Raw genomic sequence first — 55,468 nt, 5'->3', positions numbered from 1 at the left:
CGTCCCACCGACACAGGTGCACCGCCGAGCTCGTGACGACTTCGACTGCCAGCTCCTCGCGTAGCTCTCTCGCGAGCGCATCCAGCTCCGACTCCCCGGCCTCGATGTGGCCACCGGGGAGGTCCCACACTCCCGGGTACGCCTCGCGGCTCGGGCTGCGGTGCACGAGCAGGACCCGACCGTCGCGGACGAGGGCGGCGACGACGACCCGGTGCATGCGGCGAGTAGACCACGCTCGGCAGACAGTGTCCCGTCAGCGGGTCAGAGGGTGAGCTTCATCCTCGGAGCGGAGGTCAGCACGAAGCCGGCCCGTTCGTAGATCCGCCGGCCCTCCGGCGTCGCGCTGAGGTCGACGCGGTCGGCATCGATCGAGGCAGCCCAGGCGACGACGTGCTCGACCAGCAGGGTGCCGTAGCCGCGTCCACGGTGCCGGGGATGGGTGACGACGTTGGCCAGACGGACGGTCCGGCCTCGAGGACAGTGCGGGTTGGGCACCCCGAGCTCGAGGGTGCCGACGGCGGTCGCCACGACTGCGTCGTCGGCCACGACCACGGGCAGGCAGGCGACCCGCTGGTCCGACACCACCTCACCGAACCAGCGTCGGGCGTTGCCCCACCACACCTGACCGGGGTCGGCATCCTGCTCGTCGAAGAGCAGCGCCCACAGCGGCAGCAGCTCGGTGACGTCCTCGACGGTCGCCGTGCGAAGCTGCCCCACCCCTGTCTGGCCCATCCCGTCATGCTGGCACGCGAGCAAGGCGTTGACGTGGACGCCGACGCGATCACCGCGGGAGTGCCGTCACGAACCGATGCCCAGCGGTGGTGTTACGCCCGCCACCGACGCGCCGCGCTGTTTGAGCCCGTCGGTGGCGCGCTCAGCCCTACCTACCCACTGACGGGACCCTTACGGTGTATGTCCTTTGTCCGAATGCCTGCCTCAGTCGACGATCGCGGCCAGCGCAGAGACGAACCCGGGGACGCTGACCAGGACGGCGATCGAGGCGAGCGCCCGACCCAGCTGTGCCGTGCGGCGCCGGAATGCCGGGGACCACGGCGAAAGCACCAGCACGAGCGCCAGGACAGCTAGACAGGCCGCGACGATGCCCGCGAACACCAGGGAGACGATGCTCAGCGCTGCGAAGGTGAAGAGGTCGAGGGGCACCAGCCAGAGCCACCACCAGTGCGACGGCCTACCGATCGCCGCCCCCAGCCGCCCCGCGATCGGCGCGGTGAGCGCTCCGGCCAGCACCGCCATCACGGCGAAGGTCGTGATGCTCAGCCAGCCGGGCCCGACGATGGCGAAGTCCGGGTTGTCGCCCCGCAGCGGGTCCACGACGGCGCCGACGACCACGAGGGCGGCCAGCCCGAAGAGCGCACCCCCGAGGAGGCCGCGCGGCACGACGAAGGAGGCGAGCGCATACGCCAACCCTGCGGCCAGCCCGAACGGCAGCCCGACGAAGAGGACGAACCCGATCGTGCCGGTCAGCGAGATCTGACCCACGATCTGGTCGGCTTCGGTGATCCGGCCCTGCGCGTCCGGCGAGGTCGCCGCGAGCAGACGCATCGCCAGACGCCCGGCGGGACCGACGACGAAGACGCCGACGGCCAGGCCTGTCAGCACCGCCACCGCCAGGAACCACACGAGGCACCGCGCTCGTCCCGACCGGGTGTCCAGCTCGTCCCGTGCCCAGCCCGGGATCGCAAGGGCGTGGCGGCGCCACTGCCACCCCGCACCGACTGCCAGGAGCAGCAGCGCCCCGCAGGCAAGCATCACCAGCATCGCGCCAGTGAAGCAGAGCCGACCGGGCGCCGTAGGGCGTTTCGGTGCATCTCGTGCGAGCCCGGGTTGGGTCCGCCGGAGTCGCCGAAGCGGCCCGGACGAGCACGAACCGGAGAAGAATCGGCGCATGTTCATCTCCACCGTGGGCGAGGACGCCGCCGAGGGCGAGCTCGCCGAGTACTACCGCGCCCAACGCTCGGCCTGGGGCTTCCTGCCCGACTACGCGGCAGCGTTCTCGACCCGTCCCGACGTGGCCCGGGCCTGGAACCTGCTCAACTCGACCGTGCGGGACAGCATGGACCGCCGGCGGTTCGAGATCGCCACCATCGCGGCGGCCCGGGCCCGACGGTCCACCTACTGCACCGCCGCCCACTCGACGTTCCTGCGCGACGTCGTCGGCGACGAGGAGGCGATGCGCGCCATCGCCGAGAGCCCGGACCGGCCGGCGCTGTCGGACGAGGACCGGGCGGTCTACGACTTCGCGGCCAAGATCGGCGCCGACGCGGCCTCGGTCGAGCAGGCGGACGTCGACCGGCTGCGGGACGCGGGGCTCACCGACCCCGAGATCGCGGACGTCGCCTTCGCCGCTGCGGCCCGGTGCTTCTTCACCGCCGTCCTCGACGGTCTCGGCGCGCAGCTGGACCCGCAGACGGCGGAGACGTTCGAGCCGGCGCTGCTCGAGTCGATGGTCGTGGGCCGGCCCGTGGGTACCCGCTGAGCCGCGCCAGACTTTCGGCGCCTCGTCAATCCAGGCGGAGCGTCACCGCGAGGCCTGCGCCCGCGGGCTCGATCACGACGGATCGCAGGTCCGCGACGACGTGGTCGGCCGAGCCGAGATGGGTGCGGTCGTGGCTGGTGCTCACCGCGAGGGTCCGCGCTCCCGCGGCCAAGCCGGCGGCGATCCCGGCTGGCGCGTCCTCCACGACGAGGCACCGGCTCGGCGGCACGCCGAGCCGGTCAGCGGCCAGCTCGTAGCCCTCGGGGTCCGGCTTGCCCGTCCGCACGTCCTCGGCCGCGATGAGCACGGCCGGCACGGGCAGCTCCGCGGCGGCGAGGCGGGCGCGCATGAGCCGCTGGGAGCCGGAGGTCACCGCCGCCCACCGGTCGGAGGGCAGTCGCGTCAGCAGCTCACGCGCCCCGGGCAAGGCGACCACCTCGTCGAGGTCGGCCAGCTCCAGCTCCTCGAGCTCGGCCACGGCAGCGGCGCGCTCGTGCGCGGGCACGAAGCGCGACACCGTGTCCTCGGCGCGCCGACCGTGGCACACGGCGAGGATCTCCGCCGGGTCGAGCCCATGACGCGACGCCCACGTCGTCCACGTCCGCTCCACCGCGGGGGTGGAGTCGACCAGCGTCCCGTCGATGTCGAACAGCACCGCGTCGATCTCGAGACGCACCAATTCCCCACCGCCTCAGCGCTCGTCGAGCATGACCTCGATGGAGTAGTCCTGCGCCCGGTAGCAGTGGTCGCCGTACTCGACGGGCGCACCGACCGCGTCGAACGCCGTGCGCGACATCGTCAGCACCGGCTGCGAGGGCGTGAGGTCGAGGTGCCTGCGCTCCGGGCCGGACGGCGGCCGGGCCCCGATGCGCTGGTGCGCGACGACCGGCTTGCCACCCCGAGAGCGCAACAGCGCGTAGAGCCCGTCGCACTCGAGGTCCTCGCGGCTGATGTCGGAGTAGGCCGGCGGCAGCCAGTTGCGCAGGATCGCCAGCGGACGGTCGCCGTCGAGCCGCAGCCGCACGAGGTGCAGCAGGGGCGTGTCGCCCGGCAGGCCCATCGCCGCCGCCGCGACCTCGTCGGTCGTGACCTCGTGCGTCAGCACGACGGTGCGCGGGTCGCCCGATCCCTCGCGCCGCAGGTCGTCGTAGAGGCTCGTCAGCTCCGCGCGCCGGTGGATCTGGCGCCCGGCGACGGTCGTGCCGCGGCCCCGCCGACGCAGCAGCAGCCCCTGGGACACCAGCTCCTGGATCGCCCGCCGGACCGTGGGCCGCGAGAGCCGGAGCCGGTCGGCCATGGCGACCTCGTTCTCGAACGGGTCGCCGGGCTGCAGCTCGCCCCTCGCGATGGCCGCGCTCAGCTGCTCCGCGAGCTGATGGTAGAGCGGGACCGGCGTCTCGCGGTCGATGCGGACGTCAACGGGCTTGGACATGGCCGCAGACTAGCGATCCGGCGCAGGCCGACAGCCACGCCAGCAGGTCGCCACGCCCTCCCCTCCTCACCTCGGGCTCTTGACGACGAGCACCGGGATCTCGGCGTCGAGGATGACGTTCTGCGTGACACTGCCGAGGAAGGCCTTGCCCACCGGGGAGCGCCGTCGTGCCCCGATGACCAGCAGGTCGGGACCCAGCTCGGCGACCTCCTTCAGGAGGGCAGCCGACACGTCCGTGACCTCGTGGCCGCCGGCGACGAGCCGCACGTCCCAGCGCAGGTCCGGCAGGTCGACGGCCCGCAACGCCTTCTCCACCGCGTCGGAGATGCCGGCGCGGTTCGCCTCGGCGATGTCGTTGTCGAGCGACTCGACGACGTGGACGACGACGAGCTCGGTCCCCCGGTAGGCCGCCTGGCGGGCCCCCTCCTCCAGCGCCAGGGCGCTCGAGCTGCGGGTGTGGTGGGCGACGGCGACGCTCATGAGGCCACCTCGCTCACTGCTGCAGCTCGTGCGAGAGCTCGGTCAGCTCGTCACCGCCGGCCATCTGGCGGGTGAGCTCGTCGAGCGCCACATCCGACCGCTTCTTGTCGAGCACGGCCTCGCCGAGCTTGAGGATGACGAAGTGGTTGCCGACGAGGTACGCGTGGTGCGGGTTGTGCGTGATGAAGACGACGCCGAGGCCCGCGTCACGGGCGGCCGCGGTGTACTTCAGCACCACGCCCGACTGCTTGACGCCGAGGGCGGCCGTCGGCTCGTCGAGGATCAACACTCGGGCGCCGAAGTAGACGGCCCGCGCGATGGCGACGCACTGGCGCTGGCCACCGGAGAGGTTGCCGATGGGCTGGTTGATGTCCTTGACGACGATCCCCATCTTGCGCAGCTCCTGGTCGGCGATCTCCCGCATCTCGCGGATCTTCAATGGTGCCAAGGGCGCCGAGGAGCCGGTGAGCTCGGAGCCGAGGAAGAAGTTGCGCCAGACCTCCATGAGGTCGACGACCGCGAGGTCCTGGTAGACGGTCGCGATGCCGTGCGCGAGCGAGTCGCGCGGGCTCGTGAAGTGGACCTCCTTGCCGTCGACCTTCATCGTGCCCTCGTTGTGCGGGTGCAGGCCGGCGATGATCTTGATCAGCGTCGACTTGCCCGCGCCGTTGTCGCCGAGCACGCAGGTGACCTCGCCGGCGTTGACGGTCAGGTTGATGCCCTTCAGCGCCCGGATCGCGCCATACGTCTTGCCGATGTCGGTCATCTCGACGAGCGGCTCGCCCTTGTAGAGGTCGCGGTCGGCGTGCTCGTGCAGGGTGTCGGTCATGTCAACCCACCTTCCGGGCGGTCGAGAGTCGCTTGACGTACATGTTGACCATGACGGCCAGCAGGAGCATGACGCCGAGGAAGGCCTTGAACCAGTTGGGGTCCCACCCGGCGTAGACGATGCAGAGGCTCGTCATGCCGAAGATGAAGGCGCCGATCGCCACGCCGATGGCGTTGCCGTAGCCGCCGGTCAGCATCGTGCCGCCGACGACCGCGGCGATGATGTAGAGGAACTCGTTGCCGACGCCGTTGCCGGCCTGGAGGGTGTTGTAGTTGTAGAGGTAGTGCATCCCGGCGAACCACCCCAGGAAGCTGACGGTCATGAACAGGCCGATCTTGACGCGGGTGACGGGCACCCCGACCGCGCGGGCCGAGTCGGCGTTGCCGCCCACGGCGAAGATCCAGTTGCCGATCCTCGTGCGGGTCAGCACATAGGCCGAGAGCGCCACGAAGAGGAACCACCAGATCACCGTGATCGACAGGGTCACCGAGCCGATCTGCCACTCGTTGGCGAAGATCCAGGTGAGCGAGCTGTAGCCGGCCATCTGGTCGATGTTCGGGCTCGACACCGAGCCGGTGACCAGCTTGGTGACGCCGAGGTTGGCGCCCTGCAGCACGAAGAACGTGCCCAAGGTGATGAGGAAGCTCGGGATCCCCGTCCTCATCACGAGGAAGCCGTTGAGGAAGCCGATGGCGAGGCACAGCACCAGCGACAGGATCGCGCCGACCCAGAGGTTGATCCCGAGCTGGTAGCAGAACATCGCGTTGAAGAGGCCCGCGGTGGTGACGAGGACACCGGCGGACAGGTCGAACTCGCCGCCGATCATCAGCATCCCGACCCCGACGGCCACGATGCCGATGGTCGAGGACTGGTAGAGCACGGTGAAGAACGACGCGGGCGTGCGGAAGGCGGGCGCGACGATGAGGAAGAAGATGAAGATGACGACCGCGGCGACGAGCGCGCCGATCTCGGGTCGTGCCAGCAGCCGGTTCGACCAGCCCAGCGTGACCCGGTTGGAGGCCTCGGTCGGGGCTGACGGCGACGGGTCGGTCTTGACGGGGGTGCTACTCATGACAGCTCCAGTGCTGTTCGGCGGGGGCCGAACCCACCCGGGCTGCCGAGCGGTCGGGAGATCGACCGCTCGACCCGGACGGAGCCGGCCCCCTCGAGTCGGTTAGCGGGTGTTCTGCTTGATGAACGGCAGGACCTGGGCGATGTTCGTCTTGTCGACGAAGGAGGGGCCGGTCAGCACGGCCTGTCCGCCACCGAGGACGTTGCCGTTCTTCTTGTAGAGGTAGAGCTGCGTGATCGCCATGTAGCCCTGCAAGTAGGGCTGCTGGTCGATGTACCACTGGATCTTGCCGTCCTGGACCGCCTGCGCCGCGTCCGGGTTGGTGTCGAACGTGCCGATCTTGACGTCGGTCCGTCCGGCGCCCTGCGCGGCCTTGATGGTGTCGAGGGCCTGCGGCGCGCCGAGGGTGATGACCCAGTTGACCGCCTTGTCCTGCGTCAGCTTGGCCTGGATCGCGGTCGTGACGGCGGCGTCGTCGGCGCCGTTGACCTGCAGGTTCTCGGTGTTGGGGAAGGACTGCTTGACGCCCGCGCAGCGGTCCTCGAGGGCCACCGAGCCGGACTGCTGGATGGTGCACAGGATCTTCGTGGCACCCGCGGCGGCCGCCCGCTTGCCGGCCTCCTGGCCGCCCAGCTTCTCGTTGGAGGCGAAGTGGGTCAGCGACCCGGCCTGCTTGAAGTAGTCGATGCCCGAGTTGAAGCTGTCCACCGGGATGCCGGCCGCGACGGCCTTCTTGATCGTCGGGATGAGCGCGTCCGGGGTGACGAGCGTCGTGGCGATCCCGTCGACCTTCGAGTCGATGGCGTTCTGGATCAGCACCGCCTGCTTGCTGGCGTCGGGGTCGGCGGAGTACTTCAGCGTCGAGCCGGTGTCCTTCGCGGCCTGCTGGGCGCCGGCCTTGATGCGGTCCCAGAACGTGTCGCCCGGGGTCTCGTGGGTGATCATCGCGAAGGTGTAGCCGCTGTTGCCGCCGCCACCTCCTCCCCCACCCGTCGACGAGGCGCTGGGTGCGCCGCCGCCGCTGCACGCGCCGAGGGCGAGGGCTGCCACGACGGCCGTTCCGGCCGCGGCTGTCAGGCTCCTGCGGGTCCTGGTCGGAGTCATCGTCGATTCCTTTCGTTGCGTCGCGGTGGCCTGGTCGCCGAGTGGCGCGACGTCTCCGGGACGGCTGTCCCGTCGATGAGGTGGTGCCCGTGTGCCGTATGCCGTGTGCCACCTGGCGCGGTGCGACATGCGGGCCGGAGGGTGTCGGGTCAGCCGGACCCGTCGGTGCCTGTGCAGTTGGGGGGATCCGGCTGGTTCGCGTCCGAGCGGACGGTGTGGGGCGAGGTCGCCCGAGGAGTGCGCGGTTGTGGCGAACCGGAGACGTGACGGGTCACCACTGTTCAGACTGGTGTGTGCGCTGTGGCAAGCACCGCGGGGGTGCGTACCGGTCCGGCGCCATTGCCAGCGATTGGAGAATGCCTCTGGTTTCGACATCATGTCAAGCAATTGAGCAAACATCAGAATGTTCTGACATTTGCTTGACACAGCGCGCGGCTCGGCTGGACGATCGAACCGTCACCGAGACCACCTGAGGGAGTGAGACATGCGCATCGGACTGGTGGGCGTCGGTCGTATCGGGGCGTTCCACACCGAGACCCTGCGCGACCTGCCGGACGTCGACGAGGTGGTCGTGGCCGACCTGGATGCCGGCACGGCCCGCGCCGTCGCGGACAAGCTCGGGGTCGGCTTCGCCGGCTCTCCCGCCGAGCTGCTCGCCTCGGGGGTCGACGGCCTCGTCATCGCCACGGCCACGCCCTGCCACGCTCCCCTGCTGCGGATGGGCCTCGACGCCGGCGTCCCGACGTTCTGCGAGAAACCCGTCGCCGCGACCCTCGACGAGACCATCGACCTCGCCCGGCTCGTCGCCACCACCACCACTCCGGTCCACGTGGGCTTCCAGCGCCGCTTCGACTGCGGCTACCGCCGGGCCCAGGAGGCCGTCGCCGAGGGACGCCTCGGCTTCGTGCACAGCATCCGGGCCCAGACCCACGACCAGGCCCCACCGCACGCGACCTACATCCCCTCGAGCGGCGGGCTCTTCCGCGACTGCTCGATCCACGACTTCGACATCATCCGCTTCGTCACCGGCCGCGAGGTCGCCTCCGTCTACGCCACCGGCGCCAACAAGGGCGCCGACTTCTTCTCCGCGGCCGGCGACGTCGACACGGCGGCAGCCGTGCTGACCCTCGACGACGACACGCTCGTCTCGGTCTCGGCCACGCGCTACAACGGCGCCGGCCACGACGTCCGCATGGAGGTGCTCGGCAGCGAGGGCACGATCGGGGTCGGCTACGACGACTCGCTGGCCGTCACGTCCGCCGAGCCGGGCGCGACCTACCCGTCGGGCCCGCGCCACTGGTCCTTCATGGAGCGCTTCCTGCCGGCCTACCGCGCCGAGCTCACCGCCTTCGCCACCGTGGCCCGCGGCACGCTCGCCTCGCCCTGCACCGTGCAGGACGCGCTCCAGGCCTTCCGCGTCGCCGAGGCCTGCGAGCTCTCCCGCCGCGAGAACCGTCCGGTGTCCCTCGACGAGATCCCGGACCTGTGAAGGATGAGACCGTGAGCACCCCCGACACCGACAGCGCCGACCTGACGACGGCACACCCGACGGCACCGACGACGGCACGGACGACGGCACCCGATGACACGGCATACGATCACTTCGACGTCGTGGCGATCGGCCGCACGGGCGTGGACATCTACCCCCTCCAGCACGGCGTCGGCCTCGAGAAGGTCGAGACGTTCCAGAAGTTCCTCGGCGGCAGCGCGACGAACGTCAGCGTGGCGGCGTCACGGCACGGGCACCGGGTCGCGCTCATCACCCGGACGGGCCAGGACGCCTTCGCCCGCTACATCCACGAGGCCCTCGTCGGTTTCGGCGTCGACGACCGGTTCGTCTCGGCCGTCGCGGGGCCGCCGACGCCGGTGACCTTCTGCGAGGTCTTCCCGCCCGACGACTTCCCGCTGTGGTTCTACCGCTACCCCATCGCGCCCGACCTCATGGTCGAGGCCGACGACATGCCGCTCGAGGCGATCCGGGACGCCGGCGTCTACTGGTCGACCGTCACGGGCCTGTCCCAGGAACCGAGCCGGTCGGCGCACTTCCGCGGTTGGGAGGCGCGCGGCCGGCGCACCCACACGGTCCTCGACCTCGACTACCGCCCGATGTTCTGGTCCAGTGCCGCCGAGGCCAGCGAGCAGGTCGGCCGGGCACTGGAGCACGTGACGGTCGCGGTCGGCAACCGCGAGGAGTGCGAGGTCGCCGTCGGCGAGACCGACCCGCAGCGCGCGGCCGACGCCCTGCTCGACCGCGGCGTCGACCTCGCGGTCGTCAAGCAGGGGCCCAAGGGCGTGCTCGCAGCGACGCGCGACGAGCGCGTGGAAGTGCGCCCACACCCAGTCGAGGTCGTCAACGGGCTCGGGGCCGGTGACGCCTTCGGCGGCGCGCTGTGCCACGGCCTGCTCGAGGGCTGGGACCTCACGCGCATCCTCGAGTTCGCCAACGTCGCCGGCGCGATCGTCGCGGGCAGGCTCGAGTGCTCGACCGCCATGCCGACCAGCGCTGAGGTCGAGGAGCGCCTGGCCGCCCGCGACCGAGGCGCAGCACCGTTCGCCAGCGTCACCGAGGAGGCACGATGACCACCACGCCCGTGACCCCCACCACCGCCGGAGCCCCGGCCAAGGACACCGTCCGGGTGGCCGACCTGACCGAGATCCGCGTCCGCGAGCCGGAGCGCATCGCGGCCGCCTGGGCGGCCCGACAACGGCGGCCGCTCGTGCGGGAGGACGGGCGGATGCTGCTCGTCGCGGCGGACCACCCGGCTCGCGGCGCCCTGGGCGTGCGCGGGGCCGGCACCGCCATGGCGAGCCGCAGCGACCTGCTCGAGCGCCTCGTGACCGCGCTGGCACGGCCCGGCGTCGACGGGGTGCTCGGCACCCCCGACATCCTCGACGACCTGCTGCTGCTGGGCGCGCTCGAGGGGAAGGTCGCGATCGGCTCCATGAACCGCGGCGGCCTGCAGGGTGCCCGGTTCGAGATGGACGACCGCTTCACGGCCTACAGCGCGGCCGAGATCGCGGCGCGCGGGCTCGACGGCGGCAAGATGCTGACCCGCATCTGCCTCGACGACCCCGGCACGGTCGCGACGCTCGAGGCCAGCGCCCGCGCGGTCACCGAGCTCGCCGAGCGGCAGCTCATGGCCATGGTGGAGCCGTTCATCTCGGAGCGCGGGCGCGGCCGGATGGTCAACCAGCTGGACCCCGACTCGACGATCAAGTCGATCCACATCGCCGCCGGCCTCGGCGCGTCGAGCGCCTACACCTGGCTCAAGCTGCCCGTCGTCGACGAGCTCGACCGGGTCATGGACGCCACCACCCTGCCGACCCTCCTGCTCGGCGGGGACCCCCAGGGCGACCCACAGGACACGTATGCGTCGTGGGGCCACGCGCTGGAGCTGCCCGCCGTGCGGGGACTCGTCGTCGGCCGCGCCCTGCTCTTCCCACCCGACGGCGACGTGGCGGCTGCGGTCGACATCGCGGCCGAGCTCGTGCACGGCACGCAGGGCGGTGCGGCATGAGCTGGCACCGCCCGCACGGCAGCACGTCCCGCGACGGCTGGGACGTCGTCGTCGAGCCCGACGCGTCCGGCTGGGAGCACACCGGGCTGTATGCCGGCCGGCTGGCCGCCGGCGAGACGCGCACGTTCGCGGCCGGGCGCCGCGAGCACGTCGTCGTGCCGCTGTCGGGGTCGGTGGCCGTGGCGACCGACGGCGCTGCGGGCCGACAGGAAGTGAAGCTCGAGGGGCGGGCCTCGGTGTTCGCCGGGCCGACGGACGTGGCGTACGTCCCCGCCGGGTCGAGCGTCACGGTCACGGCGGTGGGCGACGCCCGGGTGGCCGTCGGCTTCGCCGTGACAGCCTCGTCCGAGGCGCGGTTCCCGTTCCGGCACGTCGCCGCCGGTGACGTCCCGGTCGAGCTGCGCGGAGCCGGCATCGCGTCCCGCGAGGTCCGCAACTTCGGCACGCCCGGCGTGCTCGACGCCGACTCGATCATCGCCTGCGAGGTGGTGACGCCTGCCGGCAACTGGAGCTCGTGGCCCCCGCACAAGCACGACGAGGAGCGGCCCGGCGAGGAGACGCAGCTCGAGGAGATCTACTACTTCGAGGTCGCCCCCGAGGCCGGCAGCCCGACGGCCGCCGCCACCGACCCCATCGGCTACCAACGGGTCTATGGCGCCGAGCACCGGCCCATCGACGTGCTCGCCGAGGTCCGCTCCGGCGACGTCGTCCTCGTCCCGCACGGCTGGCACGGGCCGGCCATGGCCGCGCCCGGCTACAACCTCTACTACCTCAACGTCATGGCGGGCCCCGGTGAGGAGCGCGCCTGGCTCATCTGCGACGACCCCGCACACGGCTGGGTCCGCGACACCTGGGCCGACCAGCATGTCGACCCACGACTCCCGCTCGGAGGCACCCGATGACGCGTGACGACCAGCAGCCGGCCACGACGGTGCGGCTGACCGTGGCCCAGGCCGTGGTGCGCTTTCTCGCCAACCAGTGGAGCGAGCGCGACGGGCAGCGGCAGAAGCTCTTCGCCGGCTGCTTCGGCATCTTCGGCCACGGCAACGTCGCCGGCATCGGTCAGGCGCTGCTGCAGAGCGAGCTCGCCCACAGTCATGACTCTGACCAGCACCTTCCGTACGTCCTGGCCCGGAACGAGCAAGCCATGGTGCACACGGCCGTCGGCTACGCGCGCCAGAAGGACCGCCTGCAGACGTGGGCGTGCACGGCATCCATCGGGCCCGGCTCGACCAACATGCTGACCGGTGCCGCTCTCGCGACGATCAACCGGATCCCTGTCCTGCTGCTGCCGTCGGGCACCTTCGCGACCCGCGTCAGCGCGCCGGTGCTCCAGGAGCTCGAGCAGCCGCATGCCGGGGACGTGACCGTCAACGACGCCTTCCGCCCGCTGTCGAAGTTCTTCGACCGCGTCAGCCGGCCGGAGCAGCTGCCGTCGGCGCTGCTCGGCGCGATGCGGGTGCTCACCGACCCCGCCGAGACGGGCGCCGTCACGATCGCCCTGCCCCAGGACGTGCAGGCGGAGGCCTTCGACTGGCCGGTCGAGCTCTTCGCGCCGCGCGTGTGGCGGGTGGCGCGTCCGCTGCCCGAGGCCGTCGACATCGCCGACGCCGCCGAGATCATCCGGTCGGCGAAGCGTCCCCTGGTCGTCGCCGGTGGCGGGGTGCACTACTCCGGCGCCGAGGACGCCCTGCGCGCGTTCTGCGAGGCCACCGGCATCCCCGTCGGCGAGTCACAGGCCGGCAAGGGTTCACTCCCCCACGGCCACCCGCAGGAGATGGGCGCGGTCGGCTCGACCGGCACGACCGCCGCCAACGCCCTGGCCGCCGAGGCCGATGTCGTCATCGGCATAGGAACCCGCTGGAGCGACTTCACCACGGCCTCCCGGACTGCCTTCCAGGACACGGACGTCCGCTTCGTCAACGTCAACGTCGCCCGTTTCGACGCCGGGAAGCACGCGGGCCTCTCGGTCGTCGCCGACGCCCGCGAGGCGCTGACCGCCCTCACCACCGCCCTCGAGGGGTATGCCGTCGACGACGCCTACCGGGAGCGCCAGGCCGCGCTGTGGGCCGAGTGGGACGCGGCCGTCGAGAGTGCCTTCCACCCGCCCGCCGACGTCACCGACCGGCTCGCCGAGGGGCTGCTGACCCAGGCCCAGGTGCTGGGAGCCGTCAACGAGCTGACCGACCCGCGTGACGTCGTGCTCTGCGCGGCCGGGTCGATGCCCGGCGACATCCACAAGCTGTGGCGGGTCCGCGACCGCAAGGCCTACCACGTGGAGTACGGCTACTCGTGCATGGGCTACGAGGTCCCGGCCTCGATCGGGATCCGCCTCGCGGACGACTCGCGCGACGTCTTCGCCATGGTCGGCGACGGCGGCTACCTCATGATGCCGACCGAGCTCGTCACCGCCGTGCAGGAGCGGGTCAAGGTCGTCGTCGTCCTCGTGCAGAACCACGGCTTCCACTCGATCGGGTCGCTGTCGGAGTCGCTCGGCTCGCAGCGCTTCGGCACCGCCTACCGGTTCCGCGACGCGGCGTCGGGCCGGCTCGACGGCGACGTGCTGCCGGTCGACCTGGCGGCCAACGCCCGCTCCCTCGGCGCGCACGTCATCGAGGTGCACTCGGTCGACGAGCTGCACCAGGCCATCAAAGAGGCCAAGGCATGGCCCGCCGACGGCGGACCGGTCGTCATCCACGTAGAGACCGACCCGAGGGTCTACGCCCCCGACAGCGCGGCGTGGTGGGACGTGCCCGTCTCCCAGGTCAGCCAGCTCGAGTCGACGCAGGCGGCATACGGCGAGTACCTCGAGCACAAGAGCACCCAGCGCCCCCTGCTCGCACCGCCCTCCGCGGACCACTGACCCACCTGGCCGACGAAGGAGTCTGCCCCATGAAGCTGGCCCTTGACCCCTACATGTTCCGCAGCACACCGCTGCTCGAGCTTCCCGGCCTGGTCGCCGACCTGGGCTACGAGTGGATCGAGCTGTCGCCGCGTGACGACTTCATCCCCTTCTTCAACCACCCGCGCGTCGACGACGCCGGCGTCGCTGCCTTCCGCAAGGCGCTGGCGTCCGCCCGGGTGGGCGTCTCGTCGGTGCTCCCGCTCTTCCGCTGGAGCGGTCCCGACGAGGAGGACCGGCAGGCCGCCGTCCGCTACTGGACGCGCGCCATCCAGATCGCGAGCGACCTTGGGGTCGACACGATGAACTCCGAGCTCAACGGCAACCCGCGCGAGGCCGCCGTGTGCGAGCGGATGTTCTGGAGGTCGATGGAGGAGCTGCTGCCGGTCTTCGAGAAGGAGGGCATCCGGCTGGTGCTGGAGCCGCACCCCGACGACTGGGAGGAGGACGGCAAGCGGGCCGTCAACGTGATCAGGGGCATCAACAGCCCGAACGTCAGCTTCCTCTACTGCGCCCCGCACACCTTCCACCAGGGCAACGACTGCGACGGGATCCTCGACAGGGCAGGCGATCTGGTGACGATGGTCCACGTCGCCGACGCCTACGACCACACGGCCTCGTCGGGGCTGCGCTACATCGTCAACCCGCCCGGCGCGCAGGTCACCGTGCACCAGCACCTCGACATCGGCCAGGGCGAGGTGGACTTCGGCCAGCTCTTCGCCGGCCTGGAGCGCATCGGCTTCGACGGCATCGTCACCTCCTGCGTCTTCGCCTGGGAGGACCGGGCCCGCGAGTCGAGCACCTACATGCGCGACGCCATCCGCTCCTACCTCGACAAGTGGGCCACCCCGCCCACGCTCGTCTCCCCCTGAACCCCGCCACCCGGCATACGTCATCTGCTCGAGCCGAAGGACCCACCATGAGCACGCCCACCCGCATCACCCACCTCATCGATGGACAGCCGTGGACCGGCACCGCCGAGCGCACCTCCCCCGTCTTCAACCCCGCGACCGGTGAGCAGACCGGCGTCCTCGACGTCGCCTCCGCCTCGCTCGTCGACGAGGTCGTGAAGTCGGCCGCGGCTGCCTGGGAGACATGGGCCGACGCCTCGCTCGCCAAGCGCACCGCCGTGCTCTTCGCCTTCCGCGAGCTGCTCAACGCCCGCAAGGACGAGATCGGCGCCCTCATCACGGCCGAGCACGGCAAGGTGCTGTCCGACGCCGTCGGCGAGGTGACGCGAGGCCTCGAGGTGGCCGAGTTCGCCTGCGGCATCCCGCACCTGCTCAAGGGCGGCTTCACCGAGAACGCCTCGACCAACGTGGACGTCTACTCGATCCGCCAGCCGGTCGGGGTGGTGGCCGTCATCTCGCCGTTCAACTTCCCGGCCATGGTGCCGCTGTGGTTCATCCCGATCGCCATCGCGTGCGGCAACGCCGTCGTGCTCAAGCCCTCGGAGAAGGACCCATCGGCGGCTCTGGCGATCGCGCGCCTGTGGACGGAGGCCGGCCTGCCCGACGGTGTCATGCAGGTCGTCAACGGCGACAAGGAGGCCGTCGACGCGCTGCTGACCCACCCCGAGATCAAGTCCGTGTCGTTCGTCGGGTCCACGCCCATCGCGAAGTACGTCTACGAGACGGGCACGGCCCACGGCAAGCGCGTCCAGGCCCTCGGCGGCGCCAAGAACCACATGCTCGTGCTGCCCGACGCCGACCTCGACCTGGCCGCCGACGCCGCCGTCAACGCCGGCTTCGGCTCGGCCGGCGAGCGGTGCATGGCCATCTCGGCACTCGTCGCGGTCGAGCCGATCGCCGACGAGCTGGTCAGCAAGATCAAGGACCGGATGGGCAAGCTCGTCACCGGCGACGGCACCCGCGGCTGCGACATGGGCCCGCTCGTCACGCAGCAGCACCGCGACAAGGTCGCCGCCTACCTCGACTCCGGGGTGGCCGACGGTGCGACGCTCGTCGTCGACGGGCGGGAGGGCGATGTCGACGCCGACGGCGAGGGCTTCTTCCTGGCGCCGACGCTCTTCGACGACGTGCGCCCGGGGATGTCGGTCTACGACGACGAGATCGTCGGCCCGGTGCTGTCGGTCGTGCGGGTCCACTCCTACGACGAGGGTCTCGAGCTGATCAACGCCAACCCCTACGGCAACGGCACAGCAATCTTCACCAACGACGGCGGCGCGGCTCGCACGTTCCAGCGCAAGGTGGAGGTCGGGATGGTGGGCGTGAACGTTCCCATCCCGGTGCCGGTGTCGTACTACTCGTTCGGTGGCTGGAAGAACTCGCTCTTCGGCGACACGCACGCGCACGGCATCGAGGGCGTGCACTTCTTCACCCGCGGCAAGGTCGTGACGTCGCGCTGGCTCGACCCCAGCCACGGCGGCCTCAACCTCGGCTTCCCCCAGAACGACTGACGCGCAAGGAGTTCCGGACCGATGTCGTTCCCCAGGGCGCTGCCCGCGCCGCGCACGCCGAACCCGATGGAGGCCCCGCCGCTGCGGTGGGGCATCCTCGGGACGGGCTGGATCGCCCAGCGCTTCTGCGACGCGATGCTGCAGCACACGCGCCAGCGGGTGGTCGCGGTCGGGTCACGGACCCAGCAGGGCGCCGACGCGTTCGCCGACGACCTCGTCACCCGTAACGCCGGTGTCGGGACCGGGTCGCCCGTCGAGCGCGCGGTGCCCCACGGCTCCTACGAGGCCCTGGTCGCCGACCCGGACGTCGACATCGTGTACGTCGCGACGCTGCACCACCTGCACCTGCCGCACGGGCGCCTGGCGCTCGAGGCCGGCAAGGCGACGGTCGTGGAGAAGCCGATGGGGCTCGACCGGGGCGAGGTCGCCGAGCTGCAGGCGCTGGCCTCGGCTCGCCGGCTCTTCCTCATGGAGGCCATGTGGTCGGCGTACCTGCCCAAGTTCGACGTCATCCGGCAGCTGCTCGACGACGGCGCGCTCGGCGCCGTGCACTCGGTGCAGGCCGACCTCGGCGAGCACTTCGGGCCGGAGCACCGGATCATGCGCGCCGACCTGTTCGGCGGTCCCCGGTACGACCTGCTGACCTACCCGCTGTGGTTCGCGCGGTGGGTGCTCGGAGACCTCGACGAGGTCCACGAGACGGTGACACCGGCCCCCACCGAGCTCAGCCCCGACGGCGTGGAGGGGCAGATCGCGGTAGCGGCGCGGACGGCATACAACACGGTGGCGTCGCTGTTCGCCACCATCCTGGGCGACACCCCGACGACGGCCACGGTCGTCGGCTCCGCGGCGACGCTGCGGATCGACGGGCCCTTCTACCAGCCGGGCGGCTTCGCGCTGCGCGCCCACGACGGCCGCGAGCTGCGCTACGACGAGCCGCGCATCGCCCACGCCGGGCTCCACTACGAGGCGGCCGCGGCAGCACGCGCCGTCGCAGCCGGGCGGCTGACCGCCCACCAGACCCACCACCAGACCACCGGGTGACCCGGCGGCGACGCTGCCGCAACCCGAGGAAGCGAGAGGAAGCACCATGGCCGAGTCCAAGGCCCGCAACACCGACGAGCGCTATCGCAAGCTGACGATCGGCGTGTGCCCCGACCAGTGGGGCGTCTGGTTCCCCGAGGACGACAAGCAGATCCCTTGGGAGACAGCGCTCGACGAGATGGCCGAGGCGGGCTTCTCGGTCATGGAGACCGGGCCGTTCGGCTACTTCCCCAAGGACCCGAAGCGACTGCAGGAGGAGATGGACCGGCGTGGCTTCCGCGTCGTCGCCGGCACCGGCTGGGGCATCCTGCACAAGCCCGAGGCCTGGGCCGACACGGAGAAGACGTTCCGCGAGATCGCCGAGACGCACGCCGCCGTCGGCGCGGAGTACGTCGTGCACCTGCCCCCGATGTTCCGCGACGAGAAGACGTGGGACTACACCGACGACCGGGTGCTGTCGACCGAGGCGTGGAACACCTACATCGCCAACGCCGACCTGCTCGGTCGCATCATGAAGGAGGACTACGGCCTGCGGATGGTGCTGCACCCCCACGGCGACAGCCACATCGAGACGCCCGAGGACATCGACAGGATCTTCCAGGCGACCGACCCCGACTACGTCGGCTTCTGCCTCGACACCGGGCACATCGTCTACGGCGGCGGCGACCCGGTCGAGCTGTGCCGCACGTACCCCGAGCGCATCTCCTACGTCCACATCAAGGCGATGGACGAGGCGCTCGTCACGCAGTCGCATGACGAGGACTGGCCCTTCGGCCTGGCCGTCGCCAAGGGCTGCTCGGTCGCGCCGCCGGCCGGGGCGCCCGACATGCCGTCGCTCGTCGAGGCCCTCGCTGACCTCGACAAGGAGCTCTACGTCGTGTGCGAGCAGGACATGTATCCCTGCGACCCGTCCTACCCGCTGCCCAACGCCATCCAGACCCGCGAGTACCTCGCCTCCATCGGCCTCGGCCTCAAGTGACGAAGGAGTCACCCGACATGACTGTTCGCATCGGGATGATCGGCCCCGGAGGCATGGGCCAGGCCCACATCGAGCGCATCCACACCGTCATCGCCGGCGGTCGTGTCGTCGCGGTCAGCGACGTCGACGAGGTGCGCGCGAAGGAGGTGGCCGAGCGGATCGGCGGGACGGCATACCCCTCCTCGGCCGAGCTCATCGGCGCCGACGAGGTCGACGCCGTCATGATCTGCAGCCACGGACCCGCGCACGAGGTCGACGTGCTGGCTGCCATCGCCGCCGGCAAGCCGGTGTTCTGCGAGAAGCCGCTCACGCCCACCGCCGCGGCGGCGCTGCGGATCATGGACGCCGAGCAGGCCGGTGGGCGCCGGCTGGTCACCGTCGGGTTCATGCGGCGCTTCGACCGCAGCTACCGGCAGATGAAGGCGCTGCTCGACTCGGGCGAGCTCGGCGAGACGCTCATGGTGCACTGCGCCCATCGCAACCCCACCGTCCCCGACCACTACACGTGGGACATGGCGATCAACGACACCGCGATCCACGAGATCGACACGATGCGTTGGCTCCTCGGGGAGGAGTTCGTCTCGGCGCGCGTCGACAAGCCGAAGAAGACCTCGCTGCGCTTCGAGCACCTCCGGGACCCGCTCGTGCTGGTCCTCGAGACCGAGTCCGGTGTCCGCGTCGACGACGAGATCTTCGTCAACTGCCAGTTCGGCTACGACATCCGCTGCGAGGCGGTCGCCGAGAAGGGCACCGTGTCGCTGGCCGACCAGCACGCCGTCGAGGTGCGCGACGCCGCGGGCCACCGCAACTCGATCGCCCGGGACCACAACGACCGCTTCTGGGGCGCGTTCGTCACCGAGGTCCAGGAGTGGATCAACGCGGTGGCCCGGGGCGAGCACACCGGGTCGACCTCGTGGGACGGGTATGCCGCGGCGTGCGTGTGCGACGCCGGCGTCAAGGCGCTCACCGACGACGGCGTCGTCCCGGTCGAGATGATCGAGAAGCCGGCTTTCTACGCCTGAGTCGCGCCGGCCGTACGCCCGCCCGATCTGCCACACCGACCGCCAAGGCATCACGTGACTACCGCACCGACCGCCGCCACGGCCGGCCCCTTCACCCTCGCGGTCTGCGCCGAGATGGTCTTCCTCGACCTGTCGGTGGTCGAGCGGAGCCGCCGCATCCACGAGCTGGGGTTCGCCGTCGAGATCTGGGACTGGACCCGGCACGACCTCGAGGCCCTGGAGGCGCTGCGGGACGACGGTGTCGCCTTCTCGTCGATGACCGGCTACGTGAGCGGCCGGCTCGCCGACCCCGAAGGCGCTGACGAGCTTCTCGCCACCGCCGCCCGCTCGGTGACCGTCGCGAAGCGCCTGGGCATCCCCCGGCTCAACCTTCACGGCACCGGCCTCGACGACCGGGGCCTGCCGGTGCGGCCGGCTCACGAGGTGACCGGCGCGATGTGGCTGCAGGCCCGCGACACGCTGGGCAGGATCGCGGAGCTCGGCGAGCGCGAGGGCGTGCAGTTCGTCCTCGAGAACCTCAACACCGAGGTCGACCACCCCGGGGTGCCGTTCGCCCGGGCGGCCGACTGCCTGGCGCTCGTGCAGGCGGTCGACAGCCCGCACCTGCGCCTGATGCTCGACCTCTACCACGCCCAGATCGGCGAGGGGAACCTCGTCGAGCTGTGCCGCCGGGCGCTGCCGTGGGTGGGCGAGATCCAGGTGGCGGACGTGCCGGGGCGCTGCGAGCCCGGCACCGGGGAGATCGCCTACCCCGCGATCGCCCGCGCGCTGGCCGACCTCGGCTACCGAGGCACTGTCGGCCTCGAGGCCTGGGCGTCGGGCGACCCGGTGCTGGCGCTGGAGCGCTTCCGCGACGCCTTCACCGTCTGAGGCCCTCGCCTGCTGTCCTGAGTCGAGGTGTTCGGCGACCACCTGCAGTCGCAGATCACCTCCACCCGGCGGCCGGTCGAGCGCAACGGCAGTCAGTGGCTGAGGCGCGCCTGCGCCTGCGCATCGAGGCGGCGGTGCAGCTCGGCGGGGTCGACACCCTCGGCCAGGGCGGCGGTCACGACATCGGCCTGGCTCGGCGGTGCCATGCCACTGATCGGCTGGTCGCGGTCGAGGTTGGTCGGGAACGCATACCCCTCGGCACTCGCAGCGACGGCGCTCGCCAGCGCCCGCTCCCCTGCCCCGGCGGCACGGCGCGCCAGCAGGGCCGGGTAGACGGCCTCGACCACCCGCTGACGGTCGACCGTCTCCATCGCCCGCCCGAACGCCGACGACACCTGCAGCAGGTTGGCCATGCGCCGTATGCCGGCCGAGCGGTTCGTGCCCGCGGCGTGGAAGAGCGCGGGGTTGAAGAAGACGGCGTCGCCCTTGGCGAGCGGCAGCTGCACGTGGTGGGCGACGAAGTACTCCTGGAACTCGGGTCGCTGGTACGCGACGTAGCCGTGCGCGTACTTCTGGCTGTGCGGCAGGTAGAGCGTCGGCCCGGACTCGACCGGCATGTCGCAGTGGGCCACCGCACCCTGCAGCGTGAGTACCTGCGACAGGGCGTGCACGTGCGCCGGGTAGCGGGCGCACGTCTGCTCGTCCTGGAAGCCGAGGTGGTAGTCGCGGTGCACGGTCTGGCCGGCACCGCCGGGGTTGACGACGTTGACCTGCGAGGTGACCTGGTAGCCGGGCCCGAGCCACGCCTCGGCAGCGAGCGCGAGGACGTCGTTGGCGTAGTAGTCGACGAACGCCTCGGGGTCGGCGACGGCGAGCTTCTCCAAGGCGTTCCAGACGCGGTCGTTGGCGCCGGGCTTGGCGAAGTGGTCACCGGACGCCGTTCCGGCAGAGTGCTGCTCGTCGATCATGGCCTGGAACGCGGAGCTGACACGGTCGACGACCGATGGCTCGAAGGCACCTTCGACGACGACGATGCCGGGCCCGTCCGCGAGCGCACGCGAGATCTCGGCGAGCACGGCGCGGCGTGCATCCAGGGCGCCGGTGGCTGCGTCCGCGAGACGGTCGGCGGCGTAGACCGGCACCTCGCCGGCGAGGCGCGAGGCATGGGGGTGGTCCTCGATGCGGGTCCGGTCGGTCAGTACCTCGAGCAGGTCGGCGAGCCGGCAGTCCTCCGGCAGAAGCCAGGCGGCGGTGGGGCGAGCGGTGAGGGTCACGGGGTCCTCCTCGACGGGTGCGGCGGGGTGCGCGGTTCCCTCCAGCATGCGCGCTCTCGGCACCAGTCGACGGTTTCCCCACGTCGCCAGGGTCGAAGGCGTTGACTGGGATGCGTGACCACCGGCGCTCGAGGTGCAGGTGCCGGTTGGGTGTGCAGCTGTCCGTCGACGTCCATTCACGTCGGTCGGGCAACCGTTCACATGGAGATCGTGATGTCGATGCTTGAACCCACGGAACCCGGCGCCGGGCCGAGCGACCCGGTGCTGTCCCAGGCCCGGCTGATGATGGTGCTGCAGGCCTTCGCTGCGGCGCCGGCCGACGAGGACACGCCGAACCTCGTCATCTCCCAGGCCGTGGCTGCGCTGCACGCGGCCGGGGGCGTCGTCGCACTGGTCGACGGGGACCGGCTCGAGCCCCTGGCGAGCCAGGGCTACACGCGGTCGCAGCAGACGGCGTGCGGGCCGCTGCGGGTCGGCGACCTCTCCCTCCCCCTGACCTGGACCGCCACCACGGGCAAGCCCCTGTGGCTGGGGTCACAGGCGGAGACGGCGGAGCGCTTCCCCCGCATCGTGGAGATGGTCTCCCGGGACGAGAGGGCGTATGCCGTGCTCCCCCTTCGAGCCGCGGGCGCACTGCTCGGGGTGATGGGGATCAGCTGGGTGCGCTCGCACGACTTCGGCCCGTCCGACCGTGAGCTGCTGCTGGCGCTGGCCGACATCTGTGCACTACACCTGCACCACTGGCGCGGGCACGAGGGGCGAAACGGAGACGACGAGGGCATCTCCGAACCTCGGGTGTCCCCGTCGACGGTCGCGCTGGCCCCACTCGTGCAGGCGTTGACCGGCTCGGACACCATCGAGGACCTGGCTCGCGCCTTCGCCGAGGCGGGCGCGGGCGCAGTCGGTGCCACGTTCTCCAACGTCGCCGTCGTGGAGCCCGACCCAACCGGCGGCAGCGCCCGGGTATACCACCTGTCCAGCCTCCCGTCGCTGGTGGCGGAGCGCTACCAGACGATCCGCATCGACGGGTCCACGCCTCTTGGGGCAGCCATGTCCGGGAGCGGAGAGGTGTGGCTCGGTAACCTGGAAGAGGTCGGCGCGCAGTTCCCGGGCCTGCTGGAGGACACTGCTGCTTCCGGGTTGGCCGCGACGGCGTCGCTGCCACTGACCGGCCGAGAGGGCCGCGTGATCGGCGCGCTCGGTCTCGGCTGGGACGCACCGCAGCGCTTCCCGCCTGAGCAACGCGAAGAGCTGCGCGTGGTCGCCAGGCTCGTCGCCGATGCCCTGGTGCGCGCCCAGCTGCTCGCCACGGAACGCGCGGCGCTGGAGCGATCCGAGCGGCTGCACCGTGTCCTCGCGGCCTTGATCGCCTCGGCGTCGCTCAGCGAGGTGGCCGCAGCCCTCTTCGTCGACGGCACGGCCCCCTACGACGCGGCCGCTGCCCGCTTGGCGCTCGTCGACGAGCGCCAGCCGGACACGCTGCTGACCATCGCCTCGGTGGGTCTCCCCGAGGGGCTGGAGGCTCTGTGGGCCTCGGCCGAGGGCCCGCTCTCCTCACCCCTGTCCGACGCGCGCACCAGTACGGCGACCGTCTACCTTCCGACCCCGGACAGCCTGGTCGTGGCGGGTCCGGACGTGCTGGCGGCCTTGGCGCGGGCAGGCCTGCGCAGCTGGCTCGGCCTGCCTCTTCGCAGCGCATCGAGGACCCTGGGGACGCTGGTGCTGGCCTTCCCGCGGAGGGACGCGCTCGGACCGACCGACCTGATGGCGCTGGCCGACCTCGGCGCCGCGGTGTCGGACGCGGTCAGCCGCGCCGTCGAACGCGACAGCGACCACGACCTGGCCGTGCTCGTGCAACGCAGCCTGCTGGCCGAGCCACTGCCGGACCTTGCGCACGTGCGCGTCAGCGCGCGTTACCTGCCGGCCGACGCGCGCTATGGGATCGGGGGCGACTGGTACGACGCGATCCCACTCCCCCGCGGGCGGGCGCTGCTGATGATCGGAGACGTCGCCGGCCATGACGCGGGGGCCGCCGTGGCCATGGGCCAGATCCGGGCCGCCGCTCGGGCCCTGGCCCCGACCCACGAACCGGCTCGGCTGCTCGAGGAGCTGGACCGCTTCGTCACGGCTTCGTCCACCCAGACGATGGTGACGGCCGCCGCGGTGCTCCTCGACCCCGGGAAGGGCAGCCTGACGTTCTCGCTGGCCGGGCAGCCGCCGCCCATGCTCCGCCGACCGGGATCGCCCGTGACCTTGCTGGGGCCCACCGACCCGCCCCTCGGCTCACCCGCCGGTTCGCGTAGCCAGCACACGATCCACCTGTCAGCCGCGAGCAGCCTCGTGCTCTACACCGACGGCCTCATCGAGAGACGAGACGAGTCCATCGACCTCGGTCTGGAGCGACTGGCGGCTGCTGTCGAGGAGGGCCCGTCGGACGACGCCGACCGCCTGTGCGCCTCAGTGCTGCACGCCTGCCTGCGCGGCGTGCTGCGCCGCGACGACACGGCCGTCCTCTGTGCCGTCATCGACCCTGTCCTGGCGCCGCAGTGACCGGCAGCGTGACCCGACCCCGCCAGATCAGGAATCCCTTTGCCGTGGTGGCCGGCAGCAACCATCATGGCGGCAATGCCGTGCCTGACTGAAGCAGACGCCCGCGCCTCGCTCGAGGACCTCCCCGACCTCTCCTGGCGACCGTTCGGTCGAGAGGATCTTCCGGCGATCGCAGCATTCTTCGCCGAGTGCGAGAGCTTCGACGGCAACCCCGAGCGACAGTCCCTGTCCGGACTCCAGGAGTTCTGGGATTCGCCCCGATCACGCCCGGCGGAGGACACGCTGGTCGGCCACGAGGCGGCCGGAGCGATCGCTGCCGTGGCTTGGGCCGGCTGCAACCGCGTGGTCACCGAGGGTCGTCGCGTCTACCTCGGAGGTGCCGTCCGCCCCGACCGCCGGGGCGAAGGGATCGGCCGGGCCGTGCTGCAGTGGGAGCTGGCCCATGGTCGGGAGTGGGACCGCGCGACGCGGCAGCCCGGCTACGGACCGCTGGTGATGCGGCTGCACGCACCAGCTGACCAGGACGACGTTCGCGACCTCGCTGAGCGTCACGGTTTGCCGCTCGAGCGCTACTTCTTCGAGCTGTCCCGGGCTCTCGAGGACCTGCCGCCGACGCCGCGACCGGACGGGGTGGTCATCACGGGCTGGGACCCCGCACGCGGCCGCGAGGTGCACCACATGATCGACGCCGCCTTCCGCGACCACTGGGGGCACACCGACCGCACCGACCAGATGTGGGAGGAGGTCGTCGGATCCGCAGCGTTCCGGCCCGACTGGTCCCTGCTCGCGCTGGAGGAGGCCACGGACACGGTCGTCGGCGCCGCCCTCAACTGCGCCTACGAGCAGGACTGGGTCGCGACGGGAAGCCGCGAGGGGTACACCGACCAGCTCGGCGTCGCGAGCAGCCATCGCGGCCGAGGCATTGCTGGGGCCCTGCTGACAGCGTCCATGCAGCGTTTCGCGGCCGCAGGCATGGAGGCTGCCGCGCTGGGGGTCGACGCCGCCAACCCCTCCGGCGCCCTCCGGCTCTACGAGTCCCTCGGCTACCGCCGAACGGCGAGCACCTGCGTGCACCAGCTCAGCCAGTGCCCACCTCCCATTTCGAGCGGCAGGAGCGAGACGAATGGAGCGGTGGGGAGCGGAGGCCCTAATGTCCACGACAGGTGAGCGGGCCGCCGGGCCCTGCGGGACCATCAGGCATGGAACCCTCGTCGAGCGTCGTGACCCGCTGGTTGGCCGCTGGTGACAGCGGTGACGTCGAGTCGTTCGACGACCTGTTGCACCCTGACGTCGTCGTCCATGCGCCACGAGGCTTGTCGACCGACAGCCTGGAGGCCGAGAAGCAGGTGTGGCGCGAGGCGGTCGCAGCGATGCCGGACCTTCGCCACGAGATCCAGGAGGTCGTGGTCGAAGGGGCCGTGGAGATGGCGCGCGTCGTCGTCACCGGCACGCTGCATCGTGAGTTCGCCGGGGTGTCCCGCATCGGCCGACCCTTCCGCATGGATCAGGCAGTGATCTGCCATCTCAAGGACGGCAAGATCGCCGAGGCCTGGGAGATCGCAGACGTTGCAGCGCTGGACGACGACCTCTCCTGAGTCGACGTCCTGCGCCGCGGCGATGGGGAGCGCTCCCCATCGCGCATGCGCTCCCCGGCCCGTAGGCTCAACCGCGCCGAGACACGACAGGGGGTAGCGATGGCCATCTATCGCAAGGGCGCCGACCCGGATGCACTGGATCGTTCCGCCGAGCTGTTCGCCAACTATGCCCGCGAGGCCGCCACGTCGCGGCAGGCCGTCAGCGGTGTCCTGGGCTCGCTCAAGGGCAACTGGGGTGGTGAGGACCTCCAGTCGCTGATCTCCCAGTGGCCGCCCCTCGAGGCCCAGATCGACCGGTTCGGCACCGAGCTGGAGCGTCTGGGCAACCGGCTCTCCAGCAACGCCCAGGCCCAGCGCGGGGCCAGCGGTGACGGCGGCAGCATCAGCTCGGCCGGCTTCCTGTCCGCCACCATGCCCGCCTCCTTCCCCTCGAGCGGAGCCGGGGACCAGGGTCCGGACTCCTTCCTCGACCAGTTCCTCAAGCAGTTGAACCTGGCTCCCGACGAGTCCGCCTCGGTCCTGGCGTGGCCCGGCCTCCTCACCGCGAACGCGATGTTCGGCACGAGCACGCTCGCCTCCTACATGCAGCGCAACCGCTTCGGGCGCTGGCAGCCCCGCGGCTACATGGCCAACGGCCGCTACGGCTACCTCCCCCGGCCCACGGGACGCTGGGCCGCTGCCTGGTCGATGAACCAGGCGCGCAACTGGCAGGCCAACCCCTACCGCGCCGGCACGGTCGCCAAGTGGGGCACGGCGTCGAAGTGGGCGGGTCGCGCCGGCACGGTGACCTCCTTCGCCACCTCGGCTTTCGGGCAGTGGAACAAGGACTCGGCCGACCCGACGATGGGCACGACCGAGCGGGTCACCCGCTCGGCGACCGCCGGCGCCGTCACGGCGGCAGGGTCCTGGGCGGGAGCGTGGGCCGGCGCCCAGGGCGGCGCCCTCGTCGGCGCCGCCGTCGGCGGGCCGGTCGGTGCAGTCATCGGCGGCGCCATCGGCGGCTTCGTCGGCGGTGGCCTCGGAGGCGTGGTCGGCGGCTGGGTCAGCGACCAGGTGGTCGGTCCGGTCGGCGACGCGGCGGAGTGGGCCGGCGACAAGATCGGCGACGGCTTCAAGTCCGCCGGCCACTTCATCGGCGGGTTGTTCGACTGATGGGCAAGACGCCTCGCCACATCGCCCGACACCGCGTCCGGCCCGGTCACCGCGGCGCCGGTCGCGCCGGCTCCTTCGGGCAGGCCGACACCGGCCTGCGTGGGTAGAGTCGTGGCCGTGTCAGCCCTCCTCGTCGTCGTCGCCGTCGCCTTGCTGGGGTTCGTCGTCTGGTCACGCCTCGGCCGCACCCACGCCGCCCGCTGGTGGGTCGGCGACCGCCTCCAGGAGTCCGCGATCCTCTTCTGGCTGCCGGGGCTCGCACTCGTGCTCGCCGCCACCGCCGGGCTGCGAGGCTATGACGACGGCGCGAACACGGGGGCACTCGCGTTCGTCCCGCTGCTGATCGTCGGACTGGTCGTGAGTCTGTGGGGCGGCCTCTTCCTGCCCGCCCCCCGCTGGTACGTCCCCCGCTGGTCGCAGGAGGCCCGAGCCCCGCGCCTGCAGGTCCGCATCATCGGTGACCGGCGCAAGTCCCAACGACGGAGCGCCCGATGAGCCTGCCTGCCCCCGGCGACCCTCGTCGCGAGGTCGTCGCCGACGGCGCTGTCTCGTTGCTCGTCCCCGACGCCTGGGAGACCGTCCACCACCCCCACGACGGGGTCGAGCTCGTGGTCGTCGAGCCCGAGCAGGACGGCCTGTTCCGGGCCAACCTCGTGCTCACCGTGACGGACGTCGCGATGTCGCTTCGTGACTGGCAGGTGGGCACCGAGTCCTACCTCGCCGCGCACCTCGCCGACTACGTCCCGCTCGATGCCGAGCTCCTCGCGGTCGGTGGCCAGCCCGGACTCCGACGCCTGGCCACGTATGCCACCGAGGACAACCGCTCGGTCACCGTGGAGCAGCGCTCCACCCTCGTCGACAAGACGGGCGTGACCTTGACCGCGACGACGAGCACGCTGGCATGGGCAGCACAGAGCCAGCTGCTGGCCCACGTCTTCGCGAGTCTCGTCCTCGACCCCGACGCCGCAGGGAGGAGGTCGGCGTGACCGTGCAGTTCGACGCCGCCGTGGGTCGGGTCCGCCTCGACCCTGACACCTTCGAGGCCCTCGTCGACCTCGGCGCCAAGGCTTCCGACGACACGCGCTCCGCCACTCACCGTGCCGACACGGGCGGTCCCGAGGGACCGGTTGCCGAGCTCGTGGCGGCCGGTGTGGTCGTGGACGGGCGCCCTCACGACGTGCTGGTCCCGGGCCTGGCCGCCGTCACCCGCCCCCTGGCCCGGCTCGAGACGGTGGTGGCCTCCCGGCAGGGAGTGCTCGTGCACCAGGGCTGGATGTCGCTCCTGTCCGCCGTGCTGGCGGACGTCGGTGACGGCAGCTACGACTTCGCCGGCGTGGCCACCGAGTTCGTGCCGACGACGATCGCCCGCCTCGTCCGGCTGCGTCCGCGGCCGCGGCTGGAACCAGGCAGCGTGGTGGTGACGCCCGACCTGCTCGACGGGCTCATCGACCCCGACGACGAGCGGCGGGCTCGCGCCGCCGACGAGCTCGCAGCTGCCCTCGACCCGCACTGGCGCGAAGTGGCCGAGCTGGTGCGCTCGGGGGCGTGGTGCTTCTGGTCGGCAGACGTGCTGTGGGCGCCGCCGGACCGGCCCGTGACCTCCGACGCGGACCTGGTGAGCCGTCGTGTCAGCGCGCTCGACACGACCGCGGGCTTGCTGGCGCTCGAAGCGGACCGGGACGGGTCGACGGCAGGCGGTCTGGCGCTGGTGCCCACCACCCCGAGCGACGTCTGGTTCCTCCTGTCGGGCATCCTGCCGTCCGACTCCGAGCTCGGGGCCGACGCCGAGAGCTGACAGCCGCGCCGGGCGCTTGGGATCAGCCGGCAAACGGTGCACAGAAGCGTCCGAGCCCCCAGCCGCGCCACGACGGGTGCGTGGTCGCGGACCCCGCGACACGGCATACGCAATGTCGTTCGGGCCGGCAGCTCATCCGCTGTAGAAGAGCGCCAGCCCGGCCGCGACGCAGATCGCCGCGATGATCCAGAAGCGCGCCACGATGGTGACCTCGGACCACCCGACCATCTCGAAGTGGTGGTGCAGCGGCGCGATCCGGAACACTCTCCTGCCGGTCAGCTTGAAGCTGACGACCTGGATGATGACCGACATGGTGACGATGACGAAGAGGCCGCCCAGCACCACGAGGAGCAGCTGGGTGTGGGTGAGGATCGCGAGGCCGGCCAGCGCCGCGCCGAGCGACAGGGACCCGGTGTCGCCCATGATGATCTCCGCCGGCGAGGTGTTCCACCACAGGAACCCGAAGCAGGCACCGGCGATCGCGCACGAGACGACCGCCAGGTCGAGGGCGGCCGGCACGTCGTAGCACGCCGGGCCCGGGGCCACCCGACACCCCTGCCTGAACTGCGACAGCGCGACCATCGTGTACGCGCCGAACACCATGACCGAGGCACCGGTGGCCAGGCCGTCCAGGCCGTCGGTGATGTTCACGCCGTTGGAGGCCCCGGCGATGAGCACGTTCGACCACGCGACGAACAACAGGACGGCCACCACGGGCCCCGCGACGGCGAAGTCGATGTCGGTGTCCCTGACGACGGAGATCGCCGTCGAGGCGGGAGCCAGCCCGCGCTCGTCCTTGACCAGCAGGGCCGCCACGGCGAACGCGACGGTGACCAGGGTCTGGCCGAGGAGCTTCTGCTTGGACGTGAGGCCGAGGCTGCGCTCCTTGCGGATCTTGGTCCAGTCGTCCAGGAACCCGACCAGGCCGAGCCCGGTGAGCAGGAAGAGCACGAGCAGCGCGCTGAGCGTGATGGAGCTGTGCACCTCCTCGAGCACTCCCAGGCCGCCGAGCGCCACGAGCAGCGCGTGCGAACCGAAGTAGCCCACGAGGGCCGCAGCGATGATGACGGCCCCACCCATCGTGGGCTTCCCGCGCTTGACGTGGTGGTGAACGAGGTCGTCACGGACGAACTGGCCGTAGCGGTGCCGGACCAGGTAGGCGATGAACGGTTTCGTGCACCCCAGCGCCACAGCCATGGAGAGCGCACCGGCCAGCAGGACATCGACCATTGGAAAACCCCTGCCGCCTTTCGACCAGGTCGGGTGCGCTTCACCGCGCTGAGCAAGTGACCCCTCGACGTCGACACGGACACGGGGTCGCCGATGAACCCTAGGCCAGCAGCCGACGAGGATCAGGGACCTCCCGCCGCGTCGAAGTGTCGCCGAGTTCGCTCGACACGTGCCTGCCAGCCGCCGGACCGAGGAACGTTGGGCCCGGCGAGGGTCGATGCCGTCGGTGGTCAGGCGGCCGGCGGCAGCGTGACGCCGAACCCCGCGACGGCGAGGCGCAGCACGACCTGTCCGGGCAGGAGCAGGTCAGCCACACGCGCGGCACTCAGCACCTCGAGCTCGGCGAGCCGGGCGGCATACGCCTCCGGCCCGGCGACGCGGGCGCGTTGCAGCTCGGCAGTGTTGTGCCAGACCTTGCGCCGCGCCTCGCGCAGGAACCGGCGCGAGGCCGCGTGGTTGGCCGGGGCGAGCGCGCGATCGATCAGGGTCCGTCCGGACGTCGAGGCGAGCTCCGCGTCCTCTGCGGCCACGCGGCCGGCGAGCACGGCGTCGATGCGTTCGTGGTCCCGGCGGCGCCGGTGCATCAGGTGCGCGTCCTCGAAGTCGACGTCGTCGATGACGGCGAGCAGCGCCTGCGGCAGGTCGTAGTTGATGTGCGCGTTCATCCCGACCAGGACGCTGCGCAGCGCCGGGAGCCCGGACGCGTCGAAGGCGAGGCGCCACGGGCGCGACACCCTCCCTGACCCGCTGAGGTCGCCGTCGAGCGCCTCGAGGTAGAGGTCGGCGAAGACGACGTCCCACCGCTCCACCCACTCGGGGTCCTCGAACCTCGCGTCGGCGACGGCGTCCGCCACCGCGAGCGTCGTGCGACGGTAGGTGGTGAGGAACGCACGCTGGGCCGGACGGCCCTCGCCGGAGTCCGCCCGCAGACGTTCGAGCCGCTCGTCCATCGCGACCACCACGTCGGCGATCGTGCGTCCACCGACCGTTCCGCTCATGTCCACGACTCCCCCACCCGGGCCGACTCCCCGCCCCTATTCTGGGGCGAGCAGCGCAGAACGTCAGCGGGATCCGCGCACGTGCCATCGCGCGTCCCTCGTGCGAGGAGGCCTCATGCGTGACGCGTCCGGTCGTGACCCGCGCTCGTTCGACCCGGTCGTCGTCGGACACCACGAGACCGACGCCTGGGCGGCCTACTACCGCCACGAGTGGCCGGCCTTCCTCCGCGGGGCCTATGGCATGGTCTCGGCGGGCTTCGGCCTGCTTCCGGTCGACGCCGTGCGTGGCGCCTGGTGGGTCCTGCGCGCCAACCAGCTCTGGGCGCCCTACCCGGACAACGATCCGCAGGGTGCTCGCGAGCAGATGCGCCGCTTCTACGCGCTCGTCGCGCGGCACGGTGGTCTGGCCATCGACCCGGCGCGCGCCAGCGCGCTCGAGGTGGAGTGGTGGCGCGTCCACCGGGCCCACCAGCACCACGAGGACGTGACGCGGGACCAGCTCGTTGCAGCGCTCGTGGACCTCTACGCGTACGTCTACACGGCCGACCCGGCCAGCCTCGAGACCGCGGCGCAGCACCGCGTCGAGGCGATGGACCTGTCCGACCGATGGGTCGCGGCCGGGTGCGACCGGGCCGACCCCCTCCTGGCCGCCGAGCGGCGCGCGCTGGTGGCCAGCTACAGCGCCCTGCTCGATGCCGTCGTACGCGTGCAGGACCGGCCTTCGTGACCTGGCTGCCAATCACCCGGAGATGACGATGCGGCGTCGACCCTGGCGGGCGACGGTGGTCTAGGCCGAGTGGGTCTCCGACCAAGGCACACGCGACGCACACCAGCTGCAGACCGCGACGAACACCCCCGAGGAGCGACGATGGCACGACGAGTCCCCTTCATTCCCGACGGCGTCCCGGTGCTGTCGCGCGGCCGCCACCGCAGCCCCCGCAAGGGTGCCTGCTTCATGGAGATGGCCTCGTTCCTGGCGGGTGAGCGGTGGAGCGACCACCCGGCGTGCACTGATCCGGTGCTCGCGGAGCTGGCCCGCTGGGTCAACGACGTGCTCGACGACGCCCACCGCCAACAGCTGGTGATCATGGTCCCCGAGGTCGTCGGGTTGAAGCCCGAGGACCCCCCCGCGACCACGGCGCTGCTGCTGACGGCAGCCCGCGCCGCCCTCCCGGTCGCCACCTACGATCGGCAGAACCTCATGGCCCTCGCCATCCTCAATGCCGAGCGGGTGCTGGCTGGGCGGGAGGGCCACTCCACCGACCACCTGTCCGCCGCGTCCCGCGCCGCGCTCACGAGCTCTCCGGCAGCGGAGCGCTGGGCGCGGGCCCAACTGTCACGTCACGGCTCCAGCCCGGCAGCCGTGCGTCCCGCCGGCGCCACGAAGATCATGGCGCTCGCGGTCGACGGCATCGCGCGAGCCTGGGTCGACGACCGTCAGGAGCGGCTCGTCAAGCTCCTGCGCGACGGGATCGACGTGATGGCCGCCTACTCCCCGATCCTGCCCAACCACGTCGTCGCGTCGTGACAGGTCACGACCCCGGCGTGTATGGAAGGAGGGACCAGGTCGCCGTGAGAAGGCCCGCCGTCGTCGGCGCCGTGGTCTGCCTCGCCGGAGCGCTCGGCCTCGTGGCCTGCGCTCCGAGCCAGGGCACTGACGGGTCCGGTGGCAGCACGAGTCCGGGCGCAGGAGCCAAGCAGGTCACGATCACGATGATGATCACCTCGAACCGCGCCGCAGACACCAAGCTCCAGCAGGACACGGTCAGGCCCTGGGAGGACAGGACCGGCAACACGGTCGAGGTGGTCGCCGCCTCCGACATCGGCCGGCAGCTCTCGCAGGGGTTCTCCTCCGGGGCGCCGCCAGACCTCTTCTTCACCGACGCCAAGGTGTTCCCGTCGTATGCCAAGGCGGGAGACCTCGTGCCCTACGGCGACCAGCTCGAGATGAAGAGCGACTTCTACGACCACCTCGTCGACACGTTCACCTACGGCGGGAAGTTCTACTGCGCACCCAAGGACTTCTCCACCCTGGCCCTCGTCATCAACACCGACCTGTGGGAGCGGGCCGGTCTGAGTCACGAGCACTGGCCGCAGTCCTGGACCGACCTCGAGACCGTGGCGAGGAAGCTGACGAGCGGCACGGTGAAAGGACTGGTCATCGACGGCACCCACGACGGGGTGGGGCCCTTCATGAAGCAGGCCGGGGGCTGGATCGTCAACGCCGACCAGACGAAGATGACGGCCGACACCCCGGGCAACCTCGCCGGCCTGACCGAGGTCCAGAGGCTGCTGGCCAGCGGCACCACCTCCTACCCCACGGGCGTCGGCGCCGCCTCGGGCGCCGAGGCGCTCGGCCAGGGCAAGGCCGCCATGGCCATCGAAGGGCCCTCTGCCAAGAGCGTGTTCCGGAACAGCTACCCCAACCTCAGGTGGCAGGCCGCCGAGCTGCCGGCCGGACCTGCCGCGAGGGGGACGCTGATGTTCACCCAGTGCTACGGGGTGGCTGCTGCGAGCAAGCACCAGGCCGCGGCGATCGACCTCGTCAAGTACCTCTCCACCGAGGAGCCGGCACTGACGCTCGCCAAGGGTCTGGGCGTCATGCCCGCGATCAAGTCGGCGGCGGCGGCCTACAAGGGTGCCTACCCGAGCGACGCTGCCTTCATCGCCGGGGTGTCGTATGCCCAGGGCCCGGTCACCGTCGCCGGGATGGAGCCCGTTCTCGCGGACTTCGACACCCAGCTGCAGACGCTCCCACAAGGGGATCCGCAGGCGATCCTGACCCGGCTGCAGACCCGGGGCGAGGCCGTCCTCAAGTAGCCGCGTGTGCGTCGGCTCGCTCCGTCGGCGCACCTCATCTCATCCTCGGCGAGGGATCCCGGTCCAAGGGCGTACTCCTAGCGTCGAGGCGCAAGCGCAACGCTCGTTCTCGAGGGGTTGATGGTGATGCTGGCTGAAGGAGCGGTCTTCCCGGTGCGTGTGAGCGTGAGAGACCACCATGAGCGCGGCTGAGGTCCCGGCCCGGCCGACGACCGGGGCGGGTGCGGGCGCGGTACCGGCCGCCCGCACCAAGGCAGCTTCGCGGGACTACATCTCGTGGGTCGCGCTGGCCATGATGACCACGAGCTCGGTGGCGAGCCTGCGGGCGGCTCCGACGATGGCCGTGTACGGGCTGGCGTGCGTGTTCCTCTACGTCGTCCCGGCGATCGTCTTCCTCATCCCTACCTCGCTGGTGTCGGCGGAGCTCGCCTCCGGCTGGGACGGCGGCGTCTACAACTGGGTGTCCCGGGGCATCTCCAAGCCGATGGGGTTCCTGGCCGTCTGGTGCCAGTTCGCCATGACGATCTTCTACTACCCGAGCCTGCTGGGCTTCGTGGCCAGCACCCTGGCCTACGTCATCAACCCGGCACTCGCCTCCAACGGCGTGTGGACGGCCCTGGTGATCGTCGTCGTCTACTGGACGGGCGTCTGGGTCTCCTCGCGCGGCACGAAGGGCGTCGCCGGTCTGGCCAGTGCCGGCCTGACCATCGGCACGCTCATCCCCGGGGCCATCCTGGTGACCCTGGGTGGCGTCTTCCTCGGGCAGGGCAACCCCTCCGCGGCCCCGATGGACGCCAGCCACCTGCTGCCCGTCTGGGCCGGGCTCTCGAGCCTGGTCCTGATCGTGAACAACTTCCTGTCCTACTCCGGCATGGAGATGAACGCGGTGCACGTCGGATCGCTGAGGAACCCGGGCAAGGAGTTCCCGAAGTCGATGTTCCTGGCCATGGGCCTGGTGCTGCTGATCTTCATCCTGCCCGCCCTGGCCATCAGCTGGATTGTGCCCGCCCAGGAGCTGTCCCTCACCGCCGGCGTGATGCAGGCGTTTGACGCCGTGCTGGCCAACTTCGGCGCGCAGTGGCTGACCCCGATCTTCGGGATCATGCTCGTGTCCGCCTCGCTCGCCGGCATGCTCACCTGGCTCGCCGGCCCGTCGAAGGGCCTACTGCTCATCTCCCGTCAGGAGGGCTACCTGCCCCCGTGGCTGCAGAAGGTCAACAAGAACGGCGTGCAGCAGAACATCCTCGTCGCGCAGGGGATCGTCACGACCGTCATCGGGTTGGGCTACGCGCTGATCCCGAACGTCTCGAGCGCGTACTGGATCTTCTCCGTCATCACCACGCAGGTCTACCTGGTCATGTACCTGCTGATGTTCGTCGCGGCCGTGCGTCTGCGCCGCAACGACCCGGACCACCCGCGCGGCTACCGGGCCCCCATCCTCGTGGCCCTCTGCGGGGTCGGGTTCGCGGCCTCCTTGGCGGCCCTGCTCATCGGGTTCGTCCCGCCGTCGCAGTTCGAGTCCGGCAGCCCGGCCCTCTACCTGCTCATCGTCGCCGGTGGCGCTCTGGGTCTCGGGCTGCTCGTGCCGTTCCTGTTCTACCGGTCGCGCAAACCGTCGTGGAAGCAACCCGGAGAGGCGACGGTGGAGCCGACAGCAGAGGGGGCGGGGTCATGAGCACGATCCAGGAGACCCAGACCCGCCACGAGCGGCGCACGCTCTACATCGTCGTGGCAGCCGTCGTCCTCGTGCTCGTCGTCGTCTCGCTCATCGCCTTCCGCTCCGGCAAGACCTCGCGGGAGGCGGAGCAGAAGGCCAACCAGCTCGTCGGCGAGCTGCAGGCCGCGGGTGCGCAGGCACCCTCGCAGGAGGCCATCGTCAGGCTGCTCGGCAACGACGGCGGGGCCGTCTGCGCCGACCCCAACGGGGCCCTGAGCCGGGCGACCCTGCTCGCCCAGCTCGCCAACGGCGCCACCGGCCCGGGAGGGCGGGCCGTCATCGCCAACAGCAGGGTGGTCCAGGGCGAGCTGCTCATCATCAAGGTCTACTGCCCCGAGGCGCTGAACGACTTCAAGGACTTCGTCGACAGCCTCAAGCTCGAGAGCTCGGGAGGCTGAGCCATGACCGTCCTGACCGATCTCCGCAGACGCGTCGACGAGCTCATGCCCCTCGCCCATGAGGAGCTGGCCGAGCTCGTCTCGATCCCATCGGTGGCCGATCCGCGCCAGTACCCGCCGGAGGAGTGCCAGAAGGCGGCCCACTGGGTGAAGGAACGGTTCAAGGCCCTGGGCTTCGACGACGCGCGGCTGGTCGAGACGACCGACGGCAGCAACGCGGTCGTCGGTTCCCGACCCTGCGCCGACCCGGGCGCACCCACCGTCCTGCTCTACGCCCACTACGACGTGCAGCCCCCGCTCGACGAGAAGGCTTGGCGGACGCCACCGTTCGAGCTGACCGAGGTCGACGGCCGGTGGTTCGGACGAGGGGCCTGCGACTGCAAGGCCAACATCCTCATGCACCTGACCGCCTTGCGCGCCCTCGACGGCGACATCCCGGTCCACCTCAAGCTCGTCGTCGAGGGCTCCGAGGAACAAGGAACCGGCGGCCTGGAGGGACTCGTGCCCCAACAGCCCGATCTCTTCGCCGCCGACGTGATCCTCGTGTGCGACACCGGCAACGCCGCCGTCGGCCAGCCCGCCGTCACGGTGAGCCTGCGCGGCATGGTCAACGTCGTCGTGACCGTGCAGGCGCTGAGGTCGGAGCTGCACTCCGGCATGTTCGGCGGCGCCGCCCCTGACGCGCTCGCCGCGCTCGTGACCATGCTGGCCTCGCTGCGGGACGAGAAGGGGAACACCAGCATCCGCGGACTCGACGCCACCCGGGAGTGGCCGGGCGCCCCCTACGACGCCGTCCAGTTCGCCAGCGACGCCGGTGTCCTCGACGGAGTCCACCTCCTCGGTGACGGCACCGTCTCGGACATGCTGTGGGCGCGTCCCGCTGTCACCATCCTCGGCATCGACTGCCCACCGGTCGTCGGGTCCGCCTCGGCGATCAACCCGCAGGCGGCCGCCCGACTCAACCTGCGCATCCCGCCGGGGACGGACCCCGGGCAGGCAGAAGCCGCCCTCCGAGCGCACCTACTTGCAACGGCGCCGTGGGGCGTCCACGCCGACGTCACGTTGGAGGCCGCGGGGGCCCCGTTCCGGGCGACGGTGGACGGGCCGGCCTACCGGGCGATCGCGGAGGCGATGCAGGACGCGTACGGCACACCCATGACCACGCTGGGACAGGGCGGCTCGATCCCCCTGTGCAACGTCTTCGCCGACACCTACCCCGACGCCGAGATCATCCTCATGGGCACCGAGGAACCACAGGCGCTCATCCACGCCCCCAACGAGAGCGTCGACCCCCGCGAGATCGCGGCGATGGCGCTGACCGAGGCAAGCTTCCTGCGGCGGTACGCCGCAGGAAGCTTGAGTAGGGCGCCCCGCGAGCGGCCGCGTGTCAGGCCACGACGGCAAGGCCGTGGTCGGTGTTGTTGAGCCGAGCCGCCTCGCCGTCGGTCACCGTCACGATGTCCTCGATCCGCACACCGAAGCGTCCCGGGAGGTAGGTGCCGGGCTCGACCGAGAAGCACATGCCCGACAGGAGCGGCTGCTCCTCCCCCTCGACCATGTAGGGCGGCTCATGGGTGGTCACCCCTATCCCGTGGCCGGTCCGATGGATGAACGCCTCTCCGTAGCCCGCCTTGGCGATCAGGGTGCGAGCCGCCCGGTCCACGTCCTGGCAGGTGGCGCCCGCTCGAGCCGCCTGCACCCCGGCCTCCTGAGCCCGCAGGACGACCTCGTGCACCCGTCGCAGCTCGTCATCCGGTTCACCGACGCACACGGTGCGCGTGGTGTCCGAGCCGTAGCCGTACCTGAGGCCACCGAAGTCGAGCACGACGGCGTCACCACGTTCGATCACCCGGTTACCGGCCTCGTGGTGTGGATCGGCACCGTTGGGACCGGATCCGACCACGGTGAAGTCGACCTGCTCGTGCCCGAACCTGCGCAACAGGTCTGCCAGGTCTCCGGCCACATCGGTCTCCCTGCGCCCGCGGAAGCGCACCCCGAGGATCTCCTCGTAGGCCGCGTCCGCAGCGGCTCCGGCGGCAGCCAGGCGCTTCAGCTCCTCAGGGCCCTTCACCGCACGCATCATCGGCATGGCGTCGCTCAGGGAGCGGTATGCCGCACGGGGCAGGTGCTGCTGCAGGCCGAGCAGGTGCAGCGCCCACGCGGAGTCGGAGATCCCGTAGGTGCCCTCCGCCGGCAGGACCGACGCGACCGCCAGATAGGGATCGGAGGCATCGCTCCAGTCGATGACCTCCATGCCGGTGACGCCCTCCGCCACCTCGGCGTCATGCCGTTCGAGTGCCGGAACGACGAGGACAGGGTCGCCGTCGGCTCGCAGCGCCAGCAGGGTGAGTCTCTCGGTGATGGCGGTGGGGTGATAGCCCGTGAGCCACACCAGGTCGGGCCCCGGTGTCACGAGCACCCCGGTGAGGCCCTCCTCCGTCGCGGCCGCAGCGACCCGACGCGTTCGCGCGCGGTAGTCCTCGCCGGTGAACGGCGTCGGCGACGCGACGTCTTCGGACATGTCGATCTCCTGTCTGTGGCGGCACGACGCTACGCCCGTAACCCAGGCGGGTTCCTCCACCGCTGGGGGTGAGAATGCGCGCTCCCGGAGCCGCTCGAAGCGAGGTTTTCGCGGGCAAAGCGGCAGGGGGCTCGCGCCCGGCGCGACGAGCCTTATCACCCTTCCTGAACGATGCGCCGTCCGAAACCGGCGATGCAACGTGGTCGTGCTGAGGCGTCCGTTGTAGCCGGCCTACCGAAGGGGGGGTGACCATGACCGGATCAGACGTGCCGGGCCCTCCGCCGAAGACGCGGATCCTCGTGGATGCGGGCCGGCTCTGGGGAGGGGGCGCCGCAACGGGCTGCGTGGCTGCACTCCTCGCCGTTGTGGGCGTACTGATCTGCCAGGACGTCCTCAAGGTGCGGCTCACCCGTCCCGCCCTGCTCGTGCACGTCTCGGACTCGCTCGCGGTCAACTACGCCCTGACGGCCTTCCTCCTTGCCATCGCAGCGACCGGGATGGCACACCTGCTCATCCTGGCCACGCCGAAACCGCGGACCTTCTTCGCCTGGCTGGTCGGCCTCGCCACGGTCTGTGGGGTCGCCGCACCGTTCGCGCTCGAGGCACCGGTGTCGAGCCAGGTCGCCACCGCCGCGATCAACCTCGCCCTCGGTGTGTGCACGGGGTCCCTGATCAGCGCGGTGATGACACGGACGACCGCCGTGTCACGTGGTCCGCGGGGCGCCGGTCCGGCGCCACTGGGCACGGAGCAGCTGCCGTGATCCGCGCCGCGAGGGTCGCGCCAGGTCGGGGCGTTCGTGGCCCGCAGACGGGCCGCGCGCATGCTCGTCGCCCTGAGTCCTCGTCACTCGTCGTCGTACACCTTGTGCATTCCGGTCACTCCGATGCCGAGAGCCTCCAGCCGCTCGAGCGCCGCTTCGAGAGCGGCTGCGAGCGCCGATGCATCCGGTGCATCGACATGGAGCACCGTCGACCCGTCGCTCTCCCGACGATGAACCTCCAGTCGCGGGTCGCCGAGGTCCGCGGCAAGCTCACCGTCGATGACGATCTCGTACCTCTGCATCAGGAGCCCTCGCATCCTGTAACCGTCGAAGCCGCCTCAGGCTCCCCTGACGCTGCTCACGTTGGCACACGCGAAAAATGCACGCATCGACCGTCGGGGATGACATGGCCGGACCACGTCAAGCACGAATGACCCCGCCCGCTCCGGCCGTCCAAACGATCGATCGATCGCGTCTGGCGCCGCTCGTCGACAGTCGACCGGTCGTCGTCCTGGCCGGCATGGCCGGCTACGGGAAGTCCACGCTGCTGGGAGAGGCTCATCGCCGACAGCTCGGGCGCGGCGTCACCATCTGGCTCACGCTCGACGAGTCGGATCGGGCACCGGCGCGGCTGGTGTCGGACCTCGTCACCGCGGCCGACATCGCAGGAGTCCCGAACATCAGCGCCCAGCTGACGACGCTGCGAGACTCCACCCTGCGCGCCGAGCCGCTGACACTGGTCGACTCCCTGCTGGAGGTCTTCTACGACGCTGCAGCACCGTTGATGCTCGTCCTGGACGACCTGCAGCACCTGCGCGGAGCCGCTGGTTCCGAGGCCCTGGTCGACCATGTCCTGCGCTGGGCGCCGGCGAACATGCGCATCCTCATGGCAGCACGTGTGGCACCGGCCCTGCGCCTGCAACGGTTGCGGCTGGACGAGCGGTTGTCCTACCTGACGCACGAGGAGCTTGCCTTCAGTCCCCAGGAGACCGCCGACGCCGTGCGAGCCGCCGGTCTGGACCTCGACGAGCGAGCCGTCCAGTCCATCCACGGCACCACCGGAGGATGGCCCGCAGGCGTGCGGATGGCGATTCTCGTGGCCAGGCAGTACGGGCAGAAGCACCCCGCCCACGTGGAGCTGAGACGCGACCAGGCGCTGGCCGACTATCTGGCGACCGAGGTCCTCGGCTCGCTGTCCGACGAACGCAGGCAGTTCGTCCTCGACAGCACGGTCGACGAACGCGTGTGCGCAGCCCTCGTCGACAGCATCCGTGGCAGCCACAACGCGGAGGCGCTGCTGGAACAATGCGTGGCAGAGGGGCTCTTCCTGTCCAGGACGCCCACCGGCAACGACACCTGGTACTCGTGGCACCCCCTCTTCGCAGCGCACGTCCACCGATGGCTGGCCGCTGAGGACCCTCAGCGGGCCACCGACGGCCACGCGGCAGCGGCGACGTGGTGGAGCACGGTCGACCCTCGCACCGCGATCGCCCATGCACTGGCTGCGGGAGAGGTCGACACTGCCTCGAAGATCTTCGCCGAGCACTGGCTCGAGATGGTCCTCCAAGGCCGCGGGGATGCGGTGTCCGATCTGCTGGGGCAGCTGCCGGAAGGTTCGAGCTATGCCGCCGACGCTCACCTCGCGGATGCACTCCTCCTGGTCCAGCGGGGGAGGATGGACGACGCGGAAGCCGCAGTGGAGACTGCACGCGCGAGCGCCGACAGGCTTCCCAGCACGGCCAAGGCCCAGTTCGAGGACCGGGCGGCCGTCGTCGAGCTGTTCCGCACCGGCTACGGGCTGGGCCTCAGCGCAGCCGTCGCGCCGGGTGCGGCGCTCCTGCACGAGCTGGAGGCAAGGCCAGCGCCGAGCGATCCCGCGATCGTGGCGTCCGCCCAGACGTTCGTCGGCATGGGCGAGGCCCGGCTCGCCGCCCAGGGAACGCTCGTCCTCCAGACGCTTCGGTCCTCAGCAGCGATCGCGCACGAGAGCGGGTTGTTGGCCCTGGAGCTCACCGCGCTCGCCGAGTCATGCATTCCGGCTGCCGACGAAGGCCACTTCGGAGAGTGCCTCGACGTCGCCCTGGACGTCGTCGCGCGGGCCGACGAGCGCGGGTGGGTGGGACTCAGCACCACGGCTCCGGCCGTGGCGTTCCTCGGTTGGCTCGACTACTGGCGCGGCAACCTGCACGAGGCGCGTGCCCAGCTGGAGCAGAGCCTCTCGACGATGCTCCCCTTCGACTGGGAGCTGCGAGGGCTGGTCCTGTCCTTCCACGCCCAGGTCTGTCTAAGCCTGGGAGATGTGGCGAGTGCGCAACGCAGCACCGCCCAGATCAGGGAGCTGGTCGACTCCTGCAGCCCGCCGCCCGCGTGGGGCTCCGTCCTGGCCGGCCTGGAACCGGCGGTCGCGGCGGCGGAGGGGAGGCTGCGCGAGGCCGTGCACGGCGCTCGCGCTGACGCACCGGAGCCGCCTGGTCCCCTCGCCCAGGCGCAACGAGCCAGCGTCCTCCTGCGCGCAGGACTGGCCGCAGAGGCGCTCAGCGAGATCGAACGTATCCCCCTTGCCGGCCGGGGCGCCCACGTCGAGTGTCTGGGTCGGTGCGTGCAAGCCCAGGCGCTGGCCGCCCTGCGGCGGCCCGGTGCCCACGTCTCGCTCGAACGCGCGCTCGCGGCGGCCGAGCCAGAAGGGCTCTACCAGCCCTTCCTCGAGGCGGGGCCGTCCATGCGCGAGCTGCTCAGTTCCCACCTGGTCCACGGGACCGCGTACGCGGGCACGGTGGCCGACATCCTGGGTCGGCTCGCCGCCAGGCCGGCGTCACACCGACCCGAGCAGCTGACCCAGCGGGAGCGCGAGATCCTCAGATACCTGACGACCAACCTCACCGCCGCCGAGATCGCAGAGGCGGAGTTCATCTCGTCACACACGGCCAAGACGCACATCCGACACATCTACCAGAAGCTCGGCGTCGGCAGCCGCCGCGGCGCCGTTCGTCGAGCCGCCGAGCTGGACCTCTACTGAGGCTGCCCACGACGACGTGAGCGAGCCGGGACCGTACGAGAGAGGAGCACTCGCATGCAGGCAATGGTCACCGTTGCAGGGGCTGTGGACGAGCGAGACCTCTGGCCCTATGCGACGTGGTACGACAGCGACGACACGACGACGACCTTGACCGTTCGTGTCCACGACAGCCAGGAACTGGTGGCGGTCCTCGCCACCCTGACGTCCCTGGGACTGGATGTCCTGAACACGCACCTCCTGGCGGAGCCGCAACCACCCGTCGACCGCGGCGACACCGGGCCCCCCAGCTCCGACCGCCCCTTATGAGCATCTCCCCCGACATGTGCGATGCCGGGATCGTCCGCGAGCGCCACCGTGGAGGCGTGAGGCCCGCCTGCCGAGTGAAGGGATGGTCCGGTGACACCTGAGAAGTCCCCCGTGGAAGCAGGGAAGCCGCCGGGCGGCGAACGGGAAGGCACCGCCACGGCACGTCGTGTCCTGGCGGTCACCTGCCTGTCGACCTTCGTCGTGAACGCCAACACGTCCGCCGTCAGCATCCTGCTGCCGGCGATCAGCGCCGACACCGGCACCGATGTCACGACCTTGCAGTGGGCCGTCACGGGCTACTCCCTCGTCGGTGCCGCTGTCATCGTGACGTCGGGGTCCCTGGGCGACGTGTTCGGACGCAAGAAGGTCTTCCAGCTCGGCCTCGTGCTGTTCGTGGCCTCGTGCATCCTCATCGCACTGTCCTCCACCGGCGGTGGCGTCATTGCCGGCCGGTTCATCCAGGGCGCGGCCGGAGCGACGATCCTGGCCTGCGGACTCAGCCTGCTGTCCGTGGCCAACAGCGGCGAGCAGCAGCTGCGCGCCGTCTCGCTGTGGGGGGCGGCTGCGGCTGTCGGAGCGGCCGCCGGCCCTCTGATGGGCGGGGCGCTCGTCGCCGCCACCGGGTGGCAGGGCCTCTTCTGGCTCGACGCGGGGATCGCCGTGCTGTGCATCCTCATCACTGCGCGTGGGGTCTCCGAGTCGCGCGACCCCACCCGTTCACACTCCATCGACTACGCCGGCTCCGCCCTGATAGCGCTGACCCTCGCTCCCCTGATCCTGGCCCTCAGCAAGGGAAGTGCCTGGGGCTGGGCCTCCGCCGCCACCATCACCTGCTTGGGGATCGGCCTTCTCGCCGGTATCGGTTTCGTCCTGGTCGAGCGGCGGGTCGCCGTGCCCATGCTGGACCTCGCCCTGCTGCGAAACCGCATCCTCGTGGCCTCCACGGTCGCGATCCTCATCGGGGCCGGGACGATCAACGCGCTGATGTACCTCCTGAGCCTCTACTTCCAGAACCCCGACACGTTGGGGTTCACGACGTTGCAGGCCGGTCTCGCGACACTCCCCGCCACCGTGGGCCTCGTCGCGATCGCTGCGGCCGTCCCACGGCTGAGCGCACGACTGGGCGGCCGTCAGGTCGTCGGTCTCGGGTTCCTCCTGACCGCAGTGGGGTTCGCGGCGATCGGGTTCGTCGACGCATCCTGGCCCTACCGCAGGTTCCTGCTGCCGCTCATCGCGGTCGCCGTGGGGATGGGGCTGTCCAACGGGCCGTCCTCGTCGGCATCGACCTCGTGCGTCCCCGAGAACCAGGTCGGGTCGGCCTCGGGCGTGTCCAACATGGCCCGCTACGTCGGCGCCTCGGTCGCGACGGCGCTGGCTGCCACCATCTTCAGTGGTGTGACGACCAGCCGCAGCGCAGAGGGCAGCTCGCCGGCCGATGCCCTGGCCTCGGGTCTCGGCGCCGCCTCCTGGGTCATGGCGGTCCTCAGCTTCGCGGGCGTCGTGATGGCGGTGGTCATGGGTCACCACCGGACCGCGAGTGGGACGATCCACGACTCGGCGGCGGCCGCGGCGTCCTCGACGGCACTGACGTTGCGCACCAGCGCCACCGGCCGCACGGAGTAAGCGGCGCGATCACTGGCCGGTGCTGATGACCGCACGGAGGTCGGCGAGCTGCTGGCTCGTGACGCCGGCCGGTCGCAGGATCGCGTTCCAGCCGTCGACGTACTCGCTCGTGTACGTGTGCCCGTGCCCGCCCGGCACCCCGGTGGAGAACGGAAGGTCGGCCGTCACCTGCCAGAACGTCACGAACGGGATCCACACCATCCGGTCGAGCACGTCGCTGCCGGCAGGCTCGGCGATCCAGTCGGGCTCGTGGAATACCAGGTTCGGACTCCACCACACGATCGGGTCCGACGGGTGCATGAGGTAGAGCACACGCGTGCCCTCCCAGGGCCGGGAGGTCGGCGGGGCGGGCACCGCCGGGTCGTTGCTGAAGCGCACCGTGCGGCCGCCCTTGTAGACCGGCTGGATCTCGGGGCTGTCGGAAGCCCGGTGGTCGCTGAACTCCCGGAAGAGGGTGTTGAAGTTCGGCGGGCCGACGAAGAGCGTGCCGGCCGTCCGGTTGCGCAGGTCGTACTCACCGCTGAAGGCCGTCTCGCCGCCGAAGGAGCCCAAGCTCTCACCAGCCACGAACAGCCGTGGCCGCACGTGGGGAGACAGGCTCGACCACTTGTCGTAGACGGCGTCGAAGAGCGACCGACCGGCTTCTCGAGCCTTGCTCTGGTCGACGAGGTAGGAGATCCAGGAGGGCAGGTAGGAGTACTGCATCGACACGGTGGCCGAGTCGCCGTGCGTCAGGTACTCGAAGCTGTCGACCATGGCCGGGTCCACCCACCCACTGCCGGTCGTCGTGACGACGAGCAGGTTCTTGCGGGCGAAGCCACCGGCGCGCTGGAGGTCGCTGACCGCCAACGCTGCACGTGACTCGGCGTCGGGCGCGGAGTCCAGGCCGGCGTACGCGCGGACCGGCTCCATCGCGGGCGCGTGCGTCAGCTTCTGGATCTGGACCGCAGTCGGCCCGAGACCGGTGAAGTTGCGCCCCTGGCGCCCGAGCGTGGTCCAGTCGACGAGCGAGCCGGGACCTCCGGAGCGTAGGGCGGACGTCGGCTGGTGCGCCCCCTCCTCGGTCTCGGTGTTGCGTACCGAGAAGGCCTGATTGGCGACCGTGGCGGCTCCCTGCAGCAGCACCCCGCTGACGAGCAGCCAGGTCGCGGCGACGACGACCACCCAGCCGACCGCACGAGCCGCACGGTGGCCGACCCACCGGTCGAGCAGGCCGGCCGTCCGCCGGTACAGGCGGCGCAGCCCCCGACCGACCCACAGGAGCAGCCCGAACACCACCACCGCGACCCATGGCGACGCGATGACGAGAGGCAGGCTGTAGTCGGTGACGCCCATGAGGTCGCGGATCCGCGCCTGCCAGTACTGTCCGAGCACGAAGAAGACGGCGAGCAGCACGCCCCCGACGATGGCCAAGGTGCGCCACGCGGCCGCACGGGGTCGACGTGGTTGCCGGTCTGCGAAGGCCCGCCAGGCCCAGGCCGCGACGACGCCCGCCCCGTAGCCGATGGCCGCAGTGATGCCACAGATCAGCCCCTGGAGGAAGCCTCCGCGGGGCAGCAGCGACGGCGTGAAGGAGAGGCAGGCCAGGACGAGCGCCCCCCAGCACCCGGGCAGGCTGAGGACGACATGCTCGCGCAGTCTCCCCCACCGCCGCGGTGGGGCCTCCCCGGACCCCGCCTGACCGGACCCGACCTGCTCGGTCACGGGAGCGGCAGAAGACTCCGAGGACTGGTCCCTCTCCTCGGGTTGCACCACTGTCTCCATCGGACCCGCCTCCCGTCACCACGCCGCACGCTAGGGGCCGCTCCTGCTCGGAGCGTCACCCGCTGGGGGTGAGAGAGCTTCCGCCCCTCTCCCCTGCCCGGCGCGTGCTCGAGTCCGGCAGCCCGAGCCCCAGCAGCCGACGGAGCGACGAGGTTGCGAGCCCGGTCGCGAGGCAAGTCATCCTGCGATGATGACGCGCCTCGGAGGTGGCCCGGAGATCGTGGAAACCGGCAACCGTCCGTGGGACCACGACTGGAGGGCAGGCACCGTGACTGCGAAGAGCGACTTCACCGACGAGGAGTGGACCCGGATCGTGCGTGCTCCCTTCGTGGCCGGAATGGCGATCTCACTCGCGGACCCGGGCGGACCGATCGAGGCGGCCAAGGAGTCGATGGCCACCCTCAAGAGCGCCACGAACCCGCCCAGTCGCGAGCAGCTGGTCGCTGAGGTGGCACTGGAGATCCAGGGCATGGTGCAGCAGCGGCACAACCCGGTCAGCGGCTACAAGCCCACCGCTGGCCAACCGCCCGGCGAGCAGGTCCTCGACGAGTTGAAGGCGGTCCAGGCCATCGTCGCGTCCAAAGCCACCCCGGAGGAATCGGCGGCGTTCGGGCAGTGGCTGGTCGCGGCGGCCGAGGCAGCCGCGCACGCTGCCAAGGAAGGCGGCTTCATGGGATTCAAGGCTCAGCTGGTGAGCGAGCGGGAACAGGACATGCTCGACCGCGTCCGCAGCAGCGTCGCGGGGTGACGTGCCCCCGCATCGCCTTTCTCTTCGTGGTGCACGACGTTCTTGAGCTCGACGATGGGGGGGCCCAGCGGCCTTCCTGCCTCGCCGTCATGTCCGGAGCGGCGGCAGGTTTGCTCCTCGGTGGATCTCGTACGCGCGCGCGTGTCCTGGTGAGTCGGGATCGTCGCGGATCGGCAGGTCGGCCATGAAGAGACGCGTGACGTTTGCGAGCTCCCCGGGATGGCTGAAGTTCACTGCGTGCGCGGCCCCGTCGATCACGACGACGAGCACGTGCGTCTCGAACTGGCCGGCGATCTCCCTGACCCGAGACGGTTCCGGCATGAGTGGGTCCCCGCTGCCGAGGACGACGAGGGTCGGGATGTGCAGCTCCATCAGGCGCTCGAGCGCGGGATAGCGCGTCAGGGCCCGGAACATCCGGACCGTGCTGGGCACCCCGAACCGCACGTAGTCCGGCACGGCGACACGGATGAGCCCCAGAGGCTCGCGTATGCCGTCCTGTGCCAGCTGCTGCACGGCTCGGCGCATCGGCTGGTTGTGCAGCCCACCGGCCGGCCCCACGAGCACGGCGCGCTCGAGCCGCGACGGATAGAGATGAGCGAACTCGCAGATGACGGCGCAGCCCATCGAGTTGCCGAGCAGTGTGACCCTCTCGATCTCCCGGTCGTCGAGGAACGCCGCCGCGGCCTCGGCGAGCTGACGGACGTCCAGCGGCTCACGTGGGCGCCCGCTGCGTCCGAATCCTGGCAGGTCCGGCACCAGGGTGCGGAAGTCGCCGGCGAGCCGTTCGGCGGTGGGCAGCAGGTATCGACCTGAGAGACCGAACCCGTGCACGTGCATCACCGTCGGGACGCCCGGTGGGCCCGGCGATGCCCGGTAAAAGACCTTGACGCCGTCTACCGATGTCCAGTGCTCGGTCAGCACCGAGCCCGTCGAGGAGGTCACCATGCCAGCGTCACGACCGAACAGGTCCGGGGCGTCACCCGCCCAGGATGAACCGTGGGTCTGCTCGACGGCAGATCGTACTGAATGGGTGATGGCGTCGAAATCCGCTCGGTCGACGATCAGACAGGGCGACGGGCCGACCTGCCGAACGGCGCACCCGCCCTCATTCGCCGTGGCGACGCTGCGGCGCCGACCTTGGGAACAGGAGCGATCCGTGGCACATGACGATGGGCTGGATGTGATCCAAGGCACCGAGAAGCTCCTGACCCCGGCCCAGGTGGCGGCCCTCTTCCGAGTGGACCCCAAGACGGTCTCTCGGTGGGCCAGGGCAGGGAAGCTGACGTGCGTCAGGACGCCCGGTGGGCACCGCAGGTACCGCGACTCGGAGGTTCGCCGGATCCTCGATGGCGGCTTCTGAGCCCGTTCGGCCCGAGGCCCTGCTCCTGAAACTGCTCGCCCAAGGCAGCAGCCCCGCTGAGAGGCACTCGTCGGCGGCGTCTGAAGGGTGCCCTCTAGGCTCGCGGCATGAGCGACGGGACGATGGCGGGTCGAACGGTGCTGGTCACAGGTGCCAGCGACGGGATCGGCGCCGATGCCGCACGGGTGCTGGCCTCCCGAGGCGCGACCGTGCACGTGACCGGGCGCTCCGAGAGCAAGCTGCGCCCCATCGCCGAAGCCGTCGGCACCGAGCCCCTGGTGGCCGACTTCTCCAGACTCGACGACGTCCGTCGTCTCGCGGACCAGGTGCGCGAGCGGGTCGAGCGGCTCGACGTGCTGCTGAACAACGCGGGTGGCACCTTCGCGCCCGCCAAGCGCACGCCCGACGGCCACGAGCCCAACTTCCAGGTCAACCACCTGGCGCCGTTCCTGCTCACCAACCTGCTGCGCGCGCAGCTCGCGGCGGCGGGCACCTCCCTGGTCGTCAACACCTCGAGCGCCGCGAACCTCATGGGCAAGATCGTGCTCGACGACCTCGACTACGCGCACCGTCGGGCACGGCAGTTCACGGCATACGGCACGAGCAAGCTGATGAACATCGTCTTCACCCGCGGCATCGCGCAGCGGTGGTCCGAGGACGGCGTGGTGTCGGTCGCCGTGCACCCCGGCCCGGTCGGCAGCTCCTTCGGCCGGGACTCGTGGCTCGTCGGGCTGGCCTACCGCTCGCCCCTCAAGCGCTTTGCCACCATCAGCGTCGCCGACGGTGCGGCGCCGCTCGTCGCCCTGGCCGAGCGCGGACCCGACCCGGAGATCGACGGACGCTACTTCAGCCGCTTCGACGCCGACGGCCGGGAGAACCGGCAGGCCCACGACCAGTCGGTCATCACCGGCCTCTGGCAGCGCTCGGAAGCCCTCGTCGGACTGAGCTGAGCCGGTTCCGGTTGCCCGTTCCCGACACGGGCGCCCCGCTGAGATCATGAGCACGTGGATCGTGGACGCATGGAGGCGTTCAGCGACGGGGTCCTCGCCGTGGCGATCACCCTCCTGGTGCTGGACCTGCACGCCTCCGCCGCCGAGCCGGAGTCGCTGGCCACCCAGCTGCAGCGCGGGTGGCCTTCCTTCGCGGCGTATGCCGTGAGCTTCTTCGTCATCGGCGTCGTGTGGATCAACCACCACGCCGTCGTCAACCTGGTCGCCAGGGTCGACCGTCGCCTGCTGTTCTACAACCTGCTGCTGCTCTTCTTCGTCTCCACCATCCCGTTCACGACCTCCACGCTGGCCGAGTACCTCTACCCCTCCCACGGCTCGAGCACGAGCGTCGCGGTGCTCCTCTACGGGATCAGCACGGAGGGCATGGCGGTCTCGTTCACCCTCATGCTGTGGCACATGACCCGGGCCCGGCTCACGACGAGACCGGTCACGCGTCAGCAGGCCACACGGGCCGTCCTGCGCTTCGGCGTCGGGACCCTGCTCTATCCGGTCGTGACGGTCGTGGGGCTCATCAGCGCGCCCGCCATGCTGCTCCTCTACGCCGCGCTCACCGCGTACTACGTCTTCGAGCAGACGCCCATCCTGGGCGAGCGCGCCTGATGCCTGCAGGCCGGGGGCCACCGCCCCCGACCTGCAGTGCTGTGACGTGCGTGGGGCGAGTCCGGCGCAGCCCGTCAGCGGCGCGCGGCGCCGATGCCGGGAAGCACCCGCGCGCCCTCGGAGCGCACCGCCGTGAGCGCCGCGGGATCGAGGCCGAGCAGCGCGAGCACGGTGGGAGCGACCTGGGTGGTCTCGACCGGCGTGCGCTGCACGTGGGGCCTGACTCCAGCCCCGGCGACGACCATCAGGACGTGGCGGTCGGCGGGGTTCATGCCGCCGTGCTCGGCCAGCTTGCTCGGCTTGGCGTAGACGATGCCCTCCTGGACCTTGCCGAAGACGTCGGGGTAGCGGCCGTCGGCGACGGGAACGCCGAAGAACCGCGCGGCGTCATGGCCCGCCCAGATCCGTGTCAGGCCCGAGTGCTGGACCGTGACGGGCTTCTTGTCGACGTCGTAGCCCTGGGCCGGGTGGTTCCAGAGGTAGCTCTTGACGAAGTCGCAGGCGGCCTGCGAGTTGTCCGAGAGGTAGGACTGCCACAGGTCGTCGTTGGTGCCGGCGACGATGAGCGTGGGGTTGTCCCGGTGCGACTTCTGCCAGGCGGCGTTGATTGCCGTGACGATCGGGCCGTCCTGGACGGTGACGAGCCTCTTCGGGTCCTGCGGCGACTGGCCGTGCTTGGCCGTGACGATGACCGTGGTCGAGCCGGTGAGGCCGTCCGCGTGGATCTGCGACTCCATCCGGCCGAGCTGGGCGTCGACATAGTCGAGGGCGCTGGACAGGACGGGGCCGGGAACGAGGTGCCCGTCGACCCACTGGTAGCCGCCGGGCTCCGGGGCGGTCGTCTGGTAGTTGCCCTGTGCGTCCGGGCCGAGGAGCGTGCTCGAGGTGGAGCGGGACTTCTGGGCGACGGAGACGACCTGGAAGTTCATCCCGAAGATGGCCGGGGTGCCCACGTGGCTGCGGCCCGAGTGGTCGCGGCCGTCGATCTCGTTGAGGACCGCCCGGACCTTGTAGCCGTCGTACTGCTTCGTCGCGGCCTCCACGTGCGCCCAGTCGTCGTCCTGCGGGTACGGCACGCCGTTCGGCTCGACCGCCTGCGAGTCGATCTCGGGCCCGAAGAAGTCGTCGATGCTCCTGCCGTTCGAGCCGGGACCGTTGAACGACATGTACACCGCGTGCTTGTCGGACCAGGCGGTGCGCATCCCGGCCCGGTGCGCGATCTGGAAGATCGAGTTGTCACCGAGGTAGTCCCAGGGCATGACGTGGCTGCAGTCGGCCGGGTTGACCGGGAAGGTCGCGGGGTTGAACGACGAGGCATCGTTCTTGAGGTCCATGATCTTGGCCGGGTCCTTGTCCGAGCCTCCGGCGAAGACCGAGCCGTTCTCGTCGAACGAGGGGAAGGAGCCGTTGGCCGGGTTCACGAAGTCGGGAACGTCGGCCAGCGCGTCGTCCGGCGAGTCGTAGACGACGTCCCCGCCGGTGGCCGGACGACCGGGCACGCAGGCTGCCCCGGGCGCGTCGGTCTTGTGGCTGTACTCGACGTCGTAGTAGACGCCCGTCGATCGGGGGTTGCCCCCGGTCATCAACGCGGTGCCACCAGGGTCGGAGTCCGAGGGGTTGGACGTCCGGGCATTGCTGAACTCGACGCCGGCGTGGGTCAGCCGCGCGAGTGTCGAGCTCGGATGGTGCGCGACATACCAGTCGAGGTCGCTCTGGTGCATGCCGTCGACCGAGATGAGCAGCACGTGCTTCTGCGGCTGGCGAGCGGTGCCGTGGCCCGGAGAGGCGTGGGCGACGGAGGCGGTTGCACCCGCAGCCAGGGCGACGGTGGCGGCGGCCCAGGCGGTGGCCGCAGTGCGATGGCGATGCATCATGGATCGTTTCTCCTGGTGGGTCGTCATGGTGTGCGTTACCACCTGACCAGCGCTTCCTGCGGCCGTTCTTCGAGCACGGCCAACTGCACGTGAACGCACGCAGAAACTCCGAAGAGCACCTCACGAATGCGCGGCGCTCCACGCGCGGTGTGCCGCGTTCACCGCGTCCCAGAGCTGCTCTCGGTAGCCGGGCGGGACGGCATCGAACCGAAGGTCGAAGACGTCGGCCAGCACGTCGAACCACTCCGTCTTGCGGGTGATCGGCTGGTGGGTGAACGCACCGGCACCGACACGGGACAGCACCAGCCCGCGGATGACGTCTGCGCCGTCGACGTCACGCCGCTCGGCCATCGGCACCCGGACGAACCCGGACTCGGGCGACGTGGACAGCCACTGGTGCTGGGCCGTGAAGTCGGACAGCACGGCTTCACCGCTCGTCCAGGTCATGCTCCGGAAGCCGCCGGCCGGGTCGTGCGTCAAGGTCCAGGCCACGTCACCGTCATCACGGTCCCCCGTGTCGGCCTTCTCGAGGGTCAGGTGGAACGGCGCCTGGTAGTACGCGCCCGGTGCGAGCGGGAGCGGTTCGTAGAGCGCGTCCCCGAGGCCTTGGTCGACGTACCAGCATCCCGATGGGTTCTCGCCGGTCGGGAGGCCGGTGACGGTGAGGACCAGGTGGTTGCCGCGCGCCCTTGGGTCAGGCCCCGCGCCGGAATCCGGCTCCGGGTCGCCGGCCTGGACGCCGCCGACGTGCCCGTGCACGGCGTAGCCAAGGGAGCGCAGCAAGAGCCCGAGGGCGCCGTTGAGGTGGTAGCAGTACCCGCCTCGACCGCCGAGTGCGATGCGCTCAGCAGCCTCGCCCGGGTCGGTGGACCATCGCTCGCCGGCGGGTATCCACAGCGTCTCGTACGGCACACGCTCCGCGTGGCGCTGCACGAGAGCCTGCAAAGCGTCGGCCGAAGGCGGCTCGGGGCCGACCCCCAACCGCGCGAGGTAGGCCGCACGGACCGCAGGGCCGAGTTGCCCAGGAGACTCGAACACGTTCCACCCCCAGCTGTCCGGATCAGGCCCCCCAGCCCGGACGCGGCCATCCTCCTCCGTCGCAGGTCACTCGTACAGTCCACCCAAGACGCGATGACCGGTCAGGCATCTTGAGCCCGCCGTCCGGGCCTGCTCAAAGCGCCTTCGGCTGCAGGGCGCTCTCGAGAGAATGGGCACACGGTGACGAAGACGCCGCGTTGTGCGCCGGCCGTGTGGAAGGTGCCGGCAGGCGCCGCTCTTCCCAGGAGTGGTCATGGCAACCACGACACCTCGAGATCCTTATCGCAAGGCCTCGGCCAATGCCGCGAGGGCCGGGTCGCGCTCAGCCGGTGACGTGCGCGTCCGCCGGCGAGTGGCCCACCCGAGGGCACCCTCGCCCCAGTCCCACACGGGCCCACATGCACTGGCGGCGAAGCCGAGCGCAACTGACGGAAGTGCGCACGACGCCACCCGGCAGGCTCCCGCCCTGCATCGAGTCCTGACCCTCACCGACGCGGTGGTCGCCATTGCGATGACCCTGCTGGTGCTGCCCCTGGTCGATGTCGCCGGACAGGTGGGCACCGGCACCATCGGCGCCTACGTGGCCAACCACGGCAACCTGTTCCTGTCCTTCGCCATCAGCTTCGTGGTCATCTACGTCTTCTGGGCTGCGCACAGCGTCGCGTTCCGCCGGCTCGAGGACACCCACACCGAGGCCCCGGCCCTGCATCTGCTGAACCTGGGCTGGCTGCTCCTGATCGCCTTCCTGCCCTTCCCCACCGCCGTCGTTGGGCGAGAGCTGACCACTACCTCGGCGCCTGTCTACATCGGCACCATGACCGTGCTGTCCGCGCTCACAGCCGGCATCATCACGGTGACCGACCGCGTCATCGGACCACCGCGGCGGACCGCCTGGGCTTGGCTGACGACTGCGATCTTCGGGCTGTGTGCTCTCCTCAGCCTGGTCAGTGCCGACCTCGGAATGCTCGCACTGCTGTCCGTCGCAGTCGTCCGCGTCGTCGAGCGGAGACTGCTCCCTCGTGACCCGGCCCGGCGCGGCGACCGGCCACCGGCTTCCTGAGCATCCGCTCAGCCACCTTCCCCGGGGCGACGGAGGCCGGCCGCCGGGGCGTCACCGGGCGGCGACCTGCCGGACACGTGCGCGTGCGTCACTGGATGCGTGAGGCCCCAGACGCTTGCCAGCGCAGGGAACCCTGCGCGGAGCCGTATGAGGGCAGCCCGGCTGAGTCAGGAGATCCGATCATGATCGCAACGGCCGTACACGCAGCAGAGGTTCCCGGCGCTGTGTTCACCCTGGAGCACGTCGACCACGCCACCTTGACCGTGGACCGGTTGCCCCGCTCCTCCAACCTGCTCGAGTGCGCCACGTGCGGGATCTCCCGGGGGCGACACCCTGCTCGCCACGGCTCCTGTGCGTCGTTCACCCGCCCCCGGCTGCCCGACGGCTACCGCTACCTCGACGAGGTGGAGGAGGGCACGCCCATCCGAGCGTTCGGCCAGCCCGGCTCAGACGTCGAGGTCGTCAGCGCCATCGAGCCCCTTGACGCCGGCCGGCCCATGCTGCGCGTCGTCACCCACACGCTGACGCGTCCGTGGACGACGTCCGTGACTCGTTACGTCAGTGCGGACGGCATCGTCGCCGTCTGAGTCCCACTTACAGCGCAGTACGTGCTCGTCCGCCTTACCCGCCCGCCATCGCCGCCCGCCATCAGCGCCCGCGGTCACGAGACCTGGGGTGCGCTTTCTGGTTCCCGCTCCGTAGACGCGTGTTCACGGAGAGTTCGATCCCCCGAAAAGCTCGGAAGCTAGCGTGACAGCCGATCGCCTTCTCGGCGATTCCCGTGGGGTGCACAGACTCAATGCATCGTGAGGCGAGCTATGGGTTCGGGTCCGGGGCGGCCGGCATTACGAGTAGGAAGGCACCTCACCCCTGCCGACGGCGCCTGCCTGATGGAGCTCGTCGCCATGGCCGCCGGTGAGCGATGGGGAGACCGCCCGTCGTGTACGCACCCTCTGTTGGGCCACGTGGCCAGGCGGGTCAACGACGCCATCTCGGACGACGGCCGGGGCGCACTGACGTCGTTCATCCCGGCACTGGTCGGAGCCCGCGCCGACGGGGCCTGGGCGTATGCCGCGATTGCCGCCGCCTGCACCGGCACCGCACTCGAGCGGTGTCCGTCTGTGTGGCTCCGGGTGCTGGATGCCGCCGCGAGGCGGCGGGCAGATGCCGGTGACTCTCGACGCCGCTGGCTGTACGTCAACGGCACGGCATACCGAAGCGTTGACCTCGCCGTGTTCGGCGTCTCCGGGCTCAAGCAGCCGGAAGCGGACGAAGCACTCAGATCCATGCTCCAGCAGGCCATTCTGGCCGTCTCGGCCGATCGTCCCTCGGCGCTGGACAGCCGTCGGAACCTCGACCCGCTGGAATCCGTTCAGTGACGCGGTGAGGACCCCATGTGGTCCCGTCAGCTGTCGATGGGCTCACTGGAGACTGGGGTGTCTTTGGGAAGGACGTCACCCTCGCGCAGCGCGAAGGCGAGACGATCGCGTGCCGCATGCTCCACGAGCACCGGGACGAAGTCGCGGACCGGTCCGACCAGTTCCGAGTGCGCCAACCTCACCGCGGCCGCGATCACATCGGGATGCAGGTCAGGAAAGCGCTTCTCGAGGCGGGCCTGCACCTCTGCCAGCGCTTTCCGTTCCGCGGCGCTGTCCATAGACCAATGCTCCGGCACCGCCGAGGGGGCCGCAACCTTCTCTCGGGAGTGAACCTCGAGGGCTCAGCGACCGCCCGGCCACGCCGTCGACGCCGAGCTCGTGGCGTCCGCACCGAGAACCCGGACGGGCCGCCCGAGCGCCGGACACGCCACGCGTACGACGCCGTCCGCGTGGTGGCGAACTCAGTCAAGCGCTGGCAGCCGCCTCCATGGCGCGCTCCACCGCGCTCGGGAATCGCGTCTCGAAGTCCAGCACAGCAACCCAGTCGGACTTGACGAAGATCCGCATCATGTTCGACGTGATCGCCCGCAGGTTGGCCAGCCACGCCTTCGCGGCCTCCTCCCCCATGGTGCGCAGGCACATGGCCTCGTACTCAGGCGCCACGCCCTCGACCGTGTCGACGCGGATGGAACCGCGTATCTGGAGAACCTT

The 55,468-nt window shown here is 70.8% G+C and carries 56 protein-coding genes (2 of these 56 cut by a window edge); 36 read left to right on the top strand and 20 right to left on the bottom strand.

The window, feature by feature from the left end; all coding sequences use genetic code 11:
• The 3 genes from AB0316_RS06665 to AB0316_RS06655 all read right to left on the bottom strand — a co-directional run.
• Positions 1-217, bottom strand: the 5' portion of a protein-coding gene (locus AB0316_RS06665) for an NUDIX domain-containing protein (RefSeq protein ID WP_366271594.1). It extends 194 nt beyond the left edge of the window; only the first 217 of its 411 coding nucleotides appear in the window; it begins with the start codon at positions 215-217; its stop codon lies beyond the left edge, outside the window.
• A 44-nt stretch (positions 218-261) separates the two neighbouring features.
• Complete coding sequence (locus AB0316_RS06660) at positions 262-732, bottom strand: GNAT family N-acetyltransferase (protein WP_366271592.1); 471 nt, start codon at positions 730-732, stop codon at positions 262-264.
• Positions 733-936: 204 nt separating this feature from the next.
• Entirely contained in the window at positions 937-1,779 is an 843-nt protein-coding gene (locus AB0316_RS06655; protein WP_366271590.1) for a hypothetical protein, read from the bottom strand.
• 127 nt (positions 1,780-1,906) lie between these two features.
• Between AB0316_RS06655 and AB0316_RS06650 the strand changes: the two genes are divergently transcribed.
• The gene (locus tag AB0316_RS06650) at positions 1,907-2,497 is read left to right on the top strand and encodes a peroxidase-related enzyme (RefSeq protein WP_366271588.1); all 591 of its coding nucleotides are present in this window, start codon (positions 1,907-1,909) and stop codon (positions 2,495-2,497) included.
• A gap of 25 nt (positions 2,498-2,522) precedes the next feature.
• On the opposite strand, the gene AB0316_RS06645 is transcribed toward AB0316_RS06650, so the two are convergent.
• The 6 genes from AB0316_RS06645 to AB0316_RS06620 form a co-directional block, all read right to left on the bottom strand.
• Positions 2,523-3,173, bottom strand: coding sequence for an HAD-IA family hydrolase (locus AB0316_RS06645; protein WP_366271586.1), 651 nt, complete (start codon positions 3,171-3,173; stop codon positions 2,523-2,525).
• A 15-nt stretch (positions 3,174-3,188) separates the two neighbouring features.
• Positions 3,189-3,929 (bottom strand): GntR family transcriptional regulator, encoded by a 741-nt coding sequence (locus tag AB0316_RS06640; RefSeq protein WP_366271584.1) that lies wholly within the window; start codon positions 3,927-3,929, stop codon positions 3,189-3,191.
• Between the two features lie 66 nt (positions 3,930-3,995).
• Positions 3,996-4,409 carry a universal stress protein gene (locus tag AB0316_RS06635; protein WP_366271582.1) on the bottom strand — a complete coding sequence of 138 codons (414 nt, stop codon included), beginning with the start codon at positions 4,407-4,409 and terminating at the stop codon, positions 3,996-3,998.
• A gap of 13 nt (positions 4,410-4,422) precedes the next feature.
• Positions 4,423-5,238 (bottom strand): ATP-binding cassette domain-containing protein, encoded by an 816-nt coding sequence (locus AB0316_RS06630; protein ID WP_366271580.1) that lies wholly within the window; start codon positions 5,236-5,238, stop codon positions 4,423-4,425.
• Position 5,239: 1 nt separating this feature from the next.
• Positions 5,240-6,310 (bottom strand): ABC transporter permease, encoded by a 1,071-nt coding sequence (locus AB0316_RS06625; RefSeq protein WP_366271578.1) that lies wholly within the window; start codon positions 6,308-6,310, stop codon positions 5,240-5,242.
• A 102-nt stretch (positions 6,311-6,412) separates the two neighbouring features.
• Positions 6,413-7,414: a substrate-binding domain-containing protein gene (locus tag AB0316_RS06620; protein ID WP_366271576.1), complete on the bottom strand. Its 1,002-nt coding sequence runs from the start codon at positions 7,412-7,414 to the stop codon at positions 6,413-6,415.
• A 484-nt stretch (positions 7,415-7,898) separates the two neighbouring features.
• Between AB0316_RS06620 and AB0316_RS06615 the strand changes: the two genes are divergently transcribed.
• The 11 genes from AB0316_RS06615 (at position 7,899) to AB0316_RS06565 (ending at position 20,168) form a co-directional block, all read left to right on the top strand.
• The gene (locus AB0316_RS06615; RefSeq protein WP_366271574.1) at positions 7,899-8,903 is read left to right on the top strand and encodes a Gfo/Idh/MocA family oxidoreductase; all 1,005 of its coding nucleotides are present in this window, start codon (positions 7,899-7,901) and stop codon (positions 8,901-8,903) included.
• A gap of 122 nt (positions 8,904-9,025) precedes the next feature.
• Positions 9,026-9,994, top strand: coding sequence for a 5-dehydro-2-deoxygluconokinase (gene iolC, locus AB0316_RS06610; RefSeq protein WP_366272807.1), 969 nt, complete (start codon positions 9,026-9,028; stop codon positions 9,992-9,994).
• Positions 9,991-10,932 (top strand): deoxyribose-phosphate aldolase, encoded by a 942-nt coding sequence (locus AB0316_RS06605; protein WP_366271572.1) that lies wholly within the window; start codon positions 9,991-9,993, stop codon positions 10,930-10,932. Before iolC ends, AB0316_RS06605 begins: the two co-directional genes overlap by 4 nt.
• Entirely contained in the window at positions 10,929-11,834 is a 906-nt protein-coding gene (gene iolB, locus AB0316_RS06600) for a 5-deoxy-glucuronate isomerase (RefSeq protein WP_366271570.1), read from the top strand. The genes AB0316_RS06605 and iolB overlap by 4 nt, the downstream gene beginning before the upstream one ends.
• Positions 11,831-13,795 (top strand): 3D-(3,5/4)-trihydroxycyclohexane-1,2-dione acylhydrolase (decyclizing), encoded by a 1,965-nt coding sequence (gene iolD, locus AB0316_RS06595; protein WP_366271568.1) that lies wholly within the window; start codon positions 11,831-11,833, stop codon positions 13,793-13,795. The genes iolB and iolD overlap by 4 nt, the downstream gene beginning before the upstream one ends.
• A 29-nt stretch (positions 13,796-13,824) precedes the next feature.
• On the top strand, positions 13,825-14,706 hold the full coding sequence (locus tag AB0316_RS06590; RefSeq protein WP_366271566.1) for a sugar phosphate isomerase/epimerase: 882 nt from the start codon (positions 13,825-13,827) through the stop codon (positions 14,704-14,706).
• A gap of 47 nt (positions 14,707-14,753) precedes the next feature.
• A complete protein-coding gene (locus AB0316_RS06585; protein WP_366271564.1) occupies positions 14,754-16,253 on the top strand; it encodes a CoA-acylating methylmalonate-semialdehyde dehydrogenase in 1,500 nt (499 codons plus the stop codon).
• Between the two features lie 21 nt (positions 16,254-16,274).
• Entirely contained in the window at positions 16,275-17,297 is a 1,023-nt protein-coding gene (locus AB0316_RS06580; protein ID WP_366271562.1) for a Gfo/Idh/MocA family oxidoreductase, read from the top strand.
• A gap of 46 nt (positions 17,298-17,343) precedes the next feature.
• A complete protein-coding gene (locus AB0316_RS06575; protein ID WP_366271560.1) occupies positions 17,344-18,276 on the top strand; it encodes a TIM barrel protein in 933 nt (310 codons plus the stop codon).
• A gap of 17 nt (positions 18,277-18,293) precedes the next feature.
• Positions 18,294-19,298 (top strand): Gfo/Idh/MocA family oxidoreductase, encoded by a 1,005-nt coding sequence (locus AB0316_RS06570; RefSeq protein WP_366271558.1) that lies wholly within the window; start codon positions 18,294-18,296, stop codon positions 19,296-19,298.
• 114 nt (positions 19,299-19,412) lie between these two features.
• The gene (locus tag AB0316_RS06565) at positions 19,413-20,168 is read left to right on the top strand and encodes a TIM barrel protein (protein WP_366272805.1); all 756 of its coding nucleotides are present in this window, start codon (positions 19,413-19,415) and stop codon (positions 20,166-20,168) included.
• 92 nt (positions 20,169-20,260) lie between these two features.
• On the opposite strand, the gene AB0316_RS06560 is transcribed toward AB0316_RS06565, so the two are convergent.
• Complete coding sequence (locus AB0316_RS06560) at positions 20,261-21,442, bottom strand: phytanoyl-CoA dioxygenase family protein (RefSeq protein ID WP_366271556.1); 1,182 nt, start codon at positions 21,440-21,442, stop codon at positions 20,261-20,263.
• Positions 21,443-21,661: 219 nt separating this feature from the next.
• Here AB0316_RS06560 and AB0316_RS06555 point away from each other — a divergent pair, with 219 nt between their 5' ends.
• From AB0316_RS06555 to AB0316_RS06525, 7 genes are all read left to right on the top strand, one after another.
• Entirely contained in the window at positions 21,662-23,992 is a 2,331-nt protein-coding gene (locus AB0316_RS06555; RefSeq protein ID WP_366271554.1) for a GAF domain-containing SpoIIE family protein phosphatase, read from the top strand.
• Between the two features lie 75 nt (positions 23,993-24,067).
• On the top strand, positions 24,068-25,159 hold the full coding sequence (locus AB0316_RS06550; RefSeq protein WP_366271552.1) for a GNAT family N-acetyltransferase: 1,092 nt from the start codon (positions 24,068-24,070) through the stop codon (positions 25,157-25,159).
• Positions 25,160-25,191: 32 nt separating this feature from the next.
• Positions 25,192-25,587, top strand: a complete 396-nt coding sequence (locus AB0316_RS06545; protein WP_366271550.1) for an ester cyclase — start codon at positions 25,192-25,194, stop codon at positions 25,585-25,587.
• A gap of 99 nt (positions 25,588-25,686) precedes the next feature.
• Positions 25,687-26,739 (top strand): hypothetical protein, encoded by a 1,053-nt coding sequence (locus AB0316_RS06540; RefSeq protein WP_366271549.1) that lies wholly within the window; start codon positions 25,687-25,689, stop codon positions 26,737-26,739.
• A 117-nt stretch (positions 26,740-26,856) separates the two neighbouring features.
• Positions 26,857-27,234: a hypothetical protein gene (locus AB0316_RS06535; protein ID WP_366271548.1), complete on the top strand. Its 378-nt coding sequence runs from the start codon at positions 26,857-26,859 to the stop codon at positions 27,232-27,234.
• On the top strand, positions 27,231-27,725 hold the full coding sequence (locus tag AB0316_RS06530; protein WP_366271547.1) for a hypothetical protein: 495 nt from the start codon (positions 27,231-27,233) through the stop codon (positions 27,723-27,725). Before AB0316_RS06535 ends, AB0316_RS06530 begins: the two co-directional genes overlap by 4 nt.
• A complete protein-coding gene (locus AB0316_RS06525) occupies positions 27,722-28,534 on the top strand; it encodes a hypothetical protein (protein ID WP_366271545.1) in 813 nt (270 codons plus the stop codon). Before AB0316_RS06530 ends, AB0316_RS06525 begins: the two co-directional genes overlap by 4 nt.
• A gap of 132 nt (positions 28,535-28,666) precedes the next feature.
• On the opposite strand, the gene mraY is transcribed toward AB0316_RS06525, so the two are convergent.
• Complete coding sequence (gene mraY / locus AB0316_RS06520; RefSeq protein WP_366271543.1) at positions 28,667-29,764, bottom strand: phospho-N-acetylmuramoyl-pentapeptide-transferase; 1,098 nt, start codon at positions 29,762-29,764, stop codon at positions 28,667-28,669.
• 230 nt (positions 29,765-29,994) lie between these two features.
• Positions 29,995-30,762, bottom strand: a complete 768-nt coding sequence (locus AB0316_RS06515; RefSeq protein WP_366271541.1) for a DUF5995 family protein — start codon at positions 30,760-30,762, stop codon at positions 29,995-29,997.
• Between the two features lie 115 nt (positions 30,763-30,877).
• Here AB0316_RS06515 and AB0316_RS06510 point away from each other — a divergent pair, with 115 nt between their 5' ends.
• The 6 genes from AB0316_RS06510 to AB0316_RS06485 all read left to right on the top strand — a co-directional run bounded on the left by AB0316_RS06510 (position 30,878) and on the right by AB0316_RS06485 (position 37,122).
• Positions 30,878-31,489, top strand: coding sequence for a hypothetical protein (locus AB0316_RS06510; protein WP_366271539.1), 612 nt, complete (start codon positions 30,878-30,880; stop codon positions 31,487-31,489).
• A gap of 141 nt (positions 31,490-31,630) precedes the next feature.
• On the top strand, positions 31,631-32,290 hold the full coding sequence (locus AB0316_RS06505; protein WP_366271538.1) for a hypothetical protein: 660 nt from the start codon (positions 31,631-31,633) through the stop codon (positions 32,288-32,290).
• A gap of 44 nt (positions 32,291-32,334) precedes the next feature.
• A complete protein-coding gene (locus tag AB0316_RS06500) occupies positions 32,335-33,582 on the top strand; it encodes an extracellular solute-binding protein (RefSeq protein WP_366271536.1) in 1,248 nt (415 codons plus the stop codon).
• A 178-nt stretch (positions 33,583-33,760) separates the two neighbouring features.
• Positions 33,761-35,257: an APC family permease gene (locus AB0316_RS06495; protein ID WP_366271534.1), complete on the top strand. Its 1,497-nt coding sequence runs from the start codon at positions 33,761-33,763 to the stop codon at positions 35,255-35,257.
• The gene (locus AB0316_RS06490) at positions 35,254-35,697 is read left to right on the top strand and encodes a hypothetical protein (protein ID WP_366271533.1); all 444 of its coding nucleotides are present in this window, start codon (positions 35,254-35,256) and stop codon (positions 35,695-35,697) included. Before AB0316_RS06495 ends, AB0316_RS06490 begins: the two co-directional genes overlap by 4 nt.
• A gap of 3 nt (positions 35,698-35,700) precedes the next feature.
• Positions 35,701-37,122 carry a dipeptidase gene (locus AB0316_RS06485; protein ID WP_366271532.1) on the top strand — a complete coding sequence of 474 codons (1,422 nt, stop codon included), beginning with the start codon at positions 35,701-35,703 and terminating at the stop codon, positions 37,120-37,122.
• Here AB0316_RS06485 and AB0316_RS06480 read toward each other — a convergent pair.
• Positions 37,085-38,218, bottom strand: coding sequence for an aminopeptidase P family protein (locus tag AB0316_RS06480; RefSeq protein ID WP_366271530.1), 1,134 nt, complete (start codon positions 38,216-38,218; stop codon positions 37,085-37,087). The genes AB0316_RS06485 and AB0316_RS06480 overlap by 38 nt on opposite strands.
• Before the next feature lie 251 nt (positions 38,219-38,469).
• On the opposite strand from AB0316_RS06480, the gene AB0316_RS06475 reads away from it, so the two are divergent.
• Entirely contained in the window at positions 38,470-38,979 is a 510-nt protein-coding gene (locus AB0316_RS06475; RefSeq protein WP_366271528.1) for a DUF6069 family protein, read from the top strand.
• 83 nt (positions 38,980-39,062) lie between these two features.
• On the opposite strand, the gene AB0316_RS06470 is transcribed toward AB0316_RS06475, so the two are convergent.
• Positions 39,063-39,281 carry a hypothetical protein gene (locus AB0316_RS06470; protein WP_366271526.1) on the bottom strand — a complete coding sequence of 73 codons (219 nt, stop codon included), beginning with the start codon at positions 39,279-39,281 and terminating at the stop codon, positions 39,063-39,065.
• 77 nt (positions 39,282-39,358) lie between these two features.
• Between AB0316_RS06470 and AB0316_RS06465 the strand changes: the two genes are divergently transcribed.
• From AB0316_RS06465 to AB0316_RS06455, 3 genes are all read left to right on the top strand, one after another.
• Positions 39,359-41,995 carry a LuxR C-terminal-related transcriptional regulator gene (locus AB0316_RS06465; protein WP_366271524.1) on the top strand — a complete coding sequence of 879 codons (2,637 nt, stop codon included), beginning with the start codon at positions 39,359-39,361 and terminating at the stop codon, positions 41,993-41,995.
• A gap of 54 nt (positions 41,996-42,049) precedes the next feature.
• A complete protein-coding gene (locus AB0316_RS06460) occupies positions 42,050-42,301 on the top strand; it encodes a hypothetical protein (protein ID WP_366271522.1) in 252 nt (83 codons plus the stop codon).
• A 111-nt stretch (positions 42,302-42,412) separates the two neighbouring features.
• Entirely contained in the window at positions 42,413-43,924 is a 1,512-nt protein-coding gene (locus tag AB0316_RS06455; protein WP_366271520.1) for an MFS transporter, read from the top strand.
• Between the two features lie 9 nt (positions 43,925-43,933).
• On the opposite strand, the gene AB0316_RS06450 is transcribed toward AB0316_RS06455, so the two are convergent.
• Positions 43,934-45,688, bottom strand: a complete 1,755-nt coding sequence (locus AB0316_RS06450) for an alpha/beta-hydrolase family protein (protein WP_366271518.1) — start codon at positions 45,686-45,688, stop codon at positions 43,934-43,936.
• Between the two features lie 187 nt (positions 45,689-45,875).
• Here AB0316_RS06450 and AB0316_RS06445 point away from each other — a divergent pair, with 187 nt between their 5' ends.
• Positions 45,876-46,436, top strand: coding sequence for a hypothetical protein (locus tag AB0316_RS06445; protein ID WP_366271516.1), 561 nt, complete (start codon positions 45,876-45,878; stop codon positions 46,434-46,436).
• A gap of 87 nt (positions 46,437-46,523) precedes the next feature.
• On the opposite strand, the gene AB0316_RS06440 is transcribed toward AB0316_RS06445, so the two are convergent.
• The gene (locus AB0316_RS06440) at positions 46,524-47,378 is read right to left on the bottom strand and encodes an alpha/beta hydrolase (protein ID WP_366271514.1); all 855 of its coding nucleotides are present in this window, start codon (positions 47,376-47,378) and stop codon (positions 46,524-46,526) included.
• A gap of 232 nt (positions 47,379-47,610) precedes the next feature.
• Between AB0316_RS06440 and AB0316_RS06435 the strand changes: the two genes are divergently transcribed.
• From AB0316_RS06435 to AB0316_RS06425, 3 genes are all read left to right on the top strand, one after another.
• Positions 47,611-47,796, top strand: coding sequence for a BldC family transcriptional regulator (locus tag AB0316_RS06435; RefSeq protein ID WP_366272803.1), 186 nt, complete (start codon positions 47,611-47,613; stop codon positions 47,794-47,796).
• 107 nt (positions 47,797-47,903) lie between these two features.
• Positions 47,904-48,746 carry an SDR family NAD(P)-dependent oxidoreductase gene (locus AB0316_RS06430; protein ID WP_366271512.1) on the top strand — a complete coding sequence of 281 codons (843 nt, stop codon included), beginning with the start codon at positions 47,904-47,906 and terminating at the stop codon, positions 48,744-48,746.
• 54 nt (positions 48,747-48,800) lie between these two features.
• Positions 48,801-49,406 (top strand): TMEM175 family protein, encoded by a 606-nt coding sequence (locus AB0316_RS06425; protein WP_366271510.1) that lies wholly within the window; start codon positions 48,801-48,803, stop codon positions 49,404-49,406.
• Positions 49,407-49,480: 74 nt separating this feature from the next.
• Here the strand turns inward: AB0316_RS06425 and AB0316_RS06420 are convergent, their stop codons facing one another.
• A complete protein-coding gene (locus AB0316_RS06420; RefSeq protein ID WP_366271508.1) occupies positions 49,481-51,280 on the bottom strand; it encodes an alkaline phosphatase family protein in 1,800 nt (599 codons plus the stop codon).
• 120 nt (positions 51,281-51,400) lie between these two features.
• The gene (locus AB0316_RS06415; protein ID WP_366271506.1) at positions 51,401-52,318 is read right to left on the bottom strand and encodes an arylamine N-acetyltransferase; all 918 of its coding nucleotides are present in this window, start codon (positions 52,316-52,318) and stop codon (positions 51,401-51,403) included.
• 253 nt (positions 52,319-52,571) lie between these two features.
• Between AB0316_RS06415 and AB0316_RS06410 the strand changes: the two genes are divergently transcribed.
• From AB0316_RS06410 to AB0316_RS06400, 3 genes are all read left to right on the top strand, one after another.
• The gene (locus AB0316_RS06410; RefSeq protein WP_366271504.1) at positions 52,572-53,378 is read left to right on the top strand and encodes a TMEM175 family protein; all 807 of its coding nucleotides are present in this window, start codon (positions 52,572-52,574) and stop codon (positions 53,376-53,378) included.
• A 182-nt stretch (positions 53,379-53,560) separates the two neighbouring features.
• Complete coding sequence (locus AB0316_RS06405) at positions 53,561-53,965, top strand: hypothetical protein (protein WP_366271502.1); 405 nt, start codon at positions 53,561-53,563, stop codon at positions 53,963-53,965.
• 378 nt (positions 53,966-54,343) lie between these two features.
• Positions 54,344-54,757: a hypothetical protein gene (locus AB0316_RS06400; protein ID WP_366271500.1), complete on the top strand. Its 414-nt coding sequence runs from the start codon at positions 54,344-54,346 to the stop codon at positions 54,755-54,757.
• A gap of 26 nt (positions 54,758-54,783) precedes the next feature.
• Here AB0316_RS06400 and AB0316_RS06395 read toward each other — a convergent pair whose 3' ends face one another.
• Both AB0316_RS06395 and AB0316_RS06390 read right to left on the bottom strand, forming a co-directional pair.
• Positions 54,784-55,035 (bottom strand): three-helix bundle dimerization domain-containing protein, encoded by a 252-nt coding sequence (locus tag AB0316_RS06395; protein ID WP_366271498.1) that lies wholly within the window; start codon positions 55,033-55,035, stop codon positions 54,784-54,786.
• 187 nt (positions 55,036-55,222) lie between these two features.
• A protein-coding gene (locus tag AB0316_RS06390) for a pyridoxamine 5'-phosphate oxidase family protein (protein WP_366271496.1) crosses the window boundary here: on the bottom strand, positions 55,223-55,468 show its end. It continues 246 nt past the right edge of the window; only the last 246 of its 492 coding nucleotides appear in the window; the start codon falls outside the window, past its right edge; its stop codon occupies positions 55,223-55,225.

The sequence above is a fragment of the Terrabacter sp. NPDC080008 genome, assembly GCF_040702505.1.
Taxonomy (GTDB): domain Bacteria; phylum Actinomycetota; class Actinomycetes; order Actinomycetales; family Dermatophilaceae; genus Terrabacter.
This window is presented reverse-complemented; position numbering and strand designations above follow the sequence as displayed.

Coding starts and splice junctions, on each gene's coding strand:
- AB0316_RS06660 (WP_366271592.1), bottom strand. CDS start 732: ATGGGCCAGACAGGGGTGGGGCAGCTTCGCACGGCGACCGTCGAGGAC.
- AB0316_RS06655 (WP_366271590.1), bottom strand. CDS start 1,779: ATGCTGGTGATGCTTGCCTGCGGGGCGCTGCTGCTCCTGGCAGTCGGT.
- AB0316_RS06650 (WP_366271588.1), top strand. CDS start 1,907: ATGTTCATCTCCACCGTGGGCGAGGACGCCGCCGAGGGCGAGCTCGCC.
- AB0316_RS06640 (WP_366271584.1), bottom strand. CDS start 3,929: ATGTCCAAGCCCGTTGACGTCCGCATCGACCGCGAGACGCCGGTCCCG.
- AB0316_RS06635 (WP_366271582.1), bottom strand. CDS start 4,409: ATGAGCGTCGCCGTCGCCCACCACACCCGCAGCTCGAGCGCCCTGGCG.
- AB0316_RS06630 (WP_366271580.1), bottom strand. CDS start 5,238: ATGACCGACACCCTGCACGAGCACGCCGACCGCGACCTCTACAAGGGC.
- AB0316_RS06625 (WP_366271578.1), bottom strand. CDS start 6,310: ATGAGTAGCACCCCCGTCAAGACCGACCCGTCGCCGTCAGCCCCGACC.
- AB0316_RS06620 (WP_366271576.1), bottom strand. CDS start 7,414: ATGACTCCGACCAGGACCCGCAGGAGCCTGACAGCCGCGGCCGGAACG.
- AB0316_RS06615 (WP_366271574.1), top strand. CDS start 7,899: ATGCGCATCGGACTGGTGGGCGTCGGTCGTATCGGGGCGTTCCACACC.
- AB0316_RS06605 (WP_366271572.1), top strand. CDS start 9,991: ATGACCACCACGCCCGTGACCCCCACCACCGCCGGAGCCCCGGCCAAG.
- iolB (WP_366271570.1), top strand. CDS start 10,929: ATGAGCTGGCACCGCCCGCACGGCAGCACGTCCCGCGACGGCTGGGAC.
- iolD (WP_366271568.1), top strand. CDS start 11,831: ATGACGCGTGACGACCAGCAGCCGGCCACGACGGTGCGGCTGACCGTG.
- AB0316_RS06590 (WP_366271566.1), top strand. CDS start 13,825: ATGAAGCTGGCCCTTGACCCCTACATGTTCCGCAGCACACCGCTGCTC.
- AB0316_RS06585 (WP_366271564.1), top strand. CDS start 14,754: ATGAGCACGCCCACCCGCATCACCCACCTCATCGATGGACAGCCGTGG.
- AB0316_RS06580 (WP_366271562.1), top strand. CDS start 16,275: ATGTCGTTCCCCAGGGCGCTGCCCGCGCCGCGCACGCCGAACCCGATG.
- AB0316_RS06575 (WP_366271560.1), top strand. CDS start 17,344: ATGGCCGAGTCCAAGGCCCGCAACACCGACGAGCGCTATCGCAAGCTG.
- AB0316_RS06570 (WP_366271558.1), top strand. CDS start 18,294: ATGACTGTTCGCATCGGGATGATCGGCCCCGGAGGCATGGGCCAGGCC.
- AB0316_RS06565 (WP_366272805.1), top strand. CDS start 19,413: ATGGTCTTCCTCGACCTGTCGGTGGTCGAGCGGAGCCGCCGCATCCAC.
- AB0316_RS06555 (WP_366271554.1), top strand. CDS start 21,662: ATGCTTGAACCCACGGAACCCGGCGCCGGGCCGAGCGACCCGGTGCTG.
- AB0316_RS06550 (WP_366271552.1), top strand. CDS start 24,068: ATGCCGTGCCTGACTGAAGCAGACGCCCGCGCCTCGCTCGAGGACCTC.
- AB0316_RS06545 (WP_366271550.1), top strand. CDS start 25,192: ATGGAACCCTCGTCGAGCGTCGTGACCCGCTGGTTGGCCGCTGGTGAC.
- AB0316_RS06540 (WP_366271549.1), top strand. CDS start 25,687: ATGGCCATCTATCGCAAGGGCGCCGACCCGGATGCACTGGATCGTTCC.
- AB0316_RS06530 (WP_366271547.1), top strand. CDS start 27,231: ATGAGCCTGCCTGCCCCCGGCGACCCTCGTCGCGAGGTCGTCGCCGAC.
- mraY (WP_366271543.1), bottom strand. CDS start 29,764: ATGGTCGATGTCCTGCTGGCCGGTGCGCTCTCCATGGCTGTGGCGCTG.
- AB0316_RS06515 (WP_366271541.1), bottom strand. CDS start 30,762: ATGAGCGGAACGGTCGGTGGACGCACGATCGCCGACGTGGTGGTCGCG.
- AB0316_RS06510 (WP_366271539.1), top strand. CDS start 30,878: ATGCGTGACGCGTCCGGTCGTGACCCGCGCTCGTTCGACCCGGTCGTC.
- AB0316_RS06505 (WP_366271538.1), top strand. CDS start 31,631: ATGGCACGACGAGTCCCCTTCATTCCCGACGGCGTCCCGGTGCTGTCG.
- AB0316_RS06495 (WP_366271534.1), top strand. CDS start 33,761: ATGAGCGCGGCTGAGGTCCCGGCCCGGCCGACGACCGGGGCGGGTGCG.
- AB0316_RS06490 (WP_366271533.1), top strand. CDS start 35,254: ATGAGCACGATCCAGGAGACCCAGACCCGCCACGAGCGGCGCACGCTC.
- AB0316_RS06485 (WP_366271532.1), top strand. CDS start 35,701: ATGACCGTCCTGACCGATCTCCGCAGACGCGTCGACGAGCTCATGCCC.
- AB0316_RS06480 (WP_366271530.1), bottom strand. CDS start 38,218: ATGTCCGAAGACGTCGCGTCGCCGACGCCGTTCACCGGCGAGGACTAC.
- AB0316_RS06475 (WP_366271528.1), top strand. CDS start 38,470: ATGACCGGATCAGACGTGCCGGGCCCTCCGCCGAAGACGCGGATCCTC.
- AB0316_RS06470 (WP_366271526.1), bottom strand. CDS start 39,281: ATGCAGAGGTACGAGATCGTCATCGACGGTGAGCTTGCCGCGGACCTC.
- AB0316_RS06465 (WP_366271524.1), top strand. CDS start 39,359: ATGCACGCATCGACCGTCGGGGATGACATGGCCGGACCACGTCAAGCA.
- AB0316_RS06460 (WP_366271522.1), top strand. CDS start 42,050: ATGCAGGCAATGGTCACCGTTGCAGGGGCTGTGGACGAGCGAGACCTC.
- AB0316_RS06450 (WP_366271518.1), bottom strand. CDS start 45,688: ATGGAGACAGTGGTGCAACCCGAGGAGAGGGACCAGTCCTCGGAGTCT.
- AB0316_RS06445 (WP_366271516.1), top strand. CDS start 45,876: ATGATGACGCGCCTCGGAGGTGGCCCGGAGATCGTGGAAACCGGCAAC.
- AB0316_RS06430 (WP_366271512.1), top strand. CDS start 47,904: ATGAGCGACGGGACGATGGCGGGTCGAACGGTGCTGGTCACAGGTGCC.
- AB0316_RS06420 (WP_366271508.1), bottom strand. CDS start 51,280: ATGATGCATCGCCATCGCACTGCGGCCACCGCCTGGGCCGCCGCCACC.
- AB0316_RS06410 (WP_366271504.1), top strand. CDS start 52,572: ATGGCAACCACGACACCTCGAGATCCTTATCGCAAGGCCTCGGCCAAT.
- AB0316_RS06405 (WP_366271502.1), top strand. CDS start 53,561: ATGATCGCAACGGCCGTACACGCAGCAGAGGTTCCCGGCGCTGTGTTC.
- AB0316_RS06395 (WP_366271498.1), bottom strand. CDS start 55,035: ATGGACAGCGCCGCGGAACGGAAAGCGCTGGCAGAGGTGCAGGCCCGC.